General features: G+C 55.2%; 21 protein-coding genes (1 of these 21 only partly in view). 19 read left to right on the top strand and 2 right to left on the bottom strand.

What is annotated here, in order from left to right; genetic code table 11:
• From HEQ60_RS06245 to HEQ60_RS06165, 17 genes are all read left to right on the top strand, one after another.
• The coding region (locus tag HEQ60_RS06245; RefSeq protein ID WP_209315440.1) for a phage tail sheath family protein at positions 1-779 on the top strand (779 nt) is incomplete at its 5' end.
• Complete coding sequence (locus HEQ60_RS06240; protein WP_209315439.1) at positions 779-1,285, top strand: phage major tail tube protein; 507 nt, start codon at positions 779-781, stop codon at positions 1,283-1,285. The genes HEQ60_RS06245 and HEQ60_RS06240, both read left to right, overlap by 1 nt.
• Positions 1,286-1,367: 82 nt before the next feature.
• Positions 1,368-1,619 carry a phage tail assembly protein gene (locus HEQ60_RS06235; RefSeq protein WP_066137167.1) on the top strand — a complete coding sequence of 84 codons (252 nt, stop codon included), beginning with the start codon at positions 1,368-1,370 and terminating at the stop codon, positions 1,617-1,619.
• Positions 1,620-1,739: 120 nt separating this feature from the next.
• Entirely contained in the window at positions 1,740-3,620 is a 1,881-nt protein-coding gene (locus HEQ60_RS06230) for a phage tail tape measure protein (protein WP_168070653.1), read from the top strand.
• Positions 3,621-3,622: 2 nt separating this feature from the next.
• Positions 3,623-4,093: a phage tail protein gene (locus tag HEQ60_RS06225; protein WP_168070651.1), complete on the top strand. Its 471-nt coding sequence runs from the start codon at positions 3,623-3,625 to the stop codon at positions 4,091-4,093.
• Positions 4,062-4,280 (top strand): tail protein X, encoded by a 219-nt coding sequence (locus HEQ60_RS06220; RefSeq protein WP_416046635.1) that lies wholly within the window; start codon positions 4,062-4,064, stop codon positions 4,278-4,280. The genes HEQ60_RS06225 and HEQ60_RS06220 overlap by 32 nt, the downstream gene beginning before the upstream one ends.
• Positions 4,271-5,278 (top strand): phage late control D family protein, encoded by a 1,008-nt coding sequence (locus HEQ60_RS06215; RefSeq protein WP_209315438.1) that lies wholly within the window; start codon positions 4,271-4,273, stop codon positions 5,276-5,278. The genes HEQ60_RS06220 and HEQ60_RS06215 overlap by 10 nt, the downstream gene beginning before the upstream one ends.
• Before the next feature lie 442 nt (positions 5,279-5,720).
• Positions 5,721-5,921, top strand: a complete 201-nt coding sequence (locus tag HEQ60_RS06210) for a helix-turn-helix transcriptional regulator (protein ID WP_168070649.1) — start codon at positions 5,721-5,723, stop codon at positions 5,919-5,921.
• Between the two features lie 173 nt (positions 5,922-6,094).
• Entirely contained in the window at positions 6,095-7,927 is a 1,833-nt protein-coding gene (locus HEQ60_RS06205; RefSeq protein WP_168070647.1) for an ABC transporter ATP-binding protein, read from the top strand.
• A 17-nt stretch (positions 7,928-7,944) separates the two neighbouring features.
• Positions 7,945-9,747: an ABC transporter ATP-binding protein gene (locus tag HEQ60_RS06200; protein ID WP_168070645.1), complete on the top strand. Its 1,803-nt coding sequence runs from the start codon at positions 7,945-7,947 to the stop codon at positions 9,745-9,747.
• Between the two features lie 200 nt (positions 9,748-9,947).
• A complete protein-coding gene (locus tag HEQ60_RS06195) occupies positions 9,948-15,098 on the top strand; it encodes a non-ribosomal peptide synthetase (RefSeq protein WP_168070643.1) in 5,151 nt (1,716 codons plus the stop codon).
• 17 nt (positions 15,099-15,115) lie between these two features.
• Positions 15,116-26,416, top strand: a complete 11,301-nt coding sequence (locus tag HEQ60_RS06190; RefSeq protein ID WP_168070641.1) for a non-ribosomal peptide synthetase/type I polyketide synthase — start codon at positions 15,116-15,118, stop codon at positions 26,414-26,416.
• Positions 26,413-32,067 carry an SDR family NAD(P)-dependent oxidoreductase gene (locus HEQ60_RS06185; protein WP_168070639.1) on the top strand — a complete coding sequence of 1,885 codons (5,655 nt, stop codon included), beginning with the start codon at positions 26,413-26,415 and terminating at the stop codon, positions 32,065-32,067. The genes HEQ60_RS06190 and HEQ60_RS06185 overlap by 4 nt, the downstream gene beginning before the upstream one ends.
• On the top strand, positions 32,064-33,212 hold the full coding sequence (locus HEQ60_RS06180) for a Gfo/Idh/MocA family oxidoreductase (protein WP_168070637.1): 1,149 nt from the start codon (positions 32,064-32,066) through the stop codon (positions 33,210-33,212). Before HEQ60_RS06185 ends, HEQ60_RS06180 begins: the two co-directional genes overlap by 4 nt.
• A complete protein-coding gene (locus tag HEQ60_RS06175; protein WP_168070635.1) occupies positions 33,209-34,912 on the top strand; it encodes an alpha/beta fold hydrolase in 1,704 nt (567 codons plus the stop codon). Before HEQ60_RS06180 ends, HEQ60_RS06175 begins: the two co-directional genes overlap by 4 nt.
• Before the next feature lie 129 nt (positions 34,913-35,041).
• Entirely contained in the window at positions 35,042-36,022 is a 981-nt protein-coding gene (locus HEQ60_RS06170) for a helix-turn-helix domain-containing protein (protein ID WP_168070633.1), read from the top strand.
• A 116-nt stretch (positions 36,023-36,138) separates the two neighbouring features.
• A complete protein-coding gene (locus HEQ60_RS06165) occupies positions 36,139-38,148 on the top strand; it encodes a TonB-dependent receptor (protein WP_168070631.1) in 2,010 nt (669 codons plus the stop codon).
• A 61-nt stretch (positions 38,149-38,209) separates the two neighbouring features.
• On the opposite strand, the gene HEQ60_RS06160 is transcribed toward HEQ60_RS06165, so the two are convergent.
• Complete coding sequence (locus HEQ60_RS06160; RefSeq protein ID WP_168070629.1) at positions 38,210-38,593, bottom strand: nuclear transport factor 2 family protein; 384 nt, start codon at positions 38,591-38,593, stop codon at positions 38,210-38,212.
• Positions 38,594-38,822: 229 nt separating this feature from the next.
• Here HEQ60_RS06160 and HEQ60_RS06155 point away from each other — a divergent pair, with 229 nt between their 5' ends.
• Together HEQ60_RS06155 and uvrB are read left to right on the top strand one after the other, a co-directional pair.
• Entirely contained in the window at positions 38,823-39,467 is a 645-nt protein-coding gene (locus tag HEQ60_RS06155) for a HutD family protein (RefSeq protein WP_168070626.1), read from the top strand.
• A gap of 82 nt (positions 39,468-39,549) precedes the next feature.
• On the top strand, positions 39,550-41,649 hold the full coding sequence (uvrB, locus tag HEQ60_RS06150; protein WP_168070624.1) for an excinuclease ABC subunit UvrB: 2,100 nt from the start codon (positions 39,550-39,552) through the stop codon (positions 41,647-41,649).
• Between the two features lie 2 nt (positions 41,650-41,651).
• On the opposite strand, the gene HEQ60_RS06145 is transcribed toward uvrB, so the two are convergent.
• Positions 41,652-42,355 carry the 3' portion of a glutaminase gene (locus HEQ60_RS06145; RefSeq protein WP_168070622.1) on the bottom strand. The gene runs 211 nt beyond the window's last position, so the window shows 704 of its 915 coding nt (coding positions 212-915); its start codon lies beyond the right edge, outside the window; the stop codon is at positions 41,652-41,654.

The raw sequence follows: 42,355 nt of genomic DNA, 5'->3' as shown, positions 1-42,355 counted from the left end.
CCGGCTTCACCCACCAGGCTGAAGAAGGACAGGCCAACCCGGTGGTGGCCGAGCTGAAAGGCATTGCCGACCGTCTGCGGGCGATTGTGGTCGCTGATGGCCCCAATACCACCGACGAGGCCGCCCAAGCCTATGCGCGACAGAATGCCGGGACCCGGGTCTACATGATCGATCCGTGGGTCAAGGTTCTCGACCGGTCCGGCGCCGTTGTCGTGCGTCCGGCCTCGGCACGGGTGGCCGGGATCATTGCCCGGGGCGACAACGACCGTGGTTTCTGGTGGTCGCCGTCCAACCAGCCGGTTAACGGCATTGTTGGCACCGCCCGCCCGGTTGATTTCAAGCTGGGTGATACTGCCAGCCGCGCCAACCTGCTGAATGAAAAGGGCATTGCCACCATCATCTGTCAGGATGGGTACCGCCTGTGGGGCAACCGTTCGCTGTCGTCCGATCCCAAGTGGGCGTTCCTGTCGGTGCGCCGTACCGCCGACCTGATCAACGAAAGCCTGCAACGGGCCCACATGTGGGCTGTGGACCGGAATATCACCAAGACCTATGTCCAGGACGTCACCGAAGGCGTCAACGCCTACCTGCGTACCCTGACCAACCTGGGCGCGGTGCTGGGCGGGCGGTGCTGGGCCGATCCGGACCTGAATACCCCGGCCAACATCACCCAGGGCAAAATCTACTTCAACTTCGATTTCACCCCTCCCTATCCGGCGGAGCACATCACGTTCCGTTCCCATCTGGTCAATGATTACATCAAGGAGGCCTTTCACTGATGGCCGCGCGCGACGTTCTGAAAAATATCAACCTGTTCGTTGACGGACGCGGCTATGCCGGACAGATCAGCGAATACAATGCGCCGGAACTGACCTTGGTCACCGAGGATTTCCGGGCTGGTGGCATGGATGTACCAGTAACGCTGGACATGGGCATGGAACCCTTGGAAACCAGCTTCAGCCTGATCAGCTACGACCGCGATGTGCTGGCCCTGTTCGGTGTTGCCGAGGGAAAAAGTGTGCCGTTGACCGTACGAGGTGCCCTGGAATCCTGGGACGGTACGGTCACACCGGTTGTGCACCACATGCGCGGCAAGATCACCAAGATCAGCCGTGGGGCCTGGACGCCCGGCCAGAAGGCCGAGCTGAAAATCACCATGCGACTGGATTACTACCGTGAAGAACACGGTGGTCAGCCGGTTCACGAGATTGATGTCATCAACATGATCCGCAAGGTCAACGGCGAGGATCGCCTGGAAGGCGTACGCCAAGCCTTGTCGATCTGATGGTGTTTCTGGCCGATGGGTCGGGACGCCTATGTTTTCCCGGCCTCCCGGTCGTCTTTTCTCCCAATTTTGGTAAAATACTATGTCTTGTGAAACGACTGATATTGTTCTGGATCGTCCGCTGATGGTGGACGGGACCGAGGTTACAACCGTACGCATGCGTGAACCTACGGTACAGGACCAGATTGCGGCCAGCGAGGTCAAGGGCAGCCCCGCCCGGCAGGAAATCGCCATGATCGCCAATTTGTGTGAAATCACCCCCGATATGGTTCGTCAACTTTCTCTGCGTGATTACAAAAAGTTGCAGCAGGCTTTTCTGGGTTTTACCGAATAAGGGCTGTCGATGTGCGTGCCGGGGTTATTGCCCTGGCCTCGCATACCGGGTGGTCCTGGTCTGAAATCGGCAGCATGCCGACCAGCACTTTTTTATGGTGGATTGAAGGTTTGCCAAAACGTGACACGTGATAAAGAATCGGCCCCTGATATGGGGCCGGAACCGGGTAAGTCCGGTTTTTCCAAGAGCTCTAAAAAAAAACAGGATCAGGTGCCGGTCATGACCCAGGCGGCACCATTAATCCGGGCTGCCGTGAAGGGGGGGACTGCTTCCTCCTCGGGTTTCTCTGTCGGTGCGTCGCGCTCCTCAGTGGATTCCGGCGTTGCATCCGTCATGAAAAATGCTGTCTCCGGATTCTTCTCGCTGTCTTCGGCGTGGGCCGAAAGGGCCGTTGATTTCGATACGGTCATTCAGGAAACCAGCCGCTTGATGCAGGCAGGTCCCGAGGGGGCGCAGCGGCTCTCTGACCTGGCCATTGACACAGCCCGTTCCGGGGAGTGGTCTCCTGTCCAGATCGGGCAGGCCCTGCATGCTGCGGGCCAATCCGGTATGGCCGAAGGGCAGGCGGTTGCCTCGTTACCCGGGGCGTTGCTGATGGCACAGGCCGGAAACATGGTTCCCGCTGATGCAATGGCCCTGTCTACCACAATCCAGAACCGGATGCCGGTTGACCCGTCGGATATGACCCGCATGGCAACCATGCTGGTGCAAACCGCAGGGGATTCGGCACGTGCTGTTCCCCTGCTGGGCCAGGCTCTGGCAACCGTTGGCCCGGATGCGGTTGCCGGCGGTGCCAGCCTGGAACAGGTCACTGCAATGCTGGGTGTGTTGGCCGAAGCCAGTCTGGAGGGCGAAAAAGCGGGCCTGGCTCTTGGTCATGTTATCTCTGGACTGGCGGATCCTTCTTCCGATGTTGCATCTTTGTTGCAGGCAATGGATATCGGTTTGCGGGATGCATCCGGACAGATGCGATCTGTTCCCGATGTGCTTGGCGATCTTGGCCAAGCTATGGCCGACCTTGATGCCTCAGGTCGGGAGCAGCTCACCGGGCGTCTTTTTGGTACCGACCCGGATACTTTCAAGGCGGGGTCGGCCTTGGTTTCTTCTGCCGGTGCCGGTCACCTCCAGGCCCGCACAGAGCAGCTTGCTGCCGTCACCCCTGTGGCGTCTTTACAGGGGGCTGATCTCGATACGCTGGATAACCGCCTTCAGTGCTTGATCAACAAAGCTGACGCTTTTGCCATGGCACTGGGCTCCATGCTGATGCCCTGGATCCGTCCCTTGATGGAAGTGGTAGCAACCATTCGCGAGGTGGCCAAGGTTGTTGGCATGTTTACGGATGCATGCGCGGTACTGCGTGCGGTTGGCACCCTTGTGTGCCCGGTCTTCAATGTGTTGACGGGTATCATGCGGGTGATCGGAACAACCCTGATGGGGCTTGGTCCGGTTTTGAATATGGTTGCCTTGGGTATTCGGGCGGTTGGTATTGCCATGATGGCCAATCCTCTGGGGCTTGTTATCACGGCTATCGCCTTGGCTGCGGGTTTGCTGATTGCTCACTGGGAGCCTGTCGTCGCGTTCTTTTCCGATCTCTGGTCAGGGCTGTCCGATGGTGCGGCCGCAGCGTGGGATGCGATTTGCAGTCTGGTCATGGAAAAGGTCAGATGGCTGACAGATGTGTTGGCCCCCGTGTTTACCCTGTTCGGGTTTGGTGAGCCTGCAACGCAGGCACCACCCATTCTTCCGGCTACTCCGTTGCCGGGTTCACAGTCAGCAGAGCTGGAGCGCTCCGTCGCCGCTTCACAGGTTATCGGGCGCGTAGCTCCTGCAACAGCTGCATCCGGAACCAGCACCACCCATCATGTTACCAACGCAAACACAATCACGATCAATGCCCAGCCCTATCATAACCCGCAGGATATTGTTGATGAAATGGAACGTCGGCAGAAACAGCGCAGCCGGGGTGCCCTGTATGACAGCACACTGGTTTACGAGGCCTGAGAATGTCTGATGTCATGATGCAACTTGGTGCTTATCAATTCAGCATCAGTACTGCGGCGTACCAAACTCTTCGACGCTCTGTTGCATACCGCTGGTCTGCCCAGGATCGTATTGGCCGTTCGGCGGCCTTGCAGTTCACCGGCCTTGGTGAAGACACCCTTACACTGGACGGCGTGATTTTCCCGACCCACAAGCATGTATCCCACCGTGCCCCCGGCACCAGCTTTTCGGCAGAGGCCTTTGCCAAGCCCCATGCTTCCGGAGCCAGTCAGCTTGATGCCATGCGTGAACAGGCGGCCGCGGGGAGGCCTCAGCTGTTGCTGGATGGGCAGGGTCATATTTTGGGGCAATGGGTCATAGAACACATCGAAGAGCAGCAAGATACGTTTGCTCGTGCCGGTGTTGCGCGACGTCAGACATTTAGCCTCAAGCTCAGGAAATATGATGACAACTCTTCAGTACAAAACATGTGATGGTGATACCGTTGATCTGATCGCCTGGACATATTACGGCCGTCGCCGAGGGCGATGTGTGGAACAGCTTCTGGATGCCAACCCCGGACTGGCTGACCGGGGACTGGTCCTGCCAGCAGGGCTGACCGTTTATCTGCCTGACATCCGCGAGCCCGCCTCTGCAGGAGGCATTCGTCTGTGGAACTGAAATACAGACCCGATGTTCGTGTTGTTGCCAACAGCAGCGACATTACAGCACTTATTCGTCAGCGTTTGATTCGCTTGTCCTTGACCGATGAAGCAGGGCTTCAGAGTGATACCCTGGAGCTGGTTCTGGCTGATCATGATCCCCTACAGCCTATTCTTCTGCCAGCATCAGGGGCAGAACTTGAAGTCTGGCTTGGGTATACGGGATCTCTGTCTCGTATGGGGCTTTTTGTCGTTGACGAGATGGAACTTTCCGGTCCCCCGGGCTGTCTTTTCATCAGGGCCAAGGCTGCGATACAAACAGCAACACCGACGGGAAAGCAGTCCCTTTATTCCCAGAAGACACGTTCTTGGCCATTGGATACAGGATTGAGCTCCCTTGTCGAGGGAATTGCTAGCGAACATGGTCTGCGTGCGGCCATTGCGCCGGATATTGATGAAATCCCGATTCCCCATATTGATCAGGTCAATGAGTCGGACATCAATCTTCTGACCCGGCTGGGGCGTGACACAGGACTTGTTATCAAGCCGGCTGATGGCGCGCTTGTTGTTTGTCGTCGTGGACGGGGCATATCCATTACGGGCCAGCCGCTTCCCATCCTTGAGGTACAGCTGCAAGACGTGAAGTCATGGCGCGTATCACTCAGTCAGCGCGAGAAAGCTGGATCTGTCATTGCATTGTATCGTGATGTGGAGGCTGCTGATGACTACGAAGTGGTTGTAGGAGAGGGGGAACCTGTGCGGCGCCTGCGTTATCATTATCCAGACAGGCACAGCGCCGAACAGGCAGCCCGTGCTGAACACGAAAAATCCAGTTCCCTGCAGGGAACATTGTCTCTTGCCCTTGCTGGCAACGGTGCCCTTGTTGCCGAGGGGCGTCTGAAGATCAGGGGGTTTCGTGACAGTGTTGATGGTGAATGGCTGATAACACGTGTGACGCATACTCTTGACGGTAATGGCTATGTGTCTGGTTTGGAGGCTAGTCGCTCTGTAGCATAGTCTTGATTGATGGCTACGTTTCCTGCGCAACTTTTATATAATAAACCATGATCCTGAGTTTCGTATTATTGTATGATATTTCTGGACTACTATAGAGAGAGCTGAATTAATAATGAAGTGACTATGAATAGAGCAACCAACGAAAGTAAGTAACTTTTATTCACCATCATTAATCAATGTTAATAGTTTCTAATTTTTCATTTTTTTCAAAAAATATCTTGATTGTTATAGGTCTCATGCATTATTAGAGTGAATGACTGTTCTTTATAAACAGTTATGATCTCTACTTTTTAAGAGGGAAAATTGCATTTGTATTAAAAAATTAATTATAGTTTAATTTAATTGTTAATATTAAATAGGTTCTTCATTTATTTATCTTGAGAAGTGGTGTGTTTTGTGCGGCATTCCGTAATGAGTAGCCGCCCGGAGAGGAGTATATGAGATGCAGACGAATTCAGAATTTTTTACAGTTGATGATCTTCTGGTTCGGTGGGGTGGAGTTATTGCAAAAGGAACTCTTGCCAATTGGCGGGCAAAAAGAATTGGTCCTGCGTATGTGAAGATTGGTGGCCGTATTCTTTACCCTGTTTCTGTCGTAGAAACGTGGGAAAAGACAAATATGAGAGCCTGTAACGATAATTAATAAAATACTATATATTATAATTGCTTAATATTATTACTAATATTTGTGCGGTGCGCCCTGTCCCGTGAATACATGGTCAGGGCGCCAGCATTTTATAGAAGAGAAAAAATCCTGATCGCATTCTGATTGCTCAGAATGCACTAGAATGCTCCTAACTTCAGCTGCACACTTCTGTGTTCGTTCTTGTGCTGGCGGGAGGTTGGCTGGCTATGGCCATGAAGAGCTTTATCCGGCTGCTGCGCCTGACTGGGCGTTTTCGGTGGCGGTTTGTTGTGGCCTGCCTGCTGTCATCAGTTTCTGTTGCCCTTTCCTTGGCTCCGTTGCTTTTGATATGCCTTTCCGTAGAAGCTCTTTCTTCTGGTCATACCATGAGTTTCTGGATCAGCATTTGCGTTGCCGCTTCTTGCCTTGTGCTGCAACCGGTGTGTGCTGGCCTTGCAACGGGCATTGCCCATGCGGCAGCCTTTGATACGTTGGCTACGATAAGGCATGCCTTATTGCGCAAGTTCAGTCGTTTACCACTTGATTTCTTTTCGTCAAGGCAGACGGGGACCCTTAAGCGGTTGGTCAATGAAGATGTTGAGGCTCTGGAGCTTTTTCTCAGTCATCAGCTCCCTGATATGGTTTCTGCCCTGTTGGCACCCTTGTCAGCTCTCGTCTTTCTGGCAGTGATTGATTGGCGTTTGTCCGTTGCGGCATGTGGCATTGTTCCCTTGGCTGTTACGGCCAATGCCTTGATGATGCGGGGGCATTCCGGAAAGATCAGCCAGTACTTTCGTCTTCTGGGAACGATCAATGCGGCAGCCGTCGAGTACCTACAGGGTATTGATGCCCTGAAAACAGGGGGTCGTGGTCTGCGGAGCATTTGTGTTTTTCGCAATCATGTCTGCGCGTTTCGTGACTTTGCTGTATCTTGGCAGAAGCAGTGGCTTGGCCCGTGGGCGTTTTTCTCTGTTGCAACCGGCGCATCCCTGCTCTTTGTTGTGCCTACAGGAATTTGGCTGGTCTTGCACGCAGGCATTATGCCGATAACAGTGCTGCTTGCCGTTTTTATCGCAACCGGCATCAGCGCTCCTCTGACCAAACTTGTCTTGTATGGAGAGGTCTTTCTGCGGGTCAGCAAGGCTGAACAGGCTATTACCCGGATTTTGGAAGAACCAGAACTTACGACAGAAAGCACGCACCATATTTCGTCTGTTCCTTCATGTGGCTTCAATCTTGAGGCTGTGGGATTTCAGACAGAAGGGGAAGTCCTGTTACGTGACATAAGCCTTGAGATACCAGCGAATCAGACAACTGCACTGGTTGGTGTATCCGGTGCGGGGAAGACATCTCTGGTCCGGCTTCTGGTTCGTCATATCAAGCCGACATCTGGACATATTTCCTTGGCAGGTCGGGGTCTTGATACCTTCACCCCGGAGGAACTGGCGCTGTGTATCGGGCTTATCAACCAAGATATCTTTTTATTCAACGATACGATTGCGGCCAACATTGCCGTAGGTATGAGAAATGTCTCTCATGATGCCATTCTGGCCGCTGCAAGGGCGGCTAATGCCTTGTACTTCATAGAGCAGCTTCCCGAAGGATTTGATACCGTTATTGGTGAAAATGGTGTTCGTTTGTCAGGGGGGGAACGGCAGCGGCTTGCCTTGGCCCGCGCTTTGTTGCGTGATACTCCGGTCCTGATTCTGGACGAGGCAACGTCCCATGTTGATCCGGTTCACGAGGCGCTGATTCAGCAGGCTGTCAATCAATTGGCTGGACGCAAGACAATTCTGGTTGTCTCGCATCGGCTGGATAGTGTGTCGGCTTGTGACAAAATTGCTTTGTTGTCCGATGGTCGCCTAGATGCTGTCGGGACGCACGAGCAACTCCTTGGTTGTTCTTTGCTCTACAGCCGGCTTTGGGCGTTGCAGTGTCGTAACCTGTCCTGGTCACTTGGATGCCAGTCCATGGATGGAGAAAGGCCTCTTGGAATCTCGGCAGGGACTATGGCTGCATCATGAGGAACGGGAGAGCCGATATGATGGTTTTGCTGCGTATCTTGAACCTTTCCGGTGTGGAGCGAGGCGCGATGGTGCGTTCCATTCTGTTCAAGATCTTTGAAAGCGTGGCTGCGGCACTTCCGGTCGGCTTGGCATGCTTGGTGGTTATGGCCCTGATGCAAGATCAGCGTATTGTATCATGGTTACCCTATGCGCTGGACACGATGCCGGCTGTGATGTCTGTAGTTGCTATTTTTGCGGCTCTTTACGGGTTACAATGGGCGTTATCCCATCTTGGGAGCTTGTATGGTTATGGCGCGGGCCTGAACATGACGGCGGATCTGCGTATCCGGATCGCAAAAAAATTACCGTCTTTGCCTCTGTCATGGTTCAACAAGCATGATTCCGGTGAACTGGCTCATATCGTGATGCAGGATATGGTGACGATCGAGCAGGTTCCCGGGCTTGTAATCCCGCGCCTTGTCACGGCCATGACGTTGCCTGTTGTCGCGCTCTCTACCTTGATGTTTCTGGACATACGCATGGGTATGGCGCTGCTCTTTGGTATTGGGTTGTCTATACCGGTCTTGATTCTTGGTCATCGTACCCTGCGTCGGGCTACGCAACGTTACGTGCAGGCCCAGTCTGCCATGAATGCCCGACTGATCGAGTTTATTCGTGGTATTGCCGTTATCAAGTCTTTTGGGTTGGCCAGTGACAGCGAGGCGCGCTGTTATCAAGCTATTGGGTCATTTCGTGATCGTTCACAAGATTTGACATGGTCCTTTGTGCGGCCGATGATCGCCTTTCCGTCTGTCTTGATGCTTGGCTGTATTCTGGTTTTGGCGGGCGGTGCCTATTTTGTGGTGGCAGGAACACTGGAGCTTGCAGTCTGGCCTGTCTTTTTCTTGGTTTCCCTGCGTTTGCTCGGCCCTTTGGCAAATCTCATGGAGTTTTCCGCGCTTGTCCGCCAGATGGAAGCTGCAATGGAGCGCATCATGCTTATTCTGGATGCGCCGTCGGATGAGGTGAGCGGGGATTCCCATCCCATTGATTGTACCGATATCGCTTTCCATAATGTAAACTTTTCGTATGCTGACAAGTTAGATCAGGCTAGGCTCAATGTCGTGGGCCAAGTTGTTGATCTTGATTTTACAATTCCTGCTAATACGGTGACGGCTATTGTTGGCATGACGGGTTCCGGGAAAAGCACCTTGGCCCGGCTTCTGGCCCGGCAGTATAAGCCTGCCTGTGGGCAGATCATGATCGGTGGTGTTGATCTGGCGGTAATACCGGATCAGCAGCTGTATGGCCTTGTTTCTGTTGTGTCCCAGACCGTAACCCTGTTTACGGAAACGGTGGCGGATTCCATTCGTGCAGGCCGACTGGATGCCTGTGATGATGATGTAGTCAAGGCCGCCCGGGCAGCGCGCTGCCACGATTTTATCATGCGATTGCCTGATGGTTACAACACGGTCCTTACCGGCGCCGGTGCGGCACTGTCTGGGGGAGAGAGGCAGCGCATTGCTTTGGCCCGGGCCTTTCTGCAGGACAGCCCAATTCTTGTCCTGGATGAAGTGACGTCTGCACTGGATATTGAGAATGAGCGCCTTATACAGGAGGCGCTGGAAGATCTTGTGCATAACAGAACTGTTCTGGTTATTGCACATCGTTTGTGGACAATATGCAATGCACACCAGATTTTGGTCATGGATCGTGGGCGCATTGTCGAACGTGGATCTCATTCAGAGTTGATTGGTGGCGTAGGCGTATACAATAATCTTTGGTCTGCCCTTGCATCCGCACCGGGGTGGCATGGCTCTGGAGCCAATGTGGCCTGAATCGTGCATTGTGTCTTCCGATCTCTATAATACCCTAGCCCTCTGCAAACAGGGCAGAAAAATGCTGGGTGTTTTATCAGAAAACTCTTTTAGTCCCGATTGCGATGCATTGATAACTAATCGCAATAGAGATTGGTGCCAACATGCCGTCATGTACACCGTCCGTGATTGTACGGCGTTTGTACCCGGGAGCGTTGGTGATGTTGGAACATGTTGCGGTGATGAGGGAAGGTTGTGCCGTCAGGAGTGCTGGCCAAGATGATAACGAACGCCACCATCCTTTCCCCCTGACCGATATCCAGCACGCTTATTGGGTTGGTCGCAGCAGCTCCTTGGAACTGGGGAATGTGGCCTGTCATGTTTATTTTGAATGGGCCTTGAGCGCATTGGATGTGCAAAGGCTAGAAAAAGCTTGGAACGAGGTTATTCGGCGTCACGATATGATGCGTGCCATCATCCAATCTGATGGACGCCAGCGTATTCTGCCCGAAGTGCCTTGGTATACAGTAATGGTTGATAGCCTTGGCACAGAGGAGGCTGACCAAGCTGTATCCATGACGCGTGACAGGATGTCCCGCCAGGTTCTGGATGCAGGGACATGGCCATTGTTCGAGATGCGTGTTACCCGGCTTTCGGATGTCTGCTTTCATCTGCATCTTGATATTGATCTCTTGATGTTTGACGTCCAGAGCTTCCACGTATTTCTTGCGGATCTTGAGCGCTTGTATGCGGGGATGCCTGTTGACCCGCCGCCTTCTTTTTCATTTCGTGACTATGTTCTTGCAACAGAGAAGAGACGTGGGACGCCGGCCTGGAATGAGGCCCGCTCATGGTGGCTTCAGCGTCTTCCTGATATGGCACCTCCTCCTGATCTTCCCCTTGCTGTCGCGCCTGTATCCCTTCCTTTCCCACGCTTCCGCAGACACATCCGGAGCTTGGCCCCACAGGCTTGGTCACGCCTTGTTCATCGTGCGGCAGAGCATGGCTTGACCGGATCCGCTGTCCTTCTGGCAGTATTCTCTGAAGTTCTAGCATACTGGTCACGGTCTCCCCGTTTTACGGTCAATCTGACGCATTTCAACCGCGAACGCCTGCATCCGGATGTGATGCGGCTGGTCGGTGATTTTACCTCGGTCCTTCTGGTCACGGTTGATTGTACCGAGAACAAATCCCTCTATGAGCGGGCCCAACATATACAGAAGGAGATGTGGGGCGGACTGGCGCACCGGGTCTACTCCGGTGTTGATGTCATGCGTGATGTGTCGCGTTTGTCCGGAACTGTGGATGCCGGACGCATGCCGGTGGTCTTTACCAGCCTGCTTGGCATGGATATTGATCACTTGGCTGATATGGAACGGGAAGGGGCGTTGCTTGGCGAGCCAATATGCCTAGAAACGGCAACACCGCAGGTTTGGCTTGATCACCAGGTTATGGTGCGGCGTGGCGAATTGGTTTGGAACTGGATTGTTATCGAAGACCTTTTTCCGCCGGGGCTGGTCGAGGGCATGATGGATGCCTATGACAGGCTTCTGGCTTCTCTGGTTGATTCTGAACAGGCCTGGCCGCAGCCTGTTGGTTCTTTGCTGACAGCGGCCCAGTTGGAGCCACGCCAGAGCGCGAATGCAACCGATACGCCGTTCGAGCCATTCCTTCTTCATCACCCCGTTTTTGAGCATGGACAGAACCAGAACAGCCTTTTAGCGTGTGCACCTGCTCTGTTCCATGGAGCGGAGTGTCTTGACTATGCGACGTTGTTGCAGCGTTCGGAACAACTTGCGGCTTGTCTGGACATAGAGCCTGGCGATTCTGTGGCGGTTGTTCTGCCGAAAGGCCCGGAACAAATTATTGCCGTTCTGGCTGTCCTCGAGGCCGGTGGAATCTATGTGCCTGTTGCACTTGATACGCCACGGGCCCGTCTGGCACAGGTTCTTGACAGTGCGGGTGTGCAGCTTGTGCTGTGTCATCAAGAGTATGCTGTGCCCAATCATATGCGTTGTCTTGATCCCTCTCTTCCCGTTATTCCCAGGCCGGGTCGTCTACCTGTGTGTCAGCTGCGTCAACCAGAAGATCTGGCCTACGTTATCTATACATCTGGATCAACCGGAATACCCAAGGGGGTTATGATCAGTCATCGGGCTGCTGCCAACACCGTGGCTGATATCAGTTATCGCTTTGGTGTTGGTCCACACGACCGGGTTCTTGCTCTTTCATCTCTGGCCTTTGACCTGTCTGTTTACGATATTTTTGGTGTTCTGGGGGCGGGTGGGGCACTGGTTCTTCCAGATGAAGACCAGCGCCTTGATCCCCTGCACTGGGCTGACCTGATGGATCGTCATTGTGTGACGATCTGGAACACGGTCCCGGCCCTTCTGGAGCTGTTGGTTGATGTGCTGGAAAAGGGACAGGCGCAAACACCCCGGGGTCTGCGCCTTGTTCTTCTGTCCGGTGACTGGATTCCGGTTGGCCTGCCGGGGCGGTTGAGGGCTTTGTTTCCCGATGTCCGTATTATTGCCATGGGTGGTGCGACGGAGGCTTCGATCTGGTCCAACTGGTTCGAGATCAAGAATGTTGATCCGGCGTGGCGTTCCATTCCCTATGGGTTCCCGCTGTCCAACCAGCGTTACCACGTTCTTGACCGAAGATGGCGGGATCGACCGGACTATGTCGCCGGGGACCTTTATATTGCCGGGGCTGGTCTGGCGGATGGCTATCAGAATGACCCGGAAAAAACAGCACAATCTTTTGTACAACACCCACAAACAGGTGAGCGACTGTACCGAACTGGAGATATGGCCTGCTATTGGCCTGATGGTACTCTGGAGTTCCTGGGAAGGGAGGACAATCAGGTCAAGGTCGCCGGTCAGCGCATTGAACTGGGCGATATTGAGGCTGCCTTGATCCATGCCAGCGGAGTTCGTGATGCGGTCGCTGTTTTCACACCCGGGGTATCTGGCGGCAGTGGTGGACGTATTACGGCCTTTGTTGTCCCTGTTCCTGTGCCGGCTGCCAATTCTGCATTCTCCCTTCTCCCATCCTTGTCGGCGGATCGATATCAAAGGGCATGTGAGGCGTTGTCGGTCCCGGTTCCCGGTCTTGGCCCTGATATCCAGGCCTGCGCAAAAGCTTTTGGTGTTGCAGGGGATCGTCTGGCTTTGTCTGTGATGGAAACAGTGCTGGCCCGACGGAATGTGTTTGACGGTCCTGTTCCGCTAACCATGCCAGAGATCATGCGCCGCAGTGGTGTTGCCGAGCGTTATGCCGGTCTTCTGGAACAGTGGATCAAGGCATTGGTTGCGGCAGATGTACTGGTAGAGGTAGATGCTGGCAGCTTCTCAGTCCTGCGGCCCTTGCGGTGCGATCCTGATGCCGGGCAGGCATTACTACAAGACTTAAAGTTTGTAGAGGCTGACTTTGAGAATTTCCGGATTACGGACTGGGTCGAGGCGTGTATTGCGCATTGTGACGAACTTCTGGATGGCCACCTTGATCCGGTTGAAGTTCTGTTTCCCGGTGGGGACAGTGCCTTGGCGGGTGATCTTTACCGCCATAATCCCTTGTCAGCTCCTTATGGGATGATGGTTGCCGCAGCGGTTCGTGCTTTTGCAGATGCGGCCCCTGATTCCACTGTATCCGTTATCGAAGTTGGTGCCGGAACCGGTGGAACAACAGCCCATGTTCTGCCTGCCTTGGATCCGGGGCGCAGTGAATATCTGTTTACAGATATCTCGCCCTTCTTTCTGGATCACTCCCGCTCCGGTTTCTCTGATTGCTCGTTTCTGCGTACAACATGCTGGGATATTTCCAGGCCCCCATCTTCTGCGGGGCTGGGAGAGCACAGTGCGGATATCGTTGTAGCCAGCAATGTTCTGCACGATGTGCGTGATATTCCGGTAGCCCTTGCCAACCTTCGTTCGGTGTTGAAGCCGGGCGGGCTCCTGGTCCTGCGCGAGGCAACACGACACAACCTGTTGCAGCTGATGACAGCCGGTTTTCTTGAAGGATTTGGCCATTTCACGGACTTCCGCCGCGATGATGGTCGGCCATTGGTTGATGCGGAAACTTGGTGTCGCGTTCTGGAAGACGCAGGTTTCCTTGTCCCCTGTGTTTGCGACGGTGGTGCAGCCTGGGCTGGCCAGCATGTTTTTGTTGCCCGTACTCCCGACCGGGCTGTTTCCCTCGATCAGTCTGCCTTGGTGCGTGAATTGTCGGAATACCTGCCTCCCGGCATGCTGCCATCGTCTTTTATTGTTCTGGACCGGTTCCCGCTGGGTCTGAATGGCAAGGTAGATCGCAAGGCATTGGCCTTGCTGGTACCATCTGTTACGGCAGGCTGTTCAGCGGATGCCGCGTATACGCCCCTTGAAAAGACCATTGCCACGGTGTGGGCGGATATTCTGGGTAATATGCCCGGCCCCGGGGATAATTTCTTCCTGTCAGGAGGAGACAGTCTGCTGGCCACGCATTTGATCAGCACGCTGCGAACGATGGGCTGTGGTACTCCAACGCTGCGTCTTTTGTTCGAAAATCCGGTTCTGCGTGATTTTGCGGTCGCACTGCATGAATCTGGTGCTGTTCCATTGTTGGAGCCTGATAATTTACCGGCTGTCTTACATCTAAAGACGGGCGGGGACGTAAAAGCACACTTGATCCTGCTGCCCGGCAGTGATGGCATGGCCACTCTTTTTGCGCCTCTGGCGGCACGGCTTGACGCTACGATAGCGGTGACAGCCCTGCGGGCACCGGGGCTTGCCAAGGGTGAACAGCCGGCTTGCACCCTGCCTGATCTTGTTCAGTATTTCAGGGGGGTGATTGGCCAGTTATCTTCTGGCTTGGGTTCATGTCCCCTGTATTTGGGCGGGTGGTCTTTTGGTGCCTTGGCCATTCCCGGCCTGATATCCGCCCTGAAAGATGATGGTCTTTCTGTTGCCGGATCTGTTCTGTTGGATCCACCACCTGTCGGTGCCTTTGCCCCCGGCCGCCCCGATCCCTCTGGCATGCCGGCTGCCCCGGAAACATCGTCTGTCTTGATGACCTTGCTGGGCATCCAGGAAGCCGATCTTGACCACAAGCAGGAGCAAGCACTGGTCCAGCGTTTTGCTACCATGGTTCAGGCCCATCGTACGGCGATGCAAGACATACCCACACCTTTTGTTGATCCACCAAGCCTGGTGATTACGGCCACAGAGGTGCCTCCGGAATGGCAGTATCTCCCCGTCTGGCCCGCTGGAATTGCCCCTGTCCTGCCAGTCCAGGGGAACCACTGGAGCCTTCTTACAGATCCTGTTGCTCTCGATGCCCTGGCCCAAGCCATTGAAACCATCATCCGCTGTCCGGCGCATACCCGGTCATAGCAGGAGAATGCCCCGATATGTCTGTATCCCGTTCCGAACACATTGCCTGTGCTTCCAGTCTGGTTGAGCTTTTGGAAGCCAATGTCCGCAGCCATCCTGATCATGAGATTGCAACATTCATGACCCTTGACGGTTCCGGAGATACATTTTCCCGGCATCATCTTTCCCTGAAGGCTCGCGCTTTGGCATCTGCCCTGCAGCAGACGTGCAAACCGGGGGACCGGGCACTGCTTCTGTTTCCCTCTGGTGCTGATTATGTCATCGGTCTTTTGGGCTGCCTGTATGCCGGCGTTATTGCTGTCCCGGTTAATCTACCGGGTTCGGCCCGTGTGTCCCGCGTGTTGCCGAAAGTATTGCCCATCGCCAAGGATTGCCAGCCGGGCTTTCTTCTGACCACCGGACACATCGCACAGGATTCTGCAGAGGCTCTTGATCAACTCTGCCGTACAGTTGGATGCAAGGTTCTGGTCACTGACGCCGGTTTTCCGGATCCCGAATCTTGGGCATACCCTGATGTTTCACCTGCTACGGTTGCCTTCCTCCAATATACATCCGGTTCAACCGGAGATCCCAAGGGTGTTGTCAACACGCATGCTGGTTTGCTTTTAAACAGTGCCTTTATCGGTCGGGCCAATGGTTTACAGAAGCATGACAGTGTAACCGCCACGTGGTTGCCCCTGTTTCATGACATGGGCCTGATCATGGGTGTTCTGGCACCACTCCTGCATGGGGCACGCAGTGTTGTGATGCCACCGGCCATGTTTACACGTGATCCGCTGACGTGGCTGGAGACAGCAACCCGTTTCTCCGCCACGGTGCTTCCGGGGCCGGCTTTTGGTTTCAGGGCGTGTCTGGATGCGCTGACACCGGAACGACTTTCTGCACTGAACTTGTCGCGGGTTGAGGTGGCCGTGCCAGCGGCGGAGCCTGTTGATCCCCTGATGCTGAATGCTTTCATTGAAGCCTTTGCTCCTGCCGGACTACGGCGGGAAGCGGTCAGGCCCGGATATGGCCTGGCCGAGGCAACCCTTATGGTATCAGGCTGCACAACGCAGGACGGGCCTGTTACCCGGTGGTTTGACGTCGAGGCTCTGGAGCAGAACCGTGTTGTCAGCGGGACCCCACAGGGCAAGGGAAGCAGGGCCTATGTATCTTGCGGATCGGATTTTGACGGGCAGGATATACAGATTGTCGACCCTGAAACCCGGATGCCTGTTACCGAAGACAGGGTTGGCGAGATCTGGGTGTCCGGACCTTCAGTCGCGGCGGGCTACTGGAATAAGTCCGATCCGGACGGTGAGGTTTTCGGTGCTGTCCTGAATGTCAGAGAAGATCACCCCTTGGCTGGGAACCGCTATCTCCGTACCGGCGACCTGGGAATCCTTTATGAGGGCAGGCTTTATATAACCGGCCGCCTGAAGGATGTCATGATCTTTCATGGGCGTTGTCACTATCCAAACGATATTGAAAAAACAGTGAGCGATTTTGATCCTCGCCTTGTCCCGGGGGGAGGGGCCGCTTTCTCCATCCAGACCGAAAGTGGGGAAGCTTTGGTTGTGGTCCAGGAAGCCCTGCGCAAGGGCGACTTGCCAGCGTTGATGGAGCAGGTGCGTCAGGATATCGGGCGTCAACACGGAATACCGGTGCACGCTATAACTTTTATCCGCAAGGGAACACTGCTGAGAACAACCTCGGGCAAGGTCCGGCGCAAGGCTGTCCGTCAGGCTTGGCTTGATGGCAACTTGGTCTCTTTACACAGCCGTCTTTTTGCCGATACCGCTCCGGAAGGCACGGGGGGCGTATCCTTGCGTCAAATGGTGCAACAGCTGGTTGCCCGGGCTTTGGGAGGTGTTGATCCACGGACATTGGACCCGCAAGTCGGCTTCTTTGATCTGGGACTGGACTCTGTCACTGCGCTGGATGTGATCGGACGCCTGGAAAAGACATTGGGGTTGCGTTTGCCCGATACGCTTCTGTTCTCCAACCCCAACATGGATGCTCTTGTCGCGTGGTTGGAAGGAAGGCGGGATACACAACCAGATCCGGATCCTGTTCGCCCGCTCTTATTACCAGCAGGGAGCGCAGAGCCCATTGCGGTTATTGGTATTGGCTTGGTGATGCCAACCGGAACAGGGAAAAACTCTGAATCTCCCGATGAGTTTTTAACATTTCTTCTGAATGGGGGAGATGCGGTACGTTCGGTGCCGCAGGGTCGCTATGATGTGGACCTGCCAATTCCGGGGTACGGTGCCTTTCTGGGAAACGTCGATGGCTTCGATGCGGCGTTCTTCGGGATCAGCCCGCGAGAGGCCATTTCCATTGATCCCCAACATCGTCATCTGCTGGAAGTTTCTTGGCATGCCTTGGAAGATGCGGGTCTTGATCCCGGATCCTTGAAAGGCAGTGATACGGGGGTCTTTGTTGGTATCAGCGGGAGTGAATATGCGCATCTGCCGTTCCTGTCCGGGGATGCGGATCCTTTTGATGTTCATTATGCTCCCGGCATTTCAACGGCTGCGGCGGCCGGACGGCTGTCCTATGTCCTAGGGTTTGAGGGCCCGGCCCTGAGCCTTGATACGGCTTGTTCCGCATCGATGGTTGCTGTGCATCTGGCGTGTCAGGGGTTACGGGCAGGGGAATGTTCGCTTGCTCTGGCGGCTGGGGCCAAGGTCCAGATCCTGCCTGAAATTGACCTGGCCCTGCACAAGGCAGGTATGCTGGCTCCTGACGGGCGCTGCAAAACTTTTGACAAGGATGCCGATGGTTATGTTCGGGGTGAGGGATGTGCTGTTCTTGTCCTGAAGCCCCTGTCGCATGCCCTTGCTGATGGCAACCGGGTCCGGGCTGTCATTCGTCAGTCTGTCGTTCGTCAGGATGGCACCCGCGCCGGTTTGACTGTCCCGGATGGCCATGCCCAAGAAGCCATGATCCGGAAGGTTCTTCGACGTTCTGGCCTGTCACCAGATGCAATCGATTATGTCGAGTTGCACGGAACCGGGACACGTCTGGGCGATCCAATCGAGTTCAATGCGCTGTCCCGCATTTTTGGTGCTGATGGCAACCGTTCGGCCCCTCTGCTGATGGGGTCGGTCAAGACTAATATTGGTCATCTGGAGGCTGCAGCCGGCATTGCCGGGCTTGTCAAAACGATTTTGGCGCTAGAGAGTGGCGTCTTGCCCCCGCATGGCAATCTTCAGACCATCAATCCAGCGATTGCGCTACAGGATATCCCTGCGCGGCTTCCTGCTCAGCCAGAACCATGGCCGGAACGGACAGGAGAGGCACCACGCCGTGCCCTTGTTTCATCCTTTGGTTTCACCGGGGCGATTGCCTGTGCTGTTCTTGAAAGTGCTCCTGCTTGGCATGATGGGGCAACATCTGCATCGGATCCGGATCGGCCAGCCTGGATGCTGGCTTTGTCTGCATCGTCGCCCAATGCCTTGGAAGTGCTGTCACACCAGTATGCAGAACGCGTGGCTAACACTGGGATTCCGTTGGCACCTCTTCTGAATGGAGCACACCGTTGCCGTTCACACCTGCCAATACGTCGGGCTGTTGTGGGGCGGAACCGGGATGAGTTGGTTCAGGCGTTGTCGCGTATTCGTGGCCAATTCCGACGGTCTCTGACCGCGCCACGTATTGCTTTTGTGTTCTCCGGACAATCAACCCAGTATCCGGGTATGACGCGTGGCTTGTATGCATTTGAGCCGCGGTTCCGGTCTGCTCTGGACGAGGTTTCTGCTGTGCTGGAGCCTTGTCTGGGGTTCCCGGTAACAGAACTATTGTTTGCAGAGTCGGACACGCGCTTGGGACAGACGCAATATGATCAGCCGGCACTGTTTGCTGTTGGATACGCTTTGGCTCGGATGTGGATTGATCTGGGTGTTCAACCTGATTTCATTATCGGGCATTCCGTCGGTGAATTCCAAGCTGCTGTGATCGCCGGTATTCTACCTTTGCATCAGGCAGCACATTTGGTTGTTGAGCGTGGACGCCTGATGCAGGCATTGCCGGCAGGTGGGGCTATGGCGGCCCTGCGCATGAAACTGGACGAAGCTACGGATCTCCTGCTGCAAGCAGACAGCCCGACCTTGGCAATTGCAGCAATCAATGGGCCGGAAGATATTGTCATCGGTGGAGACGACAAGGCCCTGCAGTTTTTTCTGACGCCTTTGAAAGAACGTGGTCTGTCAGTGCGGATGCTCGATGTATCCCATGCCTTCCATACTCCATTGATGGATCCTGTTCTGGAGCATCTTGAACAGGCTGCCTCCGGATTACAGGCAGCGGAGCCGCGTATTCCCATGTGGTCAACGGTTGACCGCTCATATGTTGACCCGGAACGAATGGGCAGTGGGGCTTACTGGCGTGACCATGCCCGTAACCCGGTTTCCTTTGTGCCTGCTGTTCAGGCTGCGATTGCGCATGGCTGTTCGGTTTTTCTGGAAATTGGCCCGGCAGCTGTCCTGACCCCCTTGATCCGTCGTACTCTTGTATCAATGGCGCTGGAGGAAATGCCGGTATCCCTGTCATCCCTGCGCCGGGATGCCTGTGATGCTGTTACCATTCTGGATACTCTGGCCAAGCTGTATGAGGCCGGGGTAAACCCTGACTGGTCCGTGATTTCACGCGGGCCCGTTCTGCCACCTCAGCATTTGCCTCTGTATCCGTTTGAGCGTCGCACGTACTGGATGTCGGCAAGGCGTGTTTATCAGGGCGTATCCACAGAAGAGCATCGCATCGATGTGTGTGAAGCGTCGGCAGCATGTGCAGGTTCTGATACGGCGTACCGTCTGACCCCTGTCGCTGCATCCGAACAGGATCTTGCAGCGGCCTTGGTCAGCATGGAGCCAGAGCAGTACGCATCCGGTATGCTGGATCTGGTTACGCACCTGCTGTCGCGTATTCTGAGAATTGAGCCACAGCGCCTACTGCCGGGGCAGGACCTGCTGTCCATGGGTCTTGATTCCATCCTGGCCATGGAGTTTGTGCGCTCCGTCAACCAACTTCTAGCCATTTCCTGCGCCCTGCGTCCTGTTTTCGAGACACCGACAACGGATGCCATCAGTCATTATTTATGCACATTGATGACGCAGGCGAGAGAAATCCCTCGCGAACATGATGCTGATCTGATTCCCGATGCTTCGAACCGATACCAGCCATTCCCCCTGACCGAGCTGCAGTATGCGTACTGGGCGGGCCGTAGTCAGGCTTTTGCGATGGGCAATATTGCGTGCCATGCCTATCTGGAAACAGAAAGTGTCACACTTGATCCCCGGTGTCTGGAAGATGCCTGGAATGTCTTGATTCAGCGCCATGATGCCTTGCGGCTGGTTATTGATGCCGATGGACGTCAGCATATTCTGCCTGATGTGCCCCTGTATCATGTTCCGGTTGTTGATATGTCCGGAGCCGATGTGGCCTCTGCCGAGGCCCACGTACAGGCTTGGCGCGATGAAATGGAACATCAGGTTCTGCCAACAGAGCGCTGGCCCCTGTTTGATGTTCGGGTAACCCGGATGCCCGGCGGGAAAATACGCCTGCATCTGAGTATTGACATGCTGATCATCGATGCAACATCCAGCCAGATTGTCTGGGATGAGCTGGAAGCCCTGTGCCGGCATGGTGCCAATCCAGATCATGCCGGTTTGTTACCCCTGTCACTGTCATTCCGTGATTATGTTCTGGCACGTCAGCACAGGCAGGACTTTCTTGCAGAACGGGATGCAGCGCGCGTGTGGTGGACGAACCGCCTTGATGCTTTGCCTCCAGCACCGGACCTTCCGTTGGCTGTTGATCCCGCTACAATAACCAACCCTGTCTTTGTGCGTCATAGTGCACGTCTAGAGGCCGGGCTTTGGTCTGCAATCAAAGACCAGGCGGCGCTTTCGGGCATAACCCCGGCGGCCCTTCTTGTATCTGCCTTTGCTGATGCCCTTGCGGCTTGGAGTGCCTCTTCCCGGTTTACACTGAACCTGACGATTTTTGATCGTCGTCTGTGGCATCCTGACGTTCCACGCCTTGTCGGCGATTTCACGTCGGTCGTATTACTGGGTGTAGACCGTGATGGTCGTGCGGCTTTTATCGACAATGCGCGCACGCTGTTTGCGGATATGATGGAGGCATTGGAACACAGAGCCTTTTCTGCTGTTGATGTGTTGCGCGACATGGCTCGCAGCCGTGACCAACGGAAAATGCTGATGCCGGTTGTGTTTACCAGCCAGCTGGGCACAATTCCTCCATCGCAGAGCAACAGGGCTGATTCCGTCTTGGGGAATCTGGTTCGTGCTGTAACCCAAACACCCCAGGTCTGGATTGACCAACAGGTATCCGAGGCGGCAGACGGCTCCTTGGTAATCAACTGGGATATGGTTGAGGCCTTGTTCCCCGAAGGTATGCCCCAGGCCATGTTTGAGGCTTATTGTACTCTTCTTGAGCGTTTGGGACAGGACAGAACAACTTGGTTGCACCCTGTTGGGCCTCTTCTGCCACATGAACAGCGCCAGGTTCGGGCTGTTGTCAATAACACGCATGCCTCAATACCCGAAGGATTGCTGCATGAGCCGTTCTTCCGCAAGGCACGGGAAAACTCAGACCAGACCGCCCTTGTTGGCGGGGATGATACAACCTGGTCGTATGGAGATCTGGCGGCATGGTCCGTACGGATTGCCCATGCTGTTCGGGGGACGCTTGCTCAACCTGCCCACGGTCAGCGGGTTGCTGTCTTGATGGAAAAGGGGCCGGAACAGGTTGCAGCTGTTCTTGGTGTTCTGGCGGCTGGTCATACTTATGTTCCAATTGATCCCGCGTGGCCGGATCTCAGGGTTTCCGGTATTCTGGACAGCGCGGATATTACGGTGCTTCTGGTCCAGTCTTGGCGTCATGCGGAGATTACAGCACGGTTTGGCGAAGGTAGAAAACGCCATGTTCTCGATGTTTCCGAGGCTGCCCTGTTCCGTTACCCTGATACGGTGCCGGAGCCTGCTGCCATCCATCCCGAAGATGCGGCATATATTATCTACACATCTGGATCGACCGGTGTTCCCAAAGGTGTTGTGATTGATCACCGGGGGCCGCTTAATACCGTTATTGATGTCAACAGCCGCTTTGGCGTGACGTGCAAGGACCGGGTCTTCGGGCTATCTTCCCTGTCTTTTGACCTGTCTGTGTACGATATCTTTGGCACCTTTGCATGTGGTGCAACACTGGTTCTTCCGCACGAAGATGATCGGCGCGATCCGGTGCGCTGGTCCCGCCTGTGTCGTCAATACGGCGTGACCGTGTGGAATTCTGTCCCGGCATTGCTGGATATGCTGTTGACCGAAGCAGACCCTGTTGCCGTCGGGGGGCTGCGGGTGGTTATGTTGTCCGGGGACTGGGTTCCCCTGTCACTTCCCGAGCGACTGCGCACTTTTTCGCCGCATGTGCGTCTGGTTTGCATGGGCGGGGCGACAGAGGCATCCATTTGGTCTAACTGGTTCCTGGTTGACCGGGTTGAACCACACTGGCGCTCTGTCCCGTATGGTTACCCTTTGTCCAACCAAGGCTATCGCGTTCTGGATTCTGGCCTCAATGATCGTCCGGACTGGGTGCCCGGTGATCTCTATATTACCGGAATCGGACTAGCCAAGGAATATGCCGGTGATCCGGAAAAGACAGCCGCCAGTTTTCCCTGTCATCCTGATGACGGGATGCGTCTGTATCGTACCGGTGATATGGCTCGCTACTGGCCCGATGGGGTGATCGAGTTTCTGGGACGCAAGGACCATCAGGTCAAGATTGCCGGCCATCGTATTGAAACCGGAGAGATTGAGGCGGCCTTACTGTCTCATCCAGCTGTCCGGGATGCTGTTGTTGACGCTCTGGGTCATGATGGTGAGATCAAGCGTCTGGTCGCATGGTTTACGGTTGACCCTGCCCATATGGATGCGGCCCCATGTTTCCTGCCTGACCTGTCCCGTGATCCCGACACCGTACAAGAAGAATATGGGCAGGTGGTATCTGGCCTGCATGCCGTTGCAGGTTGCCCGATCCCCGGCCAGACGCCCGCCGCGTATGAAGCCCTGTGGGCCCTGATGAGCAAAGTCGCGCGCCAATGCGTGCGTGATACCTTGCTTGCGGCAGGCTTGTTCGTCGAGCCGGGTTCATGCCTTGCGCGAGATGATGTGTTCCGCATTCTGCGTTGCGACGATCGTTTCACGTCTGTTGCCACGGGCTGGCTTGCCATGTTGTTGGAGACCGGAGAGCTTGTTGCTCACGATGATAATCTCCTGACGCCTTCTGGCCTGCAAAACCATGTGTGGGATGATCTGGCCAATGAAGCCCGCCGAGTTGGTTTCCCTGCCGGTATTTTGGCATCGCTCAAACAGGGATCGGGGATGAGGCTGTTTGTGGTCCGGGGCGAAGAGGACCCTCTGGCTCTGTTCTATGGTGCCGATGATGTGTTGTCTCCGGAATATCTAGCCCGCCTTGATCCCTTGTATGAGAGGGGACTGGCCGCTGTTCATGCCGTGTTGGCCGACAGGGCCGGGCAGGCTACATTGGAACAACCTCTCCGGGTTTTGGAAATCGGGGCCCGGGGTGGGCTTGCCTCCCGGGAAATCCTGGAGGGCTTGGGGAATACCCTGCACTACACGGTAACCGATACGTCCCGGCTATTCTTGGATCGTGCCCGTCAGGTCTTGGACGCCGTTGATGGTCCTGCGATCGATTTTTCCCTGCTTGATCCGGATCAGGATCCGGTCTTCCAGGGGTTCCCGCTGCACGGATTTGATGTGGTCATTGCGTGTAATGCCCTGCACCGCAGTCGCAATATTCCGCGATTGCTGGGTTTCCTGTCACGCCTTCTGGTGCCTGGTGGCCTTGTGCTGGCGCCCGAGATAACCCGGAGCAGTCCGCTACAAGGCGTTACCGTTGCCTTGCTGGAGGAAGGGTATCGTCATCTGGAAGATCAACGCCAACAGGCGGGGCAGCCCCTTCTGGATCCGAATGGTTGGGAAGGTATGTTTTCTGCGGCAGGCTGGCCGGTTGTCCGTGCTGTCCCCTTGTTAACACATGCAGATATGCATCCTGGTGTGCATGTTCTTGCCGCGTGTTCACCGACATCAGCCCATGGGTTTACAGTCAATGTGTTGCAGGATTACCTGTCGGCACGGGTACCAGTTTACATGATGCCCTCGGCCTTTCTTCTTCTTGATTCTGTTCCCCTGTCATCGAACGGCAAGGTGGATCGTCAGGCCTTGCCCAAACCGGTCGGAACCGGTATGCGTCGTCGCTCCTCTTCGCTTGTGACCGCGACGGAACAGAAACTAGCCGTCCTTTGGCGCGAGGTGCTTGGTGTTGACGGGCTTGGGCGGGAAGACAGCTTTTTCGATCTGGGTGGGGACAGCCTGACCGCCGTTCGTCTGGTCGAACGGGTTCGCAGTGAGCTGGACAAGGATATCCGGGTGCGGGATGTCTTTGATGCCCCGGTTCTTGCCGCCTTTGCAACTAGGCTCGATGTTGTTGAATCCTGCGAGGAAGAGGCCCTGCCTGCATTGGTCCCGGCGCCTCAGGATCGTTTTCGTCCGTTCGCCCTGACCGATGTTCAGGAGGCCTATTGGATTGGGCGCCAGATCAGCGGCATTTCAACCTGGTTGTACCTTGAGATCGACGTGGATGATGTGGATCCCGCTCAGCTCGCCGTGGCATGGAACCGCTTGGTACATTGTCATGACATGCTGCGTGCCGTGGTCGATGAAAATGGCCAACAGCGAGTTCTTGAAACAGTCCCTGATTACGCGATGCCCATAATCGATGGACGAATGCTGTCCCTGCCAGCCTGCGAGCAGCACACGCTGGCCTGGCGGCAGGATATGTCACATCAGGTCCGACCCACAGAACAATGGCCCCTGTTTGACATCAGGATAATCCGGACAGCAGAAAGCCAAGTTCGGATCTTTTTTGGAATTGATAATATTATTTGCGATGGTCGCAGCATACAGATGCTGTTGCGTATGTGGTTGTCTCTGGCCCGCATGGACGATCCGCTTACAACACCTTTGTCTGTCCCCGGTTTGTCATTCCGGGACTATCTGTGCGCTGTTGAGGGTATACAGGGGACGGGCCGGTGGCGTCGTTCTCTTGCATGGTGGCTACAGCGCATGGAGCATTTGCCACCAGCGCCGGACCTTCCCTTGGCCATGGATCCGGATTGTATTGAGAAGCCGACATTTGAACGCCGTGAAGGACGTCTGTCTCCCGAACAGTGGGTTGCCTTGCGCGCACATGCCGTAGCAGCCGGGGTTACGCCCAATGCTGTTCTGCTCTCGGCCTATGGCCTGACTTTGGGGGCTTTCAGTTCCCGTCGTGATCTGACCCTGAATCTGACATTATTCAATCGTCTTCCTCTGCACCCTGATGTTGATCATTTGATCGGTGATTTTACATCACTGGTGTTGCTGGCCATTGGCCCCGATCCGCAGCAAACTTTTGTCGATACGGTACGGGCCGTGCAGGCGCGTTTGTGGGATGATATCGGGCATATGCAGGTCTCGGCTGTTCGTGTCCTGCGCGATTTCGCACGTCACCATGGACTGGAACAGGCCCCGACATTTCCGGTGGTATTTACCAGCGGGCTTGGTGCCGGCTCTTCTACTGGAGAGGACAATCTGCCCGGGCGCTTTGGGTTCGGCATTACCCAGACGCCACAGACATGGCTGGACCATCAGGTCCTAGAAAAAGATGGCGGGCTGTTCTTCAACTGGGACTCTGTACAGGGGCTGTTCCCCGAAGGGCTTCTGGATGAAGCCTTTGAGGCATACAGCCGTTTCCTTGAGTCTCTCGTGGATGCGGCCCCGTGGCAGAGCCCGTCCCGTGGATATGTACCCGAGAATAGCTTCGATCGCTTCCGGCGCATGTCTGTAAAGCGTATGCCACAGTATCACGTGGGGGCATCCGCACCGGCAGACAAGGATAGAGCCGATGTGGAAAAAGAGTTGTCTGCCTTGGTGCAATCTGTCGGCAATTTAGTTTCCGCTCCACCCCGTGACCGGACATTCTTTGAAATTGGTCTGAGCTCCCTGACCCTGGTGCGTTTGCATCAGGCCATTCGCCGGACCATGGGTCTGGAGTGCCGGGTTGTTGACCTGTTCCGCTACCCGACGCTTTCCGCTCTTGCTGCTCATCTGCTGACCCTTCGCTCTGCCAGCCAAGGAGACACAGGCAGCACCCGTTCCGGGATACTTGCCGCTGTCGCACAGGGAGACGCCAGCCTGCGGCGTGCCCGTCGCCGTGACTTGAAAGCCAAAGTTCATTCTTCCATGGAGCCTGCCCAATGAGCCGTCCTATCTCTGATTGCCCCGAAAAGACCTTGCGTGACCGTGACTATGGCTTCTGCCAACCTGTGGCTGTCATTGGTGCTGCCTGCCGTTTCCAGGATTCCCCGACCCCCGTAGCTTACTGGCGGAATCTGGCTGATGGGCGCCTGTTGTCCAGGGCCTTGACTGAAGAGGAACTGGACCAGGCCGGCATTCCGGAGTCTATACGGCAGAATCCTGATTTTGTGCCGATGGCATCGATTGTGCCACGTGCCGCGCACTTTGATGCAGCTTTCTTTGGTTTCTCTCCGCAGGAAGCTGAAAGCATCGATCCCCAGCAACGCCTGTTCCTGACCCTGGCGTGGGAAGCTCTGGACAGTGCCGGCTATGCCGAGCAGGCCCGGGGCATGAACATTGGTGTCTTCGGTGCGGCACGTATGGGGACCTATCGTTTGTGGACCCGTGCCGATACGGTTGGTATCGGGGCCCCGCGGACCTTGCAAGCCCTGATTGGCAATGACAAGGATTACTTGGCCTCGCGTGTTGCCTATCGCCTAGGGTTGACAGGGCCGGCTATGAGCGTGCAGACGGCTTGCTCCAGTTCTTTGGTTGCCGTCCACACTGCTTGCGAGCAGATCCGCAATGGCGAGTGTGCCATGGCTCTGGCCGGAGGGGTGGCGCTGACCTTCCCTCAGGAAAGTGGCTACCTGTTCTACGAGGGGATGATCTTCTCGCCAGATGGTCGGTGTCGGCCTTATGACGCCAATGCCCAAGGAACAAGTATTGGCAATGGTGCCGGTGTGGTCTTGCTCAAGCTTCTGGACGATGCGGTGGCCGACGGAGATCCGGTGCTGGCTGTGATACGGGGTTCGGCCGTCAACAATGATGGCGCGGCAAAAACAGGGTATACGGCACCATCGGTGGATGGTCAGGTTGCTGTCATCCGCGAGGCCCTTGGCATGGCTGAGGTGGATGCGGGCAGCATTACCCTGCTGGAAGGACACGGTACGGCCACACCCTTGGGTGACCCGATCGAGGTGGAGGCCCTGACAACAGCGTTTCGTGCCGATACGGATGCAAGCGGCTTTTGTGCTCTTGGCTCTGTCAAGGCCAATCTTGGTCATTGTGATACCGCAGCCGGAATCGCTTCGCTGCTGAAGGCCGTCATGGCCTTGCATTATCGACAAATTCCCCCTGTGCCTGGCTATGAGGCACCCAATCCCCATATCAATTTTTCGGCTTCGCCTTTCCATGTTCCCATCACGCTTTCTCCTTGGGAGAAGCAGGGGGATTGCCCACGGCGTGCTGGCGTCAGTTCTTTCGGGATCGGGGGGACTAACTGCCATATCGTTCTCGAAGAGGCGCCAGAACCGGTCGCCGAGCCTTCCGTGGAGCCTTGCCCGACGGGGGTGCCTGTTCTTGTGCTGTCGGCAACTGCCCCCGATGCCTTGCGGCATACAGCGGCGCGTTGGGCGGATGATTTGTCCGATCTTCAGGAAAACCGGTTGCCAGCCCTGCTGCGTACTGCGGCGGCAAGGCCTGTTCTTCCCTGGCGTCTTTCCCTGTCGGCACCAGATATCATAGGACTGGCAGAAAATCTGGATCGCGTTGCCGCAGGAGATTCGGTACCCGGAATAACCCTGCTCCACCAAGAGCCAGAATCAATCGCGCAGGTTATACTCCTGTTTGCGGGAAATCCTGCCCAATGCCTGTCCCATGGCCGTTCCCTCTATGATAGCAATGCTACATTCCGCCGGGCGTTTGATAGTCTGGCAAGCCTGATCTCTGGGGGACATGCTGGATCTGACCTACTCTCTGTAGCAGAACATGCTGATGCCGCCACTCTTCTGGCAACCGGTATAGCTGTGCATATTGCCTTGGCGGAAGTTTGGTTGGGGGCAGGGCTGAAGCCGGACCAGATTATTACGTGTGGCCCCTCAGCTCTGGCTGCTGCGGCTGTCGCGGGCGTCCTGTCGTATGAGGACGCACTGTCTTTGGCCGCCTTGTGGGCCAGACAGCAGGCGGCATTACCGGACAGTGCCTTGCAGTCCATTCATGTGTCACCGGAGGTTATACCTTTCCAGTTGATTGTCGGTGAGACTTTGGTCAGTGCCAACGCAGACCGCATGTGGGAGACATTGTTTGCGAACACCCACATTCCTTTGCGTCTTCCTGTTTTATCCTCTGGGGCGGGAGTACGTGCCATCGTCAGTGTTGGTGTTCTGGAAAGCCGCGCAACAGACAAGGATCTATGGCTTGAATCCTGTCTACCAGATGTGCCGGCCAACCTGAGTGTGGGAGCAGCCCTTGGCATGGCTTTCCAGGCGGGTTTGGGCGTTCCTCCGGAAACTATAACAGGAGAAGGGAAAGGAAAGGTCTGGTTAACGCCACGGGCCTTGCAAGAGCAGCTATTCTGGTCGCCCGAGCCTCCTCTTGCCACGTTGTCAGACCATGATGAGGATGGTACGGGGTGGTCTGCTGCCTTGTCTGCGGCGCGGGCAGAGGCCATGCGGGCCAACCTTGATATCACCACATTGCAGCAAGACGAGCACTATGCTGAAGTGCTACATGCTGTGTATGTAGGGCAGGCCCTGCAAGCGCTGGGTTGCTTTGAAAGCCCGGATCAACAGCGCACTGTTGCCGATATTCTGCGGACGACAGCCATCAAGCCAAAGTTCCGGCAACTTGTTGCCCGTTTGCTGCGTGACCTTGCTGCTATTGGCGTACTGCGCAAAGAAGGCAAGATTTATACGGGCTTTACACCATTACCCCCGGATCAGATCCTTCCTGCTCTTGAAGCCCTGCGGCAGAGAGGCGATGAACAACTTGCAGCAGTGATCAAGCGGGGTGGGACGGCTTTTGCAGATATGTTGTCCGGGCGGGTTGATCCTGTTTCGGTCATTTTCCCCGATGGGTCATCGGAGGATGTGGCCGCCATGTATCGGCACAGCGCCCAATCTCGTCTGTTGAACGCAATTGTCGCCAAGGCCGTTGCAGCGCTGGCTGTCAAGCGTACCGCTCCCTTGTCTATTCTGGAAATAGGCGCCGGGACAGGAGGAACAACGTGGGATGTTGTTCATGCCCTGCCGGCTGATCGTGTGGAGCGTTATATCTTCACGGATCTTGGTTCTTTGTTTTTGTCACGCGCACGTACGACGTTTGCGGCTTTTCCCTTCATGGACTACCGCTCTTTTGACATGGAGAAGGACCCGCATGCCCAAGGCATTCCGGCACAGAGTCTCGATCTTGTCATTGCAGCCAATGTGCTCCACAACGCGTCGAACTTGGATGCCCTGATGAAACGTCTGGCGTGCTGCCTGCGCCCCGGCGGCGTGGTGATCATGCGTGAAATCACACAGCACCGTAAGCTGTTCGACTTTGTTTTTGGTCCCCTTGTTCCCAACCTGGATGATATCGACAGCCGGGATGGTAACGTCTTTGCATCTGTGGAACGCTGGCGGGCTGCGGCCTTGTCTGCCGGTTTCGCTGTGCTGGATGCCGTCCCTGACGGCAGTGTGCTGGCTGATGCCCTGCACGAGCATGTTTTGTTGTGTCGTATGCCAGGACAGCCTGCCGTCCTGTCGCATACACCAGCAATCGCTGATTCCGGCGAAACCTCCCGGGCTGTATCGGCCGGTGATTTGATCGAAACACTGTGGGATACCGCAGGGCAGGTTGGTCTTCCAACCCTTGCCCTGGAAGATATTTCCTTGGATCTGCATGCCCTGCCTTGTCCGGTACAGGGGCATGTTTCCGGTAAGGAGATTATCTTGCTTTCGCGCTGTGGGACCAGCCGGGTCGGATATGCCCGTGTCGGGACTCTTGGAGCTATTCAAATACCGGAGAATGGTCAGTCCAGGGATCTATCCGGGCGGATGGCAGACATGATCTGCCCGGGTGTTGTGGACGGTCGCATCCATATCCAACGCCTGCAACGCCGTCCTGGTTCTGTTGTGCATATTCTTGACCATGGGGGGCATGGGGTCGGCCTTGATACAGCCGGTTGCCCTGTGCTCGAATGGTTTGGTCTTCACCACGACGATAGGCCCCGTACAGAAGGATATCTGTACCGTCTGTGTCCTGTTCCCATGCACGATCTTGATCCTTCCGGGTCATTGCCAGATCTTCTTTTGTGTGTGGGTTCAGCAGACGGTTTGTCAGAGCTTGACCAAGCTCCTGTCATGGTGCCATGCCCTATATCCGATGATGATCCGTTTGCGGGTCTTGTCGCGTCAGCTCTTGACCTGCGGGATCGTGTTGTCTCTGCCCGAAAGGAAAACGGAGCGGTTGCCGTAACTCTTCTGACACATGGTGCCTTGAGCGTTACATCAACAGACGCAGTGTCCGGGGACAGCATGCAGGCAGCCTTGACAGGGTTGTTGCGGGTTATGGCGACCGAATATCCGTCTGTTACCCTGACGCTTGTGGACCGTGATCCTGCGGGGGACGATATTGCCCTGCTGAATCAGGCATTGCGGTCTTGCCGTGGGGGGCACTTTGCCCTGCGCGAGGGTCGTGTTCTGGCCGAGAAGCTGGAGCCTGTTGCCGCAGCAACACCACCCCTTCAGCCTGTTCCCGGGGATGTGGCCGTCTTGATCGGCGGCATTTCCGAGACGGGTCTGACAGTCGCGGGGCGACTGGGACAGAGGGGCTACAAGGACATTATTCTTGTTGGGCGTAACAAGCCGGGTTCCGGTTTGGCACCGGCCCTGAGAGCACTGAGGGAAAGTGGCATACGCGTTACAACGGCGGTTGCCGATGCTGGTCATCCCGAGGCTCTGTCCAAGGCGCTGGACAGGGCTGTACCCAAAGGCCAACAGGTCGGGATTCTCTTGCATTTGGCCGGCATTCTACACGACTCTCCTGTCGCAGCCCTGACATGGGATACCCTGGAGAGGGTTCTGCACCCGAAGGTTCGTGGTGCCCTGGCTCTGGGCAAGCTCCCCGGGCGGTTAATTCCCCGCCAGACTGTTTACTTCTCTTCTGCGGCAACAGTTCTGGGACCAGCAGGGCAAGCGGCCCATGCCATGGCCAATGGCATTCTGGAACGACTGGCTTCGCGCCAGACCGCGCTTGGACAGCCCACGACAGCAATATCATGGGGATTCTGGGGAGATATCCGGAAGGAAGACAGGGAAGCTCTGGCACAGACAATGGAGCGATCCGGAATGTTGGGGATGTCTTCCGCAATGGCGCTTGACCTGTTGGAGTCTGCACTGGCTTGTCCGGCCCCGGTCTATGTGGCTATGGCGGCGGACTGGAACAAGGTTGCCGTTCATGCAGGATCCTCACGGGTTCCGGCCCATCTGTCCGCTCTTGTTTCGCCCCACGTGACCGCATTGGTTCCGGAGGATATCAAGCCGGATGTCATAGCGTCCGAGAAAACAGATGCGCTGATGTGGTTGCGCCAGAGGCTTTTTACTTTGCTGAATCTGCCGCTTGAGCGGTTCTCCGAGGATGAGAACCTGATCCGGCTTGGTCTGGATTCCCTTATGTTCCTGGACCTGTGCCATACAATCCAGACCGAACTGGGTATCAAGGTCACGCCCGAGGCTGCCATTGATCATCCGACAGTTGCTGGTCTAGCCGGGCATATGGAGCGTCTACTTCAGATACATAACGGTGGGACAGTGGAACAAGCACCTGTTCCCGATATGGAGCAGGTGCCATGAGCCGGCCGCTGAGAATTATCGTGTGTGGAACTCGTTTCGGTGAAACGTATTTATCGGCCTTGCTCGAGGAAGATGCCGGTTTTGTTCTATCAGGCATTCTCGCACGCGGCAGCGAACGCTCGCAGGCTTTGTCCCGTGATTTGGGTGTTCCCCTTTATACCTCCACAGATGAAGTGCCGGACAATATCGATATTGCCTGCGTTGTTCTGCGGTCCACAGCTTTTGGCGGACCGGGAACGCGGGTGGCTGAAGCCTTGCTGCGTCGGGGCATTCATGTTTTGCAGGAGCATCCCGTCCACCCTTCGGATCTTTCACGTCTGGATGATGCCGCAACAGCTGGCCGGGCGTGCTGGCATGTCAATACGTTCTACCCTCATAGCCAGGCCGCGCGCCGTTTTATTGACTGCTTGCAGGCTTGGCGGCAGGTAAGGGATCCCGATTATATTACGCTGAGCACAAGTCCTCAGTTCTTGTGCTCAGCCCTTGATATCCTCGGGCGGGCCTTTGGTGGCCTGGATTGCTTCCGGGTTCTTGATTGTCCGCCATGGCCGGCTGATTTCTGCCGGAATCACAAGGCTCCTCCTCCATTCAATGTCATCCGGGCCGTGATTGGCTCCGTACCTTTGATCATGAATCTCCAAGGATGGGTTGATCCTCGTGATCTAGATCATCACGCAATGGTGATGCACAACATTGCCGCAGGATCCCGGGAAGCCCGTGTGGAGCTGGTAAACAGCTTTGGTCCGGTTGTTTGGTCCCACTCCCTCTATGTACCGGACTATGTGCGGGATGATGCCGGTGCCTCTGTTCTTGGCAACTGGACCAACAAGAAAGATCAGCGGCATTTTTCCTGTCCGACTGCCTTGGTTCTCGGAGATCCGCAGGGAGCATCCTTGATTGATTCCATGCGGGACGTGTTTCCGGACATTATTCTGTCAGCGTTGTCAGAGCTGCGGGATGCAATTGAACGGGCACAGCAGCAGCGCCTTCTGGCCGATGCTGCTGCACTGGGGCACGCGTGGCAGGCCTGCCTGCAGGCAATGGGGCCATTGTGTGAAGTGTCTCTGGATCCACCACCACCACCCGTCCCTGATCCCTTCCTGTATGTTGATGAGGGGCATCGTATGCCGGAGGTCACGTTATGACCCTATCATGCCGTCTGTCCGAGAATCGTTCTGTCTATGCCCTTCTGGATCGTGCGCTCTCTGACGATCATTTCCTGGCGGAGCAGGCTCTTTTTCTGAACTGGGGGTATGAGCCAATCCAGTCCTGCTCCACAGCCCGCGAGGCAGGTCATGGAACCAACGCGCGTCATATTCGCTTGGTGCACGAGCTGTTGGCCGATACCCCCCTGGATGGGCGGACTGTTCTGGATGTCGGTTGTGGGCGCGGGGGGCTTTTGTCCGTACTGGCGGCCCGTTGTTCGCCCCGGCGTCTTTCCGGACTTGACCTTTGTCCCGAGAATATCGCCTTCTGTCGCTCTCTTGCCGCCTTGCAGGGTATTCGTTTTCAGATCGCTGATGCCTGTTGTTTGCCTCAACCCGATGCCAGCATTGATGTTTTGGTTAATCTCGAAAGTGCGGGGGCTTATCCGGATCTGCCTGCCTTTTTAAGGCATGTGGCCCGTGTTCTGCGGATGGGTGGTGTTTTTCTATATGGTGATGTCCTTCCTGCGGACTCTGTCCCCGCTATGGTTGGTGCGCTTGATGCTCTGGGTCTGGAGTTGATCGATGACCGGGATGTTACGGCCAATGTCTTGGCTGCCCGGCGTCAGTCGGGGGACACGGAACAGCAGCTTTTCAAACGGATAGGCCACATGCCGGCGGCACTGTCAGATTTTCTTGATACATACAGGGCGGCTCCTGGAAGCCCCCTCTTCTGTGCAATGGAGAGAGGGCGAATTGTGTACAGGCTTATGCGATATCGCAAGATCCGCCGTGTCATGGATGGCCTGTCGCCTGAGATTCAGCATGCCCTGAAGCAGCGTGATCATCTTTTCCATGAGCATCTTGCGATTCAAAAACCACAGATCAAGACCAGAGTGCTGGTCAGTGAGCAAGCAGGAAAAGTCAGCCGTTGGCTGCCGTGGACACGTTCAGTCGGTTCTGATGCGGCCGTCCGTCTCTTTTGCTTGCCGTGGTCTGGTGGGAGTGCATCGGTATACCGGGGATGGGAACGTTTTCTCCCTGCAGGGATCGAGGTTTGTCCTGTCGAGCTGCCGGGACGTGGTACGCGCTTTGCCGACCCTCCCATTGATGCACTGGAGACATTAATTCCAGAGATGGCAGCAGCGCTGGAGCCTTTTCTGGACCGCCCTTTTGCTCTGTTCGGGCACAGTTTGGGCGCCCTTCTGGCTTTTGAACTGTCCAGCTTTCTGAGCCGCTCCCGGGGACATGCCCCTGTCCATGTCTTTGTATCCGGGCGCCGTCCTCCACAAGAACTTTCAGAACCACCCTTCCGGTATTGCATGGATGATGAAAGCCTGAAACGTAATCTGGTCTCTTTGGGTGGTATGCCCGAGGAAGTGCAAAGCAGCCCGGAGTTGCTTGCTTTGCTCTTGCCTGTGCTGCGTTCTGATTTTCGATTGACCGAGCAGTACAGCTACGATGGCAAGACCGCTCTGGATAGTCCGCTTACAGCCTATGTTGGATCCTGTGATCCCGAGGTGTCCGTATCGGTCATGCAGGATTGGAACAATGTATCAGCAGATACCTTCTCCCTGTGTACCATCCATGGCGATCATTTCTATCTTTTGGAGCCGGAATCCCGTCGCCATTTGCTGACGCATCTGGGGGCAACGTTGCTCCGTGGAGAATACATCATACAGCGAACGACTGCCAAATAGCGGCATCCGAAACACGCCATGACTGTTTTGTGACCTTGTTACCACCACAATGATATTGATAGTTAGTATCAGTTCTGGTTATGATCCCGCCTGTGGAATTGCTGCTTCTCCTTTAGGCGGACTGTCATAATGATAAGTGGGAACAACGTCTTGGCAGGTTATTCTGTTTTCGGGGAGGAGTCTGTTGCAGCGCCTGGGCAAACCTTGCTTGGTGGCAAACGGTGCGGGTTTATTGGTAAGATTAGTCGCTCCCTAACACTCTCCGGTTGTTCCTTACGCCTGTATGACTTTTATTCTGAAACAGGCTTGCAGCAGAAATGCTACCTGGAGCCAGTCTTTGTCATTTGTATCATGCTTGCAGGGTCAGCGCGCTTTGATACGGCAGACCAAAGCGAATACGTAGAATTTTCTGATGGATCTTGCTCCCTGCTTTACACGGACCAACCAGTTCAAGGGATGCTGTGCGTGCCATCCCACACGCAGGTGTCATCAGTTGAGTTACGCTTTCCTCCCCGCGCAGTCGAGGCGTTCTTGTCGACAACATCCGTCACTTTGGCAGGCTACCTGGAACGCTTGTCCGGCCAATGTCGATCAGATGTGCTACCGGTACAGTTCCCGGTTCCTTCCGTTATTCGTAATCTGGCGTCCGACATGCTGGGCAAGGGTCTTGAAAGTGGGTGTGATCGCTTATGGCAGGAAGCATGGTCTCTTGAAATTCTGGCGCATGTCCTGAGACGGTTGGAAGATCAGCCTGTAACCGGCGCTACGGTTCCGGCTACGGTTCTGTCACTTCGTGATCGTCGCAAGGTAGCTGAAGCCCACAGACTAATGGTTACGCAGCTGGATTATGAGTGGTCCATTCGTGAATTGGCAACAGCTGTTGGTCTGAATGAGAACAAGCTGAAGAAAGGATTTGGATGTCAGTTCGGATCTTCGGTTTATGCTTGTTTGCAAAAGCACAGGATGCAGGCAGCCGCTGATCTTCTGCGAAACTGCGCCGATAGCGTTACAGATGTTGCCCTAAGCGTTGGCTATTCAAGCCCGGCGCATTTTGCCAAGGTATTTCGCCGTTACCATGGTGTTTCTCCACGCGAGTTCAGGCGCATATAACAATCATTTGCAATTATAGTCCTGATCGCACTGGGTTCTGACCGGATCGCAGCAGAGGTAGTGCGGCATTGTACGTCATCTATAATTAGTTGCGTCTTTACACGTTCAGGTGATCCATGACATTTCGATCTGTTCTCTTGCCGTGCTGCGGCAGTCTTGTGGCTTTGGTCTTTGCTTCTCATGCATGGGCCCAAACATCCGGATCCCCGGCGCAGGGTGGCGCCCCAGCAGCGGCCCGTCTTGGAACAGTTACGGTTTCGGCCAAGCGTTCTGTTACCCTAGAGGATGTCAGCAGCGGCATTACCGTTCTATCGCATGAGGAACTGGAAAGCGCAGGTGTTCGTTCCGTGACAGACTTGGGCCGCGTGATCCCGGGGTTCTCTGCCGACCGACGCGGAAACAGCGCCTATACTGGTCTTTCCCTGCGCGGACTGGCTCCGCTTGATTACTACACGCCTTCAGTTGTTGTGTATGTGGACGGTGTCCCCCAGGACGCGTCGTTGATGGAACAAAGCCTTTCCAAGGTAGAGCGGATTGAGGTTCTGAAGGGGCCCCAGGGCACCTTGTATGGCAAGAATGCATATGCCGGCGTTATCAACATTGTGACCAAGAAACCGGGCAATACGATGAGCGGCTACGTCAAGACGACTGTTGCCAAACTGGGGCAGGGAGGTGAAGCGCATATAGCTTCCCCCTTGATCAAGGACCATCTGTACGCATCGATAACCGCCCGTGGTTTTCATCGGTCGGCACAGTCGGACTACATTCCGGCTGGATTGGACAAGTATGATGACGGACGTGACCAGCATATGAGCGGGCGGCTCCGCTATGCTCCTGTCGGGGGGCCGCTGGATATCGGGCTTGGCTTTGGTTATGACAAGACGATCGAGAAGAATATCTTCTTCAAGACAATGGATGATGTCAAAAAGAGGAAGGCCAATGCAAAGTATGGTTCCTTTGATCTCTCTGACGATATCCGGCGCCATGTCCATTCGGCATCCTTGGATATTGGGTATGATTTTGGCACTGTGGCCCTGAAATCGATTACAGGCTTACAGAAGCGGAATCATAACCGACGGATTATTCGTAAAGAGAGTGAGGCCCAAGATTCTATCTCTCAAGAGCTACGATTAGCATTCAATCCTGAGCACATCCCTGTCTCTGGCGTTGCTGGAGTTTATGGCGAACATATTGATTTTAAACGTAAATCTTCAATTCTTCGTAGTAAACTGAAGACCAAAAACTATGCTGTGTTTGGTGAGGCAACCTGGGAAGCGAGTGATCGCTTGTCTGTTACGGCCGGTGGGCGTTATGCTCATGATGTAGCTAACATTGATTACGATTATAATGACGGTACTGTAACGGCAATCTTCCGTAAAGATGACAGTTGGGGAGCATTCACACCAAAGGCGGCTGTCAACTGGAAATGGTCTGAAGATTTGGTGCAGTTTGCTTCGATAAGCCGTGGTTATAAGGCCGGGGGCTTTAACCGAACTGAACTTCGGAGTGGTGCTGATAGCCCATACAGCCCCGAGAAATCTTGGAATTATGAAATGGGACTGCGCAGTGACTTTCTTGATCGCAGGGCGCATCTGTCAGGGTCTCTATTTATGACAGACATTGACAATGCACAGATTTATGCGGGTCCCGTGGGACAACAAGCGCTCCACAATGGTGGTGAAGCCAGGGTAAAAGGGGCAGAGGTTGAAGCTCGAGCCAATCTGATGGCCGGCCTCGCCCTGTCTGCCGGAGCCTCGGTCAGTAATTCAAAGTTCACATCGGGTCCCAATACCGGCAAGAAGATGCCGTATACTCCGGAATGGTCAGCCAATACAGCGATCAGTTATTATCACGATGTGCCGTCCCTATCTGGATCTTTGGTGCCTAGGCTGGGTGTGAACTGGTATGGCAAGTCCTATATGGATGAGAACAACAAGTATGCACAAGGATCCTACAGCTTGGTTAATGCCCGTCTGAGCTATGAGTCAGAGGCAATAACGGTATCAGCCTTTGTTGACAACTTGTTTGACAAGGCATACCGCGTTAACGAATTTAATGCAGGGGATAATGCCATCCAGGCCGGTGATGGTCGCAATATTGGCTTGGAAGCTATTATTCGCTTCTAGATTTTTCTATATTACCCTTTACGCCCCGCTGTCTCGGCAGCGGGGCTGGCTGCTGCCAATCTCAGGCAAAATCTGTCAGGCGGCAGATCAGGCCATGACGCAGTTCAAAGAACGAGACGCCGCGTAGATCAATGCGCTGGCCTTCTTTCCAGCCATTGGGAAGGTCTGTTGCAACAATCGCGGCATAGTCCACTTCAAGGGCAACTGCATCGTGCCCGACAACAGCATGGCGGACAGACTGGCTGCGGACTGAAAAAGCACGGATGCTTTGTTCAGCAAGAGTTGTGAAGGCTTCTTTTCCCGCCAAGGTCAACCCGGGCATACCCCCGTTGACGCTCTCAAATATAATATCGTCAGACAGGGTTTCCAGCATGGCTGGAACGTTCTTCTGATTATAGGCATCAATGTACCCGACAACAGCGGTTGGCAGCAAACCGGGGGACATGATTTTCTCCACACCAAAGGGAACGAGAAATACAAAGCCGTACCTTATCTGTGTGGCACCAATGACAGCGTGAATCAAATGGAATCCTTGTGATATCTCTATCGTTGCCTGCAGATTATTTTGTTTTTTATGTGACGTCCCATCCAAAGTATCTGGATGGAAAAGTATTTTGGGTGCAGTCTGATGTGTGGGTCATTCCGGGTTTTATTGCCGGAATATGGGGGTGGTTATGGGTATGCGCCTTCTTGCTCCTGATCGGTACCGACGCATGCCGTGGCGTAACGGTCGCGGTATGACGACCGAGCTTGCCCGTGAACCGGAAGACGGAATGGGCAATTTTCTCTGGCGCATCAGTATCTCCGAGGTTAGCCGACAGGGGCCGTTCTCGTTGTTTCCCGGTTATGATCGTCTTGTTGCGGTTATTGAAGGGGAGGGTATGGATCTTCTGCTCGATGGGTCACTGGTCGAGAGGCTGAGCTGTAAAACAGAACCCTATACCTTTTCTGGCGATAGATTGGCTGAATGCCGTCTTATTGGCGGAATGATCCGGGACTTCAACCTGATTGTTGATCGCCATTATGGTCGTGCCACACTGCACCGCATTCGTAAAGGACCTGGTCTGACAGTGGGGGGGCTGGGGTCTGTCGTCTTGATCTATGCCGTCTCTGGCGAAGCCTGGATCCGGTTCCGGGAGCAGGATGAAGAACAACGGATTCGCCTAGAGGAAGAGTATACCTTGATCTTGGAGGGGGTGCAGGTTGAGATCACGTGCCCGGCAGCAGAATCCGAGGCCATTGTCTCTGAGGTCAGTATTGTTGGGCGTGCAAATTATCATATATGTGTTGGTGCAATTGAAGATAATACCTTGCCATAAGGCACCTCTCCGCTGTGGGGATGGTCATATCTTCCGTAGCGATGTAGAAAATGGGCAGCTCTGACAACAGCTGGCATTTGCGATGACACCCGTTCTTCCCATGTACCAAAAGCCTCCGTCCGGCCCGAAGGCAACATTCCGGTTGGCATCGGACTATGTTCCGGCCGGTGATCAGCCTGCTGCAATTGAAGCTTTGACCAAGGGCATCCTGGCCGGAGAACGGGATCAGGTTCTGTTGGGAGTAACGGGATCAGGAAAAACCTTCACGGCTGCCAAGGTTATTGAGGCATTGGGGCGCCCTGCTCTGGTAATGGCTCCCAACAAGACACTGGCTGCACAGCTGTATGCAGAAATGAAGGCATTCTTTCCCGACAACGCTGTCGAGTATTTTGTGTCGTATTACGATTATTATCAGCCTGAGGCTTATGTACCCCGTACTGATACGTACATCGAGAAGGATGCCTCGATCAACGAGCAGATCGACCGCATGCGCCATGCTGCAACCCGTGCAATCCTGGAACGCCGGGATGTGGTGATTGTCGCTTCTGTTTCCTGCTTGTATGGCCTTGGGTCTGTTGAAAGCTATTCTGCTATGCGGGTTGTGGTCCGCAAGGGCGATGTTCTTGACCGCGATGCGCTTATCCGGTCACTGGTATCCTTGCAATACAGGCGCAACAATGCTGGTTTCTCACGCGGGGATTTTCGTGTACGCGGGGATGTTGTCGAATTGTTTCCGGCTCACTATGAGGATCGAGCCTGGCGTATCGACTTGTTTGGTGACGAAGTTGATCGCATCGTTGAATTTGATCCCCTGACCGGCGAAGTGCTGCTGTCCCTTGCGGAAATGACCGTTTATCCCAACAGCCACCACGTTACGCCGCGTCCCGCCTTGTCCCAGGCTGCCAAGGGCATCCGTGCGGAGCTGAAAGAGCGTCTGAAGACCCTCTCGGTAGCAGGCAAACTTCTTGAGGAACAGCGCCTGCGGGAGCGGACACTTTTTGATCTGGAGATGTTGGAGACAACCGGCTTCTGCAAGGGAATCGAAAACTATTCCCGTTGGTTGACCGGGCGCAATCCGGGTGAGCCACCGCCAACACTCTTTGAATATCTTCCCGAAGATGCGGTACTCATCGTCGATGAGAGTCACGTAACAGTGCCCCAGATCGGGGGTATGTATCGTGGCGACTATAACCGCAAGTCAACGCTTGCTGATTATGGGTTCCGTCTGCCTTCTTGCGTGGACAATCGCCCACTGAAGTTCGAGGAATGGGATGCCATGCGTCCTGCGACGGTTTTTGTTTCAGCAACCCCGGGAGATTGGGAGCTGGAGCAGGCAGGTGGTGTGTTTGTCGAACAGGTTATTCGTCCTACCGGTTTGGTGGACCCAGTCTGCGAAGTGCGGCCTGTCGAATATCAAGTTGATGATCTTCTGGCGGAGGTACGCACCGTTTCAGCCTCGGGAGGCCGAACCTTGGTGACTGTGTTGACAAAGAAGATGGCTGAAGACCTGACTGAATTCTTGCATGATCAGGGTATCCGGGTTCGCTATATGCATTCCGATATCGAGACGCTGGAGCGGATCGAGATTATCCGTGATCTGCGTCTGGGTGTTTTTGATGTGCTTGTTGGGATCAACCTGTTGCGTGAAGGTCTGGACATTCCTGAATGTGCCTTGGTTGCCATCCTTGATGCTGACAAGGAGGGCTTCTTGCGTTCCACCCGTTCCTTGATCCAGACCATTGGCCGTGCAGCCCGTAATGTTGATGGCCGGGTTGTACTGTATGCAGACCGGATGACAGACAGTCTCGTTGCGGCTTTGGATGAAACGGCGCGGCGACGCGAGAGACAGCAAGCCTGGAATGTTGAGCATGGCATTACGCCCGAGAGTGTACGGTCTCGTATACTGGATGTCGTTGGGGATGTGAGTGGCCATGACTATGTGACCGTTGATACAGGTCCTGTCGGTATGGTTGCCCTGACGGGTCAGTCCCTGCAAGATGTTATCCGTGATCTGGACAAGAAAATGCGGGCCGCAGCTGGCAACCTCGAGTTCGAGGAAGCCGCACGTCTGCGCGATGAGATTCGCCGTCTTGAAGCCCTTGATCTGGAAGTTCCGGTTCCACCGCCGACATCTTCAACGATGGCTGGCAAGGCCAGATCATCGCGGCAACGACGTCCGTAACGTTAGAGTTCACCGTTCTCCAGAGCTCGTGCCAGTAGTTCAAGGGCGCGCATACCCCGCACCGAGTTCCCTTTCTCCGTAAGGGGAGGAGACCATACGCAGGCTGTCCCACGTCCGGGAATAACGGCCAGAATGCCCCCGCCAACGCCACTCTTTCCCGGCCAGCCAACACGGAACGAGAAGTCTCCCGTGCCGTCATACAAGCCGCACGTCAACATCAGGGAGCATACCTGCCGGGCTTCAACAGGCCCAAGAATCCGGTTCCCTTTCAGGGTCTTTCCACCTGTCGCAAGGAACAGGCCCGCCCGTGCCAGATCCACACAACTCATTGGTATGGAACACTGTTTGAAATAGGCTGTTGTAACGGCCTCTACAGGGTTCTCCATCCGCCCATGTGCTTTCAGGAAGTAAGCAATCGCGCGATTGCGGTCCCCGTGTAGGTATTCTGAACGAAAAACCGTATCGTCAAATACCAATTTGATATCTCCGGCAAGATGGCCGAGGAAATCGATGACGGCCCTGTCGGGCAGGGCAAAGCGGCTGACAATGGCATTGGTTACGGCCAAGGCACCGGCATTGATGAAGGGGTTTCGCGGTAGGCCATTCTCCTGCTCAAGCAGAACAAGCGAGTTGAAAGCTGTTCCTGAAGGTTCCCGTCCGACTCTCTCCCATAGTTCGTCCCCCCATGTTTGCAGGGCCAGAACCA

Origin of the sequence: Haematospirillum sp. H1815 (assembly GCF_012102705.1) — a bacterium.
In the GTDB taxonomy this organism is placed as follows: domain Bacteria; phylum Pseudomonadota; class Alphaproteobacteria; order Rhodospirillales; family Rhodospirillaceae; genus Haematospirillum.
This window is presented reverse-complemented; position numbering and strand designations above follow the sequence as displayed.

Bases quoted from the DNA above. Each gene is read 5' to 3' on its own strand.
- HEQ60_RS06190 (WP_168070641.1), top strand. From the start codon at position 15,116: ATGTCTGTATCCCGTTCCGAACACATTGCCTGTGCTTCCAGTCTGGTT.
- HEQ60_RS06170 (WP_168070633.1), top strand. From the start codon at position 35,042: ATGATAAGTGGGAACAACGTCTTGGCAGGTTATTCTGTTTTCGGGGAG.
- HEQ60_RS06220 (WP_416046635.1), top strand. From the start codon at position 4,062: ATGATGACAACTCTTCAGTACAAAACATGTGATGGTGATACCGTTGAT.
- HEQ60_RS06175 (WP_168070635.1), top strand. From the start codon at position 33,209: ATGACCCTATCATGCCGTCTGTCCGAGAATCGTTCTGTCTATGCCCTT.
- HEQ60_RS06155 (WP_168070626.1), top strand. From the start codon at position 38,823: ATGGGTATGCGCCTTCTTGCTCCTGATCGGTACCGACGCATGCCGTGG.
- HEQ60_RS06165 (WP_168070631.1), top strand. From the start codon at position 36,139: ATGACATTTCGATCTGTTCTCTTGCCGTGCTGCGGCAGTCTTGTGGCT.
- HEQ60_RS06240 (WP_209315439.1), top strand. From the start codon at position 779: ATGGCCGCGCGCGACGTTCTGAAAAATATCAACCTGTTCGTTGACGGA.
- HEQ60_RS06195 (WP_168070643.1), top strand. From the start codon at position 9,948: ATGTTGGAACATGTTGCGGTGATGAGGGAAGGTTGTGCCGTCAGGAGT.
- HEQ60_RS06200 (WP_168070645.1), top strand. From the start codon at position 7,945: ATGATGGTTTTGCTGCGTATCTTGAACCTTTCCGGTGTGGAGCGAGGC.
- uvrB (WP_168070624.1), top strand. From the start codon at position 39,550: ATGACACCCGTTCTTCCCATGTACCAAAAGCCTCCGTCCGGCCCGAAG.
- HEQ60_RS06185 (WP_168070639.1), top strand. From the start codon at position 26,413: ATGAGCCGTCCTATCTCTGATTGCCCCGAAAAGACCTTGCGTGACCGT.
- HEQ60_RS06235 (WP_066137167.1), top strand. From the start codon at position 1,368: ATGTCTTGTGAAACGACTGATATTGTTCTGGATCGTCCGCTGATGGTG.
- HEQ60_RS06210 (WP_168070649.1), top strand. From the start codon at position 5,721: ATGCAGACGAATTCAGAATTTTTTACAGTTGATGATCTTCTGGTTCGG.
- HEQ60_RS06180 (WP_168070637.1), top strand. From the start codon at position 32,064: ATGAGCCGGCCGCTGAGAATTATCGTGTGTGGAACTCGTTTCGGTGAA.
- HEQ60_RS06225 (WP_168070651.1), top strand. From the start codon at position 3,623: ATGTCTGATGTCATGATGCAACTTGGTGCTTATCAATTCAGCATCAGT.
- HEQ60_RS06160 (WP_168070629.1), bottom strand. From the start codon at position 38,593: ATGTCCCCCGGTTTGCTGCCAACCGCTGTTGTCGGGTACATTGATGCC.